Genomic DNA, 45,701 nt, shown 5'->3' on the forward strand with positions numbered 1-45,701 from the left:
ATTAAGCCTCACCAAACGGCAGGTTATATAGCTCTGCCGTTCCTTGTCTGCCTATAATTTGTGTAATTTTTATTGTTTCATTATTTGCATCATTAGTTTGATTTGTTGCATATATTGCAATAATATGGCTGTATAAATTATCAGCATTTGAGGTTGGAGATGAAAGTCGATAACAAAGAGATTTTACTGACTCGTCAGCAGATGGACGCCTTACGCAAGATACAGCAGGACGAGTACAACCGCTCAGAACTCGGTATTAAAACTAGACGGCAAGAGCTAGCAGATGATGCGGCATTTAAAAGACTACGAGAAGATGAAAAGCGGCTATTTCTGCGCAATGAGCTAAAAGAGCATAACAAGCAGTTAGTTGAAACAGCCCAGCGAGCAGGCGTAGAAACAAATATTGATTTTGCTATTTTCCAAAATCACGGCTACCAAGGTTTATACGGTGGACTAGACCAGAAAGCAATCCACCAGAGAAAAGCATCAAACAATTAGAAACGATAGCAAAGAAAAAACTCAAAAAGTAATCACATCACTAATATGTGACTTTCATGATTGTACATATTTCAATCATCCCATTGGTACACCTCGATTTAGCGTGTACCCAAGGGTGTACCCCTAGAAAATATTGAATAGAACAAATCCAGTAATGACACGGCCTAACACCTCCTACTCAATGAATAGATTCATTCACCATCAAATGCACGTTTCAACCAAGGCAGGTATAACAAGCGATAATCCCCTTCCAGCATCATCATACCCTTTTTAGTTAAATGATTTCATTCCGACAAAAACAATAAAGAACAAAAATAACACACACATATTATTGGGATTTTTAATTAAAAAAAGACAAATAAAAAGATAAATAACACAAAAACCCAAAACTAAAGAGAGTAAATAAAAATAATATGCTAAATTCACAGGCAGTTCAAATTGTTATGATTATATTAATGATAATTAATATGGCGTATTAGTTTTTTGTAAGAAAACTAATACGCCATGATTGATTATTTATCGACTTTAATTTTTGCTGACTTATATGCGGTCAATAATGCCAATATTGGCGCAATGGCAAAGAGTAAAAATAACCAGTGGGAAGAGGAAGCAGCTCCCTCTACTCCGCCGGGTTGATAAAACCCAAATAGATTGACTATCATGCCGCCCAACGCAGAACCAAATGCGGAGGAAAATAACTGAATGGTTGTAATAGATGAGCCGGCGATGTTTTTATCAGCATCACTGGAAACCTGCAAAATGCGGGTCAAAAGATGCGGCCAGCCAAAACCGACACCAAATCCAAATAACCCCAGCCCCAAAATGATCGGTAGCATGATTTGCCATTCCCCTGCCGATTGAGATGGCAGCATAACCAGCAACAACAGCATACCAATTAACATGAAAATTGGGCCGCTCACAATCGCAAACCGCATCTTAGCACCCTGCCAACTAGCACTGAGCATTTCTCCCACCGTCCAGCCAAGCGCTGCAACAGCAACCATATAACCCGAAGCCAAAGGAGATTGACCATGCAAAATTTGCAGAAAATAAGGAACAAAAACGTCACCCGCCAAGCCAATCACCAATAGCGAAGTGGTGGCGAACAGAACCATGTGAGGGGAGCACAAGCTCAATGCATTTTTAGGCAATAACCTCGCCGAAGTACGGCGCTCGTGGATTACCAATAAGGAGACCAATATCACCGCTGTAATGATGCCAATAATATTGATCCGGATATCTTGTGACAAACTACCCGCAGATACTGCCAGTACAGCAGATGATAACAAGATCAATTGCACAATCGGCAGTGGAATTTTGGTTTTATTCTGTTCCTGTTTTTTAGGCAAAATCAGATAGGTGAAGCCGGCATACAACAAAATGATGGGTAGCATAATGCCAAAAGCATAACGCCATGCGTTCATTTCGGCGAACATACCGCCAATCGCTGGCCCGATTAAGGTTGCCACGCCCCACACTCCCGAAATCAGCGCCATCGCTCTGGTCCAGAGTGATTGCTCAAACACCAAGTTGATCAACAAATAGGACAATGCAAACAGGAATCCTCCACCAAGCCCCTGAATGGTTCTTCCAATCAGCATGATTTCCATCGTGGGTGCGAAAGCACAAAATAAGCTGCCGATGAAAAAAATCAGCCCCGCAACCAGATAAGCATTTCTCGCCCCCGATGCACTCAACAATCTCGCTGAAAGAATGGAACCAATAATCGATGCCACGACAAACAATGTCGTATTCCAAGCATAGAGATTTAATCCCCCAATATCTTTGACGACAGAAGGCAAAATAGTAATTGCAATTAAGGTATTGATTGCCATCAATCCTACGCCCAATGAGAGTGCTATTGCACTCGGCGCATTTTTGCTGGAAAACAGATCCCGCCAGCGACTTTCCTCAGTCATCATCATGATTATTGTCCCGAACTTAGGTTGAGTTGTTAAAATTCTTACGCTAAATTAAACAAGATAAATCTTGGAATAAATTAATGTCTGGATCGATAATATGTCAAGCTCTGACTTGGAAAATAAGATAATCATGGGGCAAACAGTGAGTGAGAAGTTGTTAATGCTTCTTAAAACTCAAGGTGCCTTACAAGCCTCTGATGCCGGCAAGCTATTGGGAACAACCGGAGAAGCAGCCCGTCAACAATTTGTCAAACTGGCTAAAGAAGGGTTAGTTGAGGCGAAATCAGAAGCGAAAGGAGTTGGGCGCCCTATTCAACTTTGGCATCTCACAGAGGAAGGCCATGCCCGGTTTCCCGATGCTCATGCAGAACTCACAACTCAACTAATTACGATTATTCGCAGTCAATTAGGTGAAACAGCCATGGATTTGGTTATCAATGCCCGAGAAAAAGAGGCTTATTTCAGCTATAAAAAAGCAATGGAAGGTGCTTGTGAGTTACAGGAAAAAGTGGAACGTCTGGTCGCAATTCGCTGTCAGGAAGGCTATATGGCCCATTATTCTGTTGAAGAAAACGGCGCTATTCTGTTTTTTGAAAACCATTGCCCAATCTGTGCCGCGGCCAAGATATGCCAAGGATTTTGCCGAACTGAACTAAAATTGTTTCGGGAAATTCTGCAAGCTAACGTGGAAAGAACCGAATATATCCTCAGTGGTCATCGACGCTGTGCTTATCGCATCACTCCATTGACCTTTAACTCCATGACCTAAAAGGGAATATGGCGTTATTGAATAGCGTCCTGAAAATAGCTCTGATCATGGTTTCAATGGTTCTCTTTCCCTAGGTTGGCGCAAAAATCGCACACATTACCGGAGTACCATAGAAAATGACACCATGACCAGAGCACAACATCCGACTTGATTGACTCAAGATAAGGTAACCAACCTTTCATTCATTATATAAATAAAATTTATACTATATTCATCCATTAAGACCAATAAAAATACAATATTGTCATTATGTGAATCATAAAATCAAAGCCATTGCCTGCCATAAAGAACTTGCCATTTTACTCAATATCGAAGAAAAATCGCCACTGTTGCAAGTTCATCAAATCAGCTTGAATCATCAAAATACTATCATTGAGTTCAGTGAAATTTTGTATCGCGGTGATATTTATGGGCTGAATTTCAATTCGCCACAAAATATCCATATCGACTATAACGCAAAAAAAAATAATTAATAATTCTCACTGTTATTCATTTATAACCCGTCGTTTTTAATCCTCGGTAATCATTCCCTTCTGTCAGCCAGCATTGATGACAGAAGGGGAGTGAAGTGAAGAAAAAAGTAGCGTGGAATACTAAAGGCCGATTACTCCTTACCTGCCGCATTCAACTGTTGGTAAATATAATACTTATAACTTTCTAACAGTGCTGTGTCCTGACAATCATTTAAAGCCCCATCGCACAAATGTCGCATGGTCATATTGGCCTGATAAAACGGAGGAACAACCAAACGAGTTCGTTCTAGAATGATCCCACCGAGGAAAGAGATATCCGTCAGCTTGTTCGTTGTAATTGAAGCACCCTGTTTCAGGTTATCCCGCATAGTAAATTGGGTCAGATGCTCGGGATCAGGTAATGGAGAGTTGTAATGAGAAAAATTAATGCTCGGTTGATGATCACCAAAATAGAGGAAAACGGTTGGTTTATCGCGTTTAGCAACAAATTCGCTGAAATCCTTGAGGGCAGGATCAGAAGTAGTGATTTTTTCCATGTAATGACTAAACTGATTTACCCCCGTTGAACGGTCAACATTACCGGTTAAGCCATAATCGTCATGATGGTTTTCATCATAAGGGCCATGCTCATACATGGTCAGAGCGAAAATAAAAATCGGCTTGTCGGTTTCCTTGGCAAGAATGGTTTTCACATAAGACAACATATCTTGGGTTGAAATCTTCCATAGGTTTTCAGTTATGCTTGCCGGATAGCCCAACTCTTGCGGCTGGATAATCCGGTCAACACCTAATGTCTTATAAGCGTGCCCAGCATGATAGCCGGATTTATTAAATGGCGTCAGGACAACGGTGTAATAACCATTGTCTTTCATCGCACGGAACAGGCTGTTTTGCAGATGATCAACCACAAAGTAAAACACTGCATTTTTGCGTGAGCCGAAATCATCCGTATTCAGTCCTGTCAAAACAGAAAATTCAGAAAGCCATGTCCCACCACCAAAGGTTTGCACCCTGAGCGGGCTTTGAGCGCTGACCCCAGCATCATGCTGGAACATATAAAGATCTGGCAACTTAACATTAGCGGGTAATTGGTAGATATGAGGATTGACAGTAGATTCTTGCAATAACACAACCACATCGGGTTTCACGTCTGATTGAGGTTCAGGCAACGTCACTTTTTTGGCCTGTTGCAAGAAATAATCAGCAGAACTGCTAAATTTAGGGGATTGGTATTGCACTTCACTCGCTGACATCACCATATTGGTCATCGTCCCCCGCCCCTTTGGTAATTCCCCCCGCCATTGCACGAGATAAGCATTGACCGTCAGATGAATCCCCCAAACACTTATAGCAATCATAATGACACTAGCCAGATGCCACTTGATCCCTTTTGCTCGGGGTGCAGCTCGCCAACTCAATACCATATTGAATATCAACCAGATAGCCATCATCACTACCGCGATACCAGCCAGCCAATAATGACTTAATGTTTCCTGATTTGAAAGATCCAGCATCACATTCAAATCAGAAAACATCAGTTGATCTTTGTAATAATGAACTTTTATCTGATTGAGAAATTTGAGGATGATAAATAAGGTTCCCGTCAACACTGCCGAAAATAACCAGCGTGCTGAAACTAAAAATATCAAACCGAAGATAGCACCAAATACGCCGACAGAAACCAGTGCAGGATAAATATCACTGCCTTTTTCCAACACTATTATCAAGGAAGCAACCAGCAGCATTCCAAAATAAATCCCCAAGATGATCTTTTTCTTCATATTATATTGAATTCCATATATGAGATCTGTTTGACACCAATAGTCGAAAATAGCACAGGTTATCAAATGCACAGTAAGTAATTAGAAGTAAATTCGCTCAATGAAGACAACTTTGATTTAAAGGAGTTCAACACCCTCACTTCTCAGCAAGAAGTGACGTATGGTACTTTTTGACATTATTCCGATGAAGGTTTACTGATCACACCTCTATAATTCAGGTTAACTTGCTAAAAACCATAATGTTTAAAGACTGGAGAATAAGAACATCCCCCAATTTTTTCATAAATATATTCCCTGTCTAATCCCATCAAAATAGCGGCAAATTGAACTCTTTTTGGCATAAAATCGTGTAAACTGCTGAGTAACACGATTTGTCCGCACAAACAGTATTATGTTGAGGAGTACGCCCGATGGATGATACACGTTCAGGAAATCAGTTAACGGTTGATGAGATTTGTGGCGCTGCTCGTATCTATGTTCAACAAAAAAATCGTTTAAACAACCATAAACTGGACTGGGTAGCAGAAGAAGTCCCGGTGGCATTAGTTTACAACGGTATTTCCCATGTTGTGATGATGGCAAGCCCGAAAGATCTCGACTATTTCGCTATTGGTTTTTCATTGTCAGAAGGTATCATCAACTCCCCGCAAGATATTCGTGGTATTGATTCGATGATTAGCTGCCACGGTGGCATTGAGCTGCATATTGAGCTTTCCAATCGCCGATTTGCCGAACTGAAAGAGCATCGTCGCAGTATGGCGGGCAGAACGGGTTGCGGTATCTGCGGTACGGAACAGATAGCAGAAATCTTCCGCCCGATAACTCCCCTGCCTTTTACTCAGATGTTTTCATTGTCTTATCTTGATCATGCCCTTTCACAACTCCCTCATTTGCAGGAAATCGGCCAAGTCACAGGCTGTACTCATGCCGCAGGATGGGTTGATCTCAAGGGTGATTTACTTGGTGGTTGCGAAGACGTTGGCCGCCATGTGGCGCTGGATAAGTTACTGGGGATGCGATCAAAAACGGGCTGGCAGCAAGGTGCTGTGTTGGTTTCCAGCCGTGCCAGTTATGAAATGGTACAAAAATCAGCCAAATGTGGTGTGGAAATTTTGTTTGCTGTTTCTGCCGCCACCTCACTCGCCATTGAAGTCGCGCATAAATGCAACCTGACATTGATTGGGTTTTGTAAACAGGGACGGGCGACGGTGTATACCCACCCACAAAGGATCATGGATTAAAATTAAATAATTATCCCATAACTGCCAGTGCTCCCAGATAATTTACCTGCCCCAGAGACATTACGCGACAATTATTACTGGCCGACGCAGGCTATCTTGACCTTTACTATTTTGAGCAAATTTCGTGCACAAGCGGTTCATTTGTTGTTCGGGGAGTCTGGTCGGAAACCGCTTTTTGCTGGAAGAAGCGAGGGAATATTTATACCGAAAGGCCGCCAAAACACTGCAAAGAAAATCATGTAAAAACAAGATATTGTATGGGTGTTTTGAAAAGCTTAATTCTTAAGTTCCAATATATGATCACGCATATTCAATAATTATGGGGATATAATTATAAATGAGCTGATACCTCAGAGTAAATCCCATTACAATATTATAATTACATGATATAAAAATCATATCTGAAAATAAAAACCACACATCAATAAAGAAAAAATAAATGCTTTCATGCAGCCAATGGTTAAAAAACAAAAACAATAAAGCACCAAAATAATAAACCGAGAAAAACACAATTAAAATTACACCCATTAATTTCCATCATCATAAAAATATAATAACACAGAGGAGAAAATTACTTATGAAGTGGTACACCAAGGAAGCATTAGAAATAAATAAACTCATACCTAATGGAGAGCAAATTAATATTGGTGCTGGGTTTGGACCCACTGGCATCCCTCATATAGGAACACTTTGTGAAATAATTCGCACTAATTTAGTTATAAAAGAATTAAATAATCTAGGCAGAAAGGTAAATTTCTATCTGATTTCAGATGATTTAGATCCTTTTAGAAAAATCCCATCAAACATACCCAATCCAGAAAAATTAAACAAATACATAGGGCTACCTATAAATAAAGTTCCAGATCCTTTTGGAGTTTACTCCTCATTCTCAGAGATGGCTGAAAATAAATTATTCAATCTAGCTAAAGAATATAATGCAAGTTGTAATATAGTAAAGAATTCTCTGGCATATAATAATGGATATTATAACTCTTTAATTAAACTATTTCTCGAAAACTTTACTAAAATAAATAAAATATGCAAAGAGTCCACCGGCTTTTTAAGACAAAGAACCTATAATATTATAATGCCGATCTCTGAAATAACAGGAAAAGTACTGGAGCATATTACTATAACAGATATAAATCCTGATAATGGAGAAATAACTTATTATATACCCTCAGATGAAATAGTTAATAAACCTGGGAGTGAATATGGTGTAGAACTGCGAGATCTGTATCAAGAAGAACTGTTAGATAAAGAACAGACAGTTTCTGTGTTAAATGGAAAAGCGAAACTTCAGTGGAAAGCTGACTGGGGTATGCGTTTGCTGTATAGAAATATTCACTTTGAAATGCACGGTGAAGATTTGATGGATTCAGCTTCTATTGCCCGACAGATATCCATCACCTTAGATAAACCGACCCCACGTCTTTATCAATATGGGCTTTTCCTTGATGCTTCAGGGAAAAAAATATCCAAATCAAAAGGTAACGGATTCTCTCTTGATGACGCCAAAAACCTTCTTACACCAGAAGCTATCCAAATTTACTTATCAAAAGACCCCAAAAAATCTACTAAATTTTATATAGAACAATCACCAAGATTGAATGATCAAGTAAACATCTCCAATAAAAAAAGATTATCTTTTTACAAAATATCCAGAATATTAAAAGCATCAAAACCGACCTCCATTTCCTCAGCAAGGAAATTCCTTGATTTATATCGAAGAAATGGGGAAGTCATATCAGAAATTGAACTAACCATTAGCTACAATTATTATTTAAGAACCAAAAAAGACAATAACAGAGGATTGATGACAACTAAAGAGGAGGATTATTTTTCATTCATATCTAAATCCATAAAAAAAGATAAAAAATTATCTAAAGAAAAAATTTTTAAACTCATATTGAACTCTTTCAAAAAAACTTTCCCTGATAGAGACAAATCACAAATATGGGTTTTACTCTACAGAGGATTATTTGGTGATATTCGTGGACCTAAAATTGAAACATGGATAAAAATAAACGATATAAAAAGCATCATTGAATACTTCGAAAACCCACATAAAGTTAAATCAGAAAATAAATCGCCAGATGACAAGATGAAGAATAAAGAATCATTTATAATGATAAATAAAGATAAGGATAATAAAAAATATATGACAAAATTATTCAAATCAATTGATTTCAATCAAGTAAAAGAAAAATGTGACACTCTATCTTTTGAATTGAAAAAACATAGCAATGCTCTGATTGATGCACTTGCGGGATATCAGTGCAAAATAGTCACTGAAGATGAAATTTTACGTTCAATAGACCTCCTCAATAATATAGAAAAAAACAAAGAGTATTTCAAAAAAAATATTTATGGTGTCACATCCTTCCTACCACTTAACCAACCCATTTACGCATCAGTGTGTTTTGGCTTTATTCCATCTCTTATGGCTGAAAATGTTTGTATCCGCCCACCAACCGCTATGCACCCTCATTATAAGAAGTTTGCAGATGTGATTAACCTATCAAAGATATCGACATCACTCTCAACTTCCTATGAGGATAAAGAACTATTCTTAAGTAAACGGGTAAAAACGACTGATGCTGTTATATTTACAGGAACACCAGAGAATGCTACGAAAGTCAGAAAACACTTTAGAAAAAACACTTTGTTTATATTAAACGGGGCTGGTCATAATCCACTGGTTATCTCAAAGGATGCAGATATAGATATCGCTATTGAAAGCACAAAACGGGTTGTACTTTATAATCAGGGACAAGATTGTGCAGGTCCTAATTCTATATTGGTACACAATGAGATATATGAATTATTCAGGAGAAAATTAATTTCCAGCTTAAAAGGCATTGAAGATAAAGTAGGCCATTATTCTAATTATACTAATATAGTCGGCCCCAATAGCGACATAGATCATAGTATAAAAATGGCATCAATATTTAAAATAAACCGAAGTTATTGTACCTATGGTGGAGAAATAAATCCAATTGATGGTATGATAAAACCGACTATTTTTGAAAAACCACTTTCACTAGGTGGAAACTATAAAGAATTTTTTGCTCCTGTTTTCTTTTTGCAAAAATACCAACAAGATCAAAATTTAGCTGACTATTTCTCCAACCCGAGTTATTCTGCCAATGCCATGTATATTTCTTTATTTGGTACTAGCGATTATATCAGTAATAAATTAAATAAGACGTTACACTTACCGGAAAGCATATTAAATAATACTGATTTACATATGGAAGAGCATGGATATTTTCCATATGGCGGACAAGGTCCCGCAGCATCATGTCTTTGGTATGATGGCAATAGAATTAATGGAAACACATTACCACAAAGAGATATATATCAATATTTAGTCGAACCATACAACAAGTAATGAGATAAAAATGACTGCCAGCTTTAATAAATCATATATGGTATCCATCATATTAGGAGCATCTCTCGTCGGGTTAGCGATGGGTTATACATTACCCATGGTCAGTTTAAAGCTGGCGGAACAAAAACATTCCTCAACTCTGTTGGGGATAATGTCGGCACTACCTGCTGTAGGAATGCTGATTTCTTCCATGGTGATACCCACACTTACCCGTCTATATAGCTTAAATAAATTATTCAGTTTTAGCCTAATGTTACTTACAGCTTCCACCGTATTTTCTGCTTATTTCAGCCAAGTCTATTCTCTTGCTATTCCTCGATTTCTGATGGGTTTTGCCTGTGGTGTCATTGTCGTGATTGGAGAATCTTGGGTCAGCGGTAACACCAGCGATAAATACAAAGGAGTACTAATGGGGCTGTACGCTTCAGCATTCACTGGGTGTCAATTGCTGGGGCCATTACTGATTTCGATATTTAGCATAACCTCACTGATCCCAGCAATGCTACTGTCCATACTTGCTCTCTTCTGCGTTGCTCTTATCGTGATAAATCCTTCTGCATCAATATCACCACAGATAAAAGATGAAAAAAACAAGTTTCCTGTCTTCCCATTAATCATGTCCGCTCCCTGTCTTATCATTGGCGTTCTTTGCTTTTCTTCTTTTGATGCTGTAACACTATCGATGTTCCCACTATATGGGCTGTCATTAGGAATACCTGAACAAACGGCCATCACTCTAATAACATTGATATTCTTAGGCGATGCAATATTTCAAGTTCCCATTGGATGGTTTGCCGACAGAACCAATCTCAAACGGATGCATATTATTTGTGGTGTGATTTTCACGCTTTCCTTATTAGCATTACCATTTACAGTAAATTCTCTATTTTTATGGATTGATGTCATTATCATGGGGGCATTTGGTGGAGGAATTTATACCTTAGCATTGGTAAGAGCAGGGAAAAAATATTCTGGTCAGATGCTGATTGCCATAAACTCCTTATTTGGTGTTATTTGGGGAATTGGCAGCCTTACCGGCCCCTTAGTAACAGGTGTGGCAATGGATATATTTAACGAAAAAGGCTTTATTATTACCCTTTCTTTTGTTGGATTGTTGTTTGTGGTTTCTCACTGGTTTCCTAAAAAACCTATACTTGATAGAAAATCAGGGTAATTATCTCGACAAATAGACAAGCAATGATATCCCCACCCGCAACATTTGGTGGATTAATCAAGAGGATGAAACATCCACAAATTAGGCTCAATGTAATAAGCCATCTGTTTCTCTGCATCCACCACCAGCGGGACCAAGCCACCCGGAATGATATACTCCCCGCTTTGTGGAAATTTCATGCCGACCCATTCCTGCCACTGTTCCAATGTGCCGTAAATATCAATGGATCGAAGGGCTGGCTTGATGATTTTTGCACCCAAACGGTAATGAGTGCGGATCCACGGGTCAAACGGCTCGCCTTTGTCATTTTTCCAACCACAATATTCGATAAAATCTTGCAGAGGATATTTGCTTTTCAGGCTCGGCCTGACAGGAACTACAAGCCCCTGTAACCCCTCATCTCGGGCGGTCTGTTTCAAGCTGTTGAGCAATAAAGCAGGAACGTTTTGACCTCGGAACTCAGGATCAACTGTTATCCCCAGAACAGATACCATGTTGGCTTGCACCTTTTCTTTGGCTGCCCCACCAACCTCTAAGACAGCATCCCATCCTTCATCAGGCAATTTATCTAACGAAATATTCACCCAAGGAAAAGGAATTGCGTTCAGCAAACCAATAAGGCGTTCTTCTTGCTCTTGTTGCAAGATGGCAAATTTTTGAAAATGGCTGAACCCTGGCTCATATAATGTATTCCAATATTTTTCAGCTATAGCATCATAATTCATAAACAGGGGCCAATTGTTACCAATAAGCTCCTCCGTCGCATCACCAAGATCTGTCCTTTCTTCAGCAGATTGAATAATGATTTTTGCCTCCATAATGAATCTCCTATTAAGTCTTTTTCAGCCAGATAGATATATGAAAAATAATAAATTTAACTTGCTAATAATTTTAAAATTAGAACTTCGTCATATCCTCTTTATCATAGCTGATTATTTTCTACTACAGGGAATGCACATTTATCAATATAAAATATATGGATTAATTTTAATTAATTATATAAGTGGTTATATAACCTGTTAGATTTAATTACACGAGAAACTTTTAGAAAACTAATTATATTATTAACAACAAAATAACTTCTATAAATTAAATCGACCAACCTCACATTTTCAACAAAAAAGCAGATAGCTTAAACCTTCCCTTAAATACAAAAAAATAAATAAAAATCAACAAAATAAATAAAAATAATGACTAATAAACCCCACAAACACACAATTAAATGGTAATAATTATCATTTACATTATCATTTGAACAATGTACGTTTTTCCAGCGCAATAAATCAGGCCATTTTTATGATTGGGTAACGAGGGATCCCCCGGTTTTAAAACGAGGATAATGATGAAAAAAATTAGTGTATTAATCGCCGCTTTAGGCGCATTAGGGTTTATGGCACAGGCTCAGGCAGAAGTTGGATTTGGTCAGAGTCAGCAGGGCAACATTAAGATTGGTGCAACTAGACCAGGTGCAGGTCCACACGGTGGCTTAGGTGGTGAACCCGGCATTGGTGTCAACTCCGTTTATGGCGGTCAAATCACTGGCTTTGCTGGCTTGACCCGTATGGCTCCTGCTGACAATAACGGTATCCATAATATTTCAATGGCAGGTGCTCCCGGCACTCACGGCGGTATGGGTGTATTCCATTTCAGCAAAGTTGCTAATGCTGACGTTTACTTCGGTGAATGGTCTCAAACAGGTAAGGCATCGGATAGTACCCACACTGTTTATTATGCAGGCAAAGACGTTACCACCAATATACCAACGGATGGTACAGCGACTTATACCGTGACAGGTATTAACCAATATGACGGTAACAATGCCTTGTCCGGTACATTTACCGCTGATTTTGGGGAGAAAACGCTGGTCGGTTCAATGGCAAATACCACGATGGCAATAGATATTGATGCCAGCATTGGTGCTGATGCTAAATTTGAGGGAGCAGCCATAACCGGTGATTTAGTTGGGAAAACGGAAGGTCACTTTTTTGGTGATAATGCAGCCAGTTTGGCTGGATATGCCACATTTGACGATGACAAATCCAAAGATACCGCTTTTGGTGGTTCAAAACAGTAATTGCTAGTTTTTCAGAGAACAGTGCCATGTTTGGCTCTGTTCTCTATTTTATTTCTAATCATATGGGCTTTGTGATCTCTGGTTTTACGATGTCTAACAATATAAAAACACTAATATTATTAACAGCATTGATGGCGTTATGTCTCTCCCTGACCGTTTATGCCGATGAAGATACCAGCCACAAAATCTGGCAGGAAACACAGCACAATCAACGGGAAAATGAAGCCAACCTGATTACACCAGACCCTGTTTTTGCTGAAAGCAATGCATCGTTGATTGTCATTGATGGACAAACATTTCAGGTAGAGAACAATCTTAATGATATCGCTCAAGCGCTATACCTCGCCATTAATCATCAACAATGGCCGGATGTCAGACGTTTTCTGACCGCTTATCAAAAACTATCCGGACATGATGTCATGCTGGTGAATTTTGCCCAAGGTGGTTTGGCTCGTTTTGAAGGGAATTTGGGTCTCTCCGCCTATCATTATCAACAAATTTTAAATCAACAGCCGGATTTTACCCGTATCAAGCTGGATCTGGCTCGTGTCTATTTTGAGGATCATAAAAATCGGGAAGCTGAACAACTGTTTGTTGGATTAAGTGAACAGCACGAATTACCAGCAATAGTCGTGAAAAATATCAACAGCTACCTGAAAGCAATAGCATTAAGAAATGGCTGGCGTGGTTCTTTCTCAGCGGGTTATACCTATAACGATAATGTAAATATGGCTTCTGACCAGGAAGCCCCCTATCAATATGACCCTAAAACACAAACCATACTTAAACAGCTAATACCAAAACCCATCAAAGCATGGGGAGTGTCTTATGACGCAACCTTAAGCCGACGCTACCAACTTGCTGGTCATCATGGCATTTTTGGCCGCGGGCTGATTTATGGCGAAAACTACCGTGCTCACCACAATGAGAACGAAAATACGTTTATGATAACCGCTGGCTACAACTATAAAAGCAGTAACCACGATTTTTCCTTTGGTCCCTTATTTGAATATAAGCAACATGCGGGTGATACCTTTTACCGTGCTATCGGTGCCAAAACAGAATGGCGATGGGCATTCACCGGCCAGACTGCCCTGAATATTGAACTTGAACATAAACAATTGCATCATCAGCAACGTTACCGTAGGAAAGATGGCGAACTTTCCTCTACCTACCTCACCCTATCCCATGCCATCAGCAAAAATTTTATCCTATCTGGTGGAGGCGATTGGGTTTACCGGAACAATGATCAACATCCCATGGATCGCTATCAGCAGTGGGGAATTCGGACGGGGATTTCCGGACAGATCTATCCCGGAATTAACGGTTCACTGTTTGCTACGCTGAAAAAGCGCCATTTTGGCGCTTACCATCCAATGCTTCATGCCATACGTCAGGATAATGAGCAGATTTATAGCGCTGTTATTAAAGTCCCTGCCGCTGAAATATGGGGCATGACTCCCTCTTTCACTTTCCGCCACCGCCGCAATCACAGCAATGTGGATTGGCTGTACAGCTATAACAAAAATGAAGTGCTGATCAGGCTGGAGAAATATTTTTAATCAAAATCTGATGATTTTTTATTTGTGTGATGATTATCGACAAATCGAGGCAGGGATATCAATGGCATACCGAGTTAAAACACAATTCACTCCCATTACAATTGCATTGTCACTGGCTTTTTCACTAGCTACACCTCCCCTATTTGCCGAATCAAAACCTGCCGTCACAACATCAAGCGGCAAGACTGATTTGGGTAAAATTCAGGTTACAGATACCAGTGATAAAGATGAAATAGGTTACGATGCGGTCTATGACAAAGATATTTCTAATATTTATATCGGCAAAGAGCAGATAGAACGTTATAAGGGCACTTCTCCCGCCGATTTAATTAAAGGTGCCGTTGGCGTATACAGTGGTGATGCCCGCAATAGTGGTGCTTTGGATATCAATATCCGTGGTATTCAGGGACAGGGGCGCATCCCTGTCACCATCGATGGTACGGAACAGGCCATTACCGTTGGGCGTGGCTACAATGGCGCCAATAACCGCAATTACCTCGATCCAAACCTAATCAGCAGTATCGAAATAGAAAAAGGCCCCTCCCTGAACCGTAGAGTTAAAGGATCAATTGGCGGCGCAGTATCCATCAAGACATTGACCATTGATGATGTAGTACCGAAAGGAGAAACTTTCGGCATCAATACCAAACTGGAAACCAGCAGCAACTCAGTGAGAGAACGTCAACCTTCTCTGTCTTTGGGGCAGGACTACCGAGATATTCCGGGCTTTATCCAAAATGATGTTGAAACTGATCCGGCATTGAAGATCACCCCACATTCGTCAAAAAATAACAAACTGTTTGGATTCAAAGATAATGCATTCCGTATCGCAGTGGGCACAAAGCAGGAGTATTTTGACCTGATGCTGGCCTATTCTTACCGCCGTCAGGGTAACTATTTTGCCGGCAAGGGAGGTGCCCATCGTTATGATGACCCGATTACGGAAGCCGATGAAAAACTGATGACAGGGGCTCTGACGCGTTTAGATCCCTATCTGCCATTTGCAGCCCGTATCTATCGTCCCGGCAATGAAGTTCCCAATACATCCAGTGAAATGCGCTCAGTGTTAATAAAAAACACATGGCATTTCGCCGATGATCAAGCCCTACAACTGGGTTTTCGCAACACAAGTATGGAGTTCGGCGATATTATGCCTTCAAGGCTGGCAATGGTACTCGCGAAAGACAATGTGGTTCCCCAATGGCCATTAGCCAATGTCCACCAACAAGCCGCCACTCTGACCTATAAATGGCAGCCCGCCGAAAACCCCTATGCCGATTTCGACATAAATTTGTGGGCAACCCGCACAACGAGCAATACCAACACCGCAGGTGGATATCCCCGCAGCCCAGTTGGTAGAGATTATGAATGGGAACGGGGCACAAAAGACAAGAATTCCAATATTGATGGCACGTTGATAAATACATCCCTCACCAATTCCCAGAACAATCGTTGGGGTATAGATCTCTCAAATAAATTTGAACTGACTCGTAATCTGGATCTGACCTTGATGGGGAATTTCCAACGTGAACGCTTAGGCTCTGATGATGGCTATCATTTTGATAATATGTATTTTTTCCAGTCACCTGCGCGAAAAGGGCAACGTCAGGAAATCAATGTTGCCTTGAATGTTGACTGGCGGCCGACTTCCTGGCTGGCCTTAAGCGCCGGCGCTAAACGCGTTTCCTATTGGTCTAAAGATGATTTTCTCAATGAACGTCGCGCCGCAAAAGACGGGCGTTATGCAAATACAGGAGAAATTATTGGACATAACATGAGTTATCTCCGAACAATAACCGAACAAGAATCCGATATGATTCGAAAAAGGGAAAACTATATAAGATCGAAAAAGATCTCCCAAATGAACGCTGCAGAAAAGGTTGAATTCTTTAATAAGCTCAAAACTGAATACCCTACTATCAATACCACCAGTATCACTTCACGTGATGGACAAAAACGCAAGATGGTTAGCGAGGAATTCATTTGGTCTTACAATTACAGCAGTGGCCACCTCAATCAAAATAAGAATCCTTATTTCAATGGTCAACTGGACATGCATGAAAAGGTTACCGACCCTATAAGCGGTAAAGAAGCCTATAAATATGAATACGGCATGGAAGTAGACTCTAATAGTGTATCAGCCCCTAATGTTATCGACCCTTGGGAACCAGCCCAAACACGTAAAGATCATGCTTGGGCACCAACACTCTCTGCGACAGCCTATGTCTCCGATGATTTCCGTCTCTATGCCCGCTATGCCGAAGCGGTAAGAATGCCAAGTCTTTTTGAAGATACGGTCGGTTTTTCAGGCTCCAAAAATAACCTGATAGGCCAACACTTCAAGCCAGAGCGGGCCAAAACCACTGAAGTGGGTTTCGTATATGATTTCAGCCAGTTGGTTAATGCTGAACGCCATGCTGATGTCAAACTCTCCTATTACAACACCGTCATTGAAAATGTGTTCGACAGGGATAATACCTATATCTTCTCCCAATTAGACAAACAGAAGCTGGCGGGTCTGGAACTACAAGCGCGTTACGACAACGGTAGTTTCTTCACCGATATAGGGTTGGTTTACAATATGAAAAACAAGGTGTGTGACCACAACTCTGTCTCAAGGATGGATTCACAAAATCGCTATGGTATCCCTGAATGTATTGATGGCGGCTTTCCTGGAGGGTATATGCGTACCTCTATCCAACCTAAATATTCAGCCAACCTGACCATTGGGGGACGTTTATTTGATGAAAAACTCGAACTGGGCAGCCGGATGCTCTACCACAGCGAGGCAGAAAACAAAGATGAAAAGTGGCTGATGGATGTCCTGCCTAGTGTTTATAAAGGCCAATCCAACAACCCAATGCGCTGGGAGCCGGTGTTTACTGTTGATGCTTATATCAGCTATAAAATCACACAGAACATATCGATGGAGCTGACGGGCACGAATTTAACCAATCGCTACTATCTCGATCCGCTGACACGTTCGATGATACCTGCGCCGGGCAGAACCTTTAAACTCAGCCTTACCAGTCAGTTTTAGAGGATAAGATGATCAACACAGCCATATTGGATAACCCTGTTCCCCATCTTTCAATAGCATCCAGAAGAGGTTTGCTGGTGGGTATTCTGATTGCTATTTTATTGCATATCAGTCTGATATGGCTGTTCAACCGACATGCTTCGTATGATGACTCAGCCCATCATATCAACCAAAATTCTCCGGTCACCGGCATGTCCATTACGATGGTCGCCGCCTCGTCATGGGAGAAAGAACCAGAGCCTGTCTCACCACCGCCAGCGCTTTTGACCGCACCAGAATCACCGACAATCCCCGAAATCGTACTGGACAAAGCGGTTCATCCTGAAAATAAGGTGGAAAAACTGCTAGAAGCCAATAAGCCAAAGAAACCCAAAAAACAACAGAAAGAAAAACCACAGGAGACGATAGAAAAGAAACCTTTGCAATCACAACCAGTACAGAAAAATAATCCTGTAGAACAGGAAACCAGCGGTAGCGAACAGGTCAATTCAGAAGGAAGTATTAGCCGGACTGCAACTTCACAGCCTTTAATAGGACAGGGAAATAGTGAAGTGGATAATTACCATGCAAGACTCCGGAAAGAAATAGAACGCCACAAAGATTATCCTCGCAAGGCAAAGAGGATGAAACAACAGGGCACCGTCATCGTCAACTTTATCCTACTGAATGACGGGACATTAACTGCGACCAGAGTGGTTAACTCTTCCGGCAGCAGCACATTGGATAAAGCCGCACTCAATGCCATCAATCAAGCTAATTCAGTTGGCTCCATGCCTGCTGACATGGAGCCGAATGTCACACTCACACTCGATTTTACGTTGGATAAAACGCTTTAATATCCACGCTTATTTATCCACAATTCTTGCTGATTCCGATAATTAAATCATGGCTCCTTATTCGCAGCCATTTCTCGAACCAGCTTGAGTGTGATGAATGCCAGTCCAAAAACGCCCGCAATCAAAATCCCCCACAGAAGCCACTTTTGCCATTGAACGGCTTTTTCTGCCGGGGATAACATAACGGCAAGTTCCACCTGATGAACGGAATCTGATTAAAACAAAGTGCAGGATACAAAACCAACACTTTGTCAGCAAATTGAAGCCCTAATCGCGGGTTTTTAGTGTTTTTACTTCCCGATACAAAAACTCGAAAAAATCCGTCCTAATAAATCATCAGACGTAAATTCTCCCGTGATTTCACTCAGTGCTTGCTGTGCCAGACGCAACTCTTCTGCCAGCAATTCTCCTGAACGGGCAAAGACCAATTGTTGATGACCTTCCTGCAAATGTTCTGCCGCTGTATTCAATGCCTGTAAATGACGGCGACGAGCAAGAAAACCGCCTTCTGTATTACTGTTGAAGCCCATCGTCTCTTTTAGATGGTCACGCAGTAAATCAATGCCTTTACCTTCACGGGCAGAGAGACGAATGAGTGCATAACCACTGATTTCTGACACACTGGTTTCTTCTCCGGTCATATCTGTTTTATTTCGAATCACCGTAACAGGCAAAGAATCCGGTAATTTCGCCATAAATTCCGGCCATATTTGCGACGGTTCAACCTCATCCGTGGTCGTACTGTCTACCATAAACAGCACCCGATCCGCCTGTTCTATTTCCTGCCATGCTCGCTCGATACCAATGCGTTCGACTTCATCACTAGCTTCACGCAATCCTGCCGTATCAATCACATGCAGCGGCATACCATCGATATGAATATGTTCACGCAAAACGTCACGTGTTGTACCAGCAATATCAGTGACAATAGCCGCTTCACGGCCAGCCAGTGCATTGAGTAAACTGGATTTACCCGCATTCGGACGCCCAGCAATCACCACTTTCATTCCTTCGCGCAACAAACTACCCTGACGCGCTTGTGAACGGACATCATCCAGTTCAGCAATCACTTCATCCAATTTGGCTTCTATCTTGCCATCGGAAAGAAAATCAATTTCTTCATCAGGGAAATCAATCGCAGCTTCAACGTAAATGCGTAAGTTAGTCAGCGCTTCCACCATTTGATGGACTTGATTGGAGAATGTTCCCTGCAATGAGTTCATCGCAGAACGTGCTGCCTGTTCAGAGCTGGCATCAATGAGATCCGCAATGGCTTCCGCCTGTGCCAAGTCGAGTTTATCATTCAGAAAAGCCCGCTCAGAGAATTCCCCCGGATTGGCAATTCGCACACCCGTAATCGCCAGAATACGCTTCAGCAACAAATCCAGAATAACCGGCCCGCCATGCCCTTGAAGCTCCAACACATCTTCGCCGGTAAAAGAGTTGGGGCCAGGAAAATAGAGCGCAATGCCCTGATCCAACACAGAATCATCCACATCACGGAATGGCAGGTAATCGGCGTAACGCGGCTTAGGGAGCTTTCCCAATACCACCTCAGCAACTTTCGCAGCCTTGGGGCCAGAAATACGCAGGATGCCTACACCGCCTCGTCCCGGAGGAGTGGCCTGAGCGACTATCGTATCGGTGGTATTCATGAAATTCTCTCTTTTACCAATTTGACCTATGAACTGAAATAATAAAGGCGGCCAATGACCGCCTTCTACTTATTTTTTAAGACCTTCTACTTTAAAAGAATTACCTTTTAAAAAGGTCTACTTTTTTTCGCGAGTATGCAAACCGCGTTTTTCCAGACTGCGGAAAATAACCTGCTGCTGGATAATGGTAACCAAGTTGCTGACGATGTAGTACAACACCAGACCAGATGGGAACCACAGGAAGAAGACCGTAAACATGACAGGCATGTAAGTCATGATCTTCTGCTGCATTGGATCAGTCACGGTAGTTGGTGACAGTTTCTGGATAACAAACATTGTCACACCCATCAGCAATGGCAGGATGTAGTAAGGATCTTGTGCAGACAAGTCATTAATCCAGCCAATGAATGGTGCATGACGCAATTCAACAGAACCCATCAGCATGTAGTACAACGCAAGGAAGATTGGCATCTGAATCACCAGAGGCAGGCAGCCACCCAGCGGGTTTACTTTCTCTGTTTTGTACAACGCCATCATTTCTTGGCTCATGCGCTGACGATCATCACCAAAACGTTCACGCATTGCCGTGATTTTTGGCTGCAACAGACGCATTTTCGCCATCGAAGTGTATTGCGCCTTAGTCAGCGGATACATGATACCGCGCACGATAAAGGTAATCGCAATGATGGAGAAGCCCCAGTTACCAATGAATTCATGCAGGAATTTCAGCAACTTGAACAGTGGCTGGGAAATAAACCACAACCAGCCGTAATCTACGGTCAGATCCAGATGTGTTGCAACCGTCGCCATTTTGTCCTGAATTTCAGGGCCAACCCACAGCGTAGAAGAGATATTCTGCTTGCTGTTCGGCGCAATATTGATGGTTTCACCTTTGTATCCGATGATCGCCATCTTCTGGTTTTTCAAATCAATCGTATAGAAATCGCTGGTTTTTCCTTCACCCGGAACCCACGCAGTGGCGAAATATTGCTGGAGCATAGCTACCCAGCCGCCTTTTGTGGTTACGGAGAGCGCTTTACTCTCAATTTCATCAAATTTATATTTTTCGTATTTTACGTCATCAGAAGAATAAGCAGCTCCACGATAAGTATGCAGAGCGAAGTTGCTGCTGCCGGTATCACGGTGTTTTGGCAGCTCAACGCTCTGCTTCAACTGACCAAAAAACGCCATCTGCAATGGTTTGTCAGTGGTGTTATCGATGCTGTAATCAACAGAAACGGCGTAATTGCTGCGTTTTAAAATGAAGGTTTTGACATAAACAACACCATCTGGTGCCGTATAAGTCATTGGGATACGCAATTCATCCTGACCATCAGCTAAAACGAAGTTTGCTTGGTTAGTGTGATAAAGTGGACGTTCAGCTTGATTATCCGGGCCATTGATGCCAGTTAATCCACTTTGAGCCTGATAAGTGAACTCAGGTGTTGTTTCTAGCAGTTTGAAGGGCGTTTTAGAACCTAGGGTATCAGGATAGGCCAGCAGATCAGCCTCCTCTATATCACCGCCATGGATATTAATGTGCAATGAAAGCACATCCGTTTTCACGGTGATCAGTTTACCTTGCTCACTACTTGCTTCGCTACTCAGCGTATTTGCTTGCTGCGTGATCTGTGCCGTTGGCTGTGGGTTCTTATCGTTCTCCCAAGCTTGCCAGACCAAGAACGAAACAAACAGCAAAGCGATGAGAAGAAGATTGCGTTGCGAATCCATCGTTAATGTTCTCTGTTATCGTCGTTTTTAGGTGGGACGGGATCATCACCACCTTTGTGTAAAGGGTGGCATTTTAATATGCGTTTCACTGTTAACCAACTGCCTTTTATCATTCCAAACCTGCTCAATGCCTCAATGCCATAGTGGGAACAGGTAGGATTGAAACGACAGCGGGGCCCCAGCAGTGGACTAACCACTAACTGGTAGCCCCTGATAAAAGCAATCAGGAGGCGCGAGCCAAGCGACAGTGACGACGCCATAATTTGCCTAAGGCTTCCGTTAGCTCACGGTTATCAAGCTCAGCGACCCCTTTTCTCACCAAAATCACAAAATCCATTGACGGCAAGTTGTGCTGGTTTAAACGAAAACTTTCACGAGATAACCGCTTAATACGATTACGCTCATGGGCGCGTTTAACATTTTTTTTGGCGACGGTTAGACCGATGCGGGGATGCCCCAGCTCATTCAAGCGCCCGAGAACTGTTATCTCTGCGGTGCTTGCCCGTTGTGGCTGCTGGAAAACATAAGTGAAATGCTCGGGAGTTAACAAACGTAACTCCCTCGGAAAAGCGAGCTTAACCACGTGGTATGGTTAGCTTTATTACTTAGAAACGGTCAGACGAGTACGGCCTTTCGCACGACGGCGAGCCAGAACCTGACGACCATTTTTAGTGGCCATACGAGCGCGGAAACCGTGAGTACGGTTACGCTTCAATACAGATGGTTGAAAAGTGCGTTTCATAGCGATTTCTACCTAGCTTAAAATTTGTTACTGATTCAGCAAATGCGTTGGCGACCAGTGAGAATAAGTAGACACCGATGCCTCAATCGCAACATCAATATATAGAAAGAGGCGGGATTGTAATAAAATGTACTACCCTTAGTCAATCCAAGATGACGCGAGCCTGACCGCTTTATGTATGATTTTTTACTTAATCAGACATGGCCAGACTTTTTGCTACCCGAAGCGCTTACCCCAAATCCTCACCAGACATGGCCGGAAAAAATCGTTGGCATAACACGCAGGGTGCAAGATTATACGGACTGTACAATAAAGCGCAAGGATCATACACAGATCGTTGCACCTGAATAGTGATCAGCGTGTTGTTTTTATGTCCATTTTTGAACGATAACTAAATGGAGTTTGCTATATGCCATGATTACACTAAAGTATCTTTTACGAGCCTTTATATTCTGCAAGTGCCAAATCGTGGTGATCTCCCTGTGGATAAAAAGCGTCAAAGCTGTGTAAAAGAATGAGGATCTATATCGCCTTTTGCGTTATGATCGCTGATCACGGCCCCCGAGCTCTTTGTACGGATTATACAGATCATAGGGGCGCGATAATATTAAACATCGCCACAAGGTGCATGCTAGCTTCCTCACCATCGGGGAACAACGTCTTGTGCTCAGTATAACGTATCTATTATTCCGGTTTCTTTTATTGGTCTTGTTTTAGGGGAGTTCGCCGTGTCACTTTCGCTTTGGCAGCAATGTCTTGCCCGATTGCAGGATGAGTTACCTGCCACAGAATTCAGTATGTGGATACGACCCCTTCAGGCAGAACTGAGTGATAACACTTTGGCTCTCTATGCCCCAAACCGTTTTGTGCTGGATTGGGTAAGAGAGAAGTATATTAATAATATCAATTTGTTATTGAATGATTTCTGTGGTCCTGAAGTACCGTTGCTGCGTTTCGAAGTAGGAAATAAGCCCGTTTCACCAAACCAGCCTACATCTCAGAAAATCATTGCCGACATGCCGATGGCCGCTGCGCCGTCCAGTTTATCTGTACGCCCAAGCTGGGACAACGCAAAAGCCCAGCCAGAGTTATCCTATCGTTCCAATGTGAATCCGAAACATACGTTCGATAACTTTGTTGAGGGTAAATCCAACCAACTGGCCAGAGCTGCCGCCAGACAAGTTGCCGATAATCCGGGGGGAGCATACAATCCCCTATTCCTCTACGGTGGAACCGGATTAGGTAAAACCCACCTTTTGCATGCTGTCGGCAATAGCATCATGGCACGTAAGGCCAATGCAAAAGTCGTGTACATGCATTCTGAGCGTTTTGTTCAGGATATGGTGAAAGCATTGCAAAACAATGCGATAGAGGAGTTTAAACGTTATTATCGCTCAGTGGATGCCCTGCTGATCGATGATATTCAATTTTTTGCAAATAAAGAACGCTCTCAAGAAGAATTTTTTCATACGTTCAATGCCCTGTTGGAAGGTAATCAACAGATTATTTTGACATCAGATCGCTATCCGAAAGAGATCAATGGCGTCGAAGATCGGTTAAAATCCCGTTTTGGTTGGGGATTGACCGTTGCCATCGAACCACCGGAGCTGGAAACTCGCGTTGCTATCCTGATGAAGAAAGCTGACGAGAACCAAATCCAGCTACCGGGTGAAGTGGCTTTCTTTATTGCCAAACGCCTGAGATCCAACGTTCGTGAACTCGAAGGCGCTTTGAATCGGGTCATCGCCAATGCCAATTTTACTGGACGAGCGATTACCATTGATTTTGTACGCGAAGCATTACGTGACTTATTGGCCCTACAGGAAAAGCTGGTAACCATTGATAATATCCAGAAAACAGTCGCTGAATATTACAAAATCAAGGTTGCTGATCTGCTTTCCAAACGCCGTTCACGCTCCGTTGCTCGTCCGAGACAGATGGCAATGGCGCTGGCAAAAGAGCTGACTAATCACAGCTTGCCGGAAATCGGGGATGCCTTTGGTGGACGTGACCATACAACTGTCCTTCATGCCTGTCGTAAAATCGAACAGCTGCGGGAGGAAAGTCATGACATCAAAGAAGATTTTTCTAACTTAATCAGAACATTATCTTCCTAGCGCTATGAAATTTATCATTGAACGTGAGCAATTATTAAAACCCTTACAACAGGTGAGCAGCCCTTTGGGGGGTCGCCCTACTCTGCCCATTTTAGGCAACTTATTATTGCAGGTAACGGAAGGTTCCTTGCTGCTGACAGGCACCGATTTAGAAATGGAAATGATGGCGCGGGTTACACTTGCCCAGCCACATGAAAACGGTGCAACCACTGTCCCCGCACGTAAGTTTTTTGATATCTGGCGCGGGTTGCCTGACGGAGCAGAAATAAGCGTAGAGCTGGATGGTGATCGCATTCTCGTCCGTTCCGGACGCAGCCGTTTTTCACTCTCCACCCTGCCTGCTTCAGATTTTCCCAATCTTGATGACTGGCAGAGCGAAGTCGAATTTTCACTGCCACAAGCCACACTTAAACGTCTGATTGAATCCACTCAATTTTCCATGGCGCATCAGGACGTCCGCTATTATTTGAATGGCATGCTGTTTGAAACCGAAGGGGAAGAACTACGTACCGTTGCTACAGATGGGCACCGTCTGGCAGTCTGCTCCATGAATATTGGACAAAATCTGCCATCTCATTCGGTGATCGTACCTCGTAAAGGTGTCATTGAATTAATGCGTCTGCTGGATGGTGGTGATAATCCACTGCAACTACAGATTGGCAGTAATAACATTCGTGCCCATGTCGGTGATTTTATCTTCACATCAAAATTGGTTGATGGCCGTTTTCCTGATTATCGCCGCGTACTGCCGAAAAATCCCGATAAAACGCTGGAAGCAAATTGTGACACGCTGAAACAAGCATTTTCACGGGCTGCAATTTTATCCAACGAAAAATTCCGGGGTGTTCGCATCTATTTAAGTGAAAATCAACTTAGAATTACGGCAAATAATCCAGAGCAGGAAGAAGCCGAAGAGATCGTCGATGTCAGTTACCAAGGCACTGAAATGGAAATTGGCTTCAACGTCAGCTACGTGCTGGATGTTCTGAACGCATTGAAATGCGAGCAAGTGAGCCTTCTGCTGACGGATGCCACATCCAGCGTAAAAATTGAGAACTCAGCCAGTCAGGCCGCGACTTATGTCGTGATGCCAATGCGCCTGTAACAGCATTAACTCAAATATATATGATTCTCTCGCGTTTGCTGATCCGCGATTTTCGTAATATCGCGAATGCTGACTTACCGTTGGCAACTGGATTTAATTTTTTGGTTGGGCCAAATGGCAGCGGTAAAACAAGTATACTGGAAGCCATTTATACATTGGGTCATGGTCGGGCTTTTCGCAGCATTCAGGCAGGCAGAGTAATCCGCCATGATTGCGAGGAGTTTATTCTTCATGGGCGACTGGATCAGCAATCCCATGAACGTTCCTTGTCAGTGGGCTTAAGCAAAAACCGCCAAGGTGATAGCAAAGTTAGGATTGATGGCAGTGACGGGCATAGAATTGCTGAGTTAGCAAAAATGCTGCCCATGCAACTGATCACGCCAGAAGGTTTCACCTTGCTGAATGGTGGTCCTAAATACCGTCGGGCCTTTATTGATTGGGGCTGCTTTCACAATGAGCCGCGCTTTTTTACTGCCTGGGTCAACCTGAAAAGGCTGCTCAAACAGCGAAATGCGGCATTGCGGCAAGTGACCCGCTACAGCCAGATCCAACATTGGGATCGCGAATTTGCCCCTCTGGCGACTGAAATAAGTCAATGGCGGGCGGAATATATCGCAGGGATTTCTGAAGATATCGAGAAGACCTGCAAACAGTTTTTACCTGAATTCACACTCAGTATCAGTTTTCAACAAGGCTGGGACAAAGAGAGTGAATATGCAGAACTGCTCGCGCGGCAATTTGAGCGCGACAGAGCGCTAACCTACACCGCTTCCGGCCCCCATAAAGCCGATCTGCGGATCAGGGCGGACGGCACACCGGTAGAAGATATGCTTTCCCGCGGTCAGTTGAAATTACTGATGTGTGCGTTGAGGTTAGCACAGGGTGAATATTTCACCCGACAGAGCGGGCAAAAATGCCTGTATCTGCTTGATGATTTTGCCTCAGAATTGGATGCCGGCCGTCGTCAGTTGTTAGCCGAGCGTCTAAAATCTACGCATGCCCAAGTGTTTGTCAGTGCAATTACATTTGGGCAAGTTACAGACATGATTGATGTAAATAGCAGGATGTTTCGCGTAGAACATGGCAAAATCGAGGTTCAACCACAGGATTAAGATGAGCGAGAAACGTTGATGTCGAATACATATGACTCCTCAAGTATCAAGGTATTAAAAGGGCTGGATGCCGTCCGTAAACGTCCAGGCATGTATATCGGTGATACCGATGATGGTACCGGCCTGCACCACATGGTCTTCGAGGTTGTTGACAACGCTATCGACGAAGCCCTCGCAGGTCATTGTGACAAGATACTTGTCACCATCCATGCAGATAACTCAGTTTCTGTGCAGGATGATGGCCGCGGTATTCCTACCGGCATACACGAAGAAGAAGGTGTTTCAGCAGCAGAAGTTATCATGACCGTGCTGCATGCGGGGGGTAAATTCGATGACAACTCCTATAAAGTTTCCGGCGGTCTGCATGGCGTAGGAGTTTCTGTTGTTAACGCTTTATCGGAAAAACTGGAACTGACTATCCGTCGTGACGGTAAAGTCCACGAACAAACCTATTGTCATGGTGTTCCACAATCTCCGTTGAAAGTCGTCGGTGATACCGAACATACAGGAACCACTGTCCGTTTCTGGCCAAGTATGGATACGTTCAAGATTAACACTGAATTCGAATACGATATTCTGGCAAAACGCCTGCGTGAATTGTCATTCCTGAACTCTGGTGTTTCCATTCGTTTAGTCGACAAACGTACTAATGCAGAAGACCACTTCCACTATGAAGGGGGTATTAAGGCGTTTGTTGAATTCCTGAGCCGCAATAAAAACCCAATTCACTCAAATGTTTTCTATTTCTCCACAGAAAAAGATGGGATTGGCGTTGAAATTTCCATGCAATGGAATGATGGATTCCAGGAAAACATTTACTGCTTCACCAACAACATTCCTCAGCGCGATGGGGGAACTCACTTAGTTGGTTTCCGTACCGCAATGACCCGAACCCTCAATAGCTATATGGATAAAGAGGGTTACAACAAAAAATCCAAAGTCAGCGCCACAGGCGATGATGCCCGTGAAGGCTTGATTGCGGTTATTTCCGTTAAAGTACCTGATCCTAAATTCTCTTCCCAAACCAAAGACAAGCTGGTTTCTTCCGAAGTGAAAACCGCCGTCGAAACCCTGATGAATGAGAAGCTGGTAGAATACCTGCTGGAAAATCCGAACGATGCCAAAACCGTGGTCGGCAAAATCATTGATGCGGCCCGTGCGCGTGAAGCAGCACGTAAAGCCCGTGAAATGACTCGCCGTAAAGGTGCTCTGGATCTGGCCGGATTACCGGGCAAACTGGCTGATTGTCAGGAGCGTGATCCTGCCCTGTCAGAACTCTACTTGGTGGAGGGTGATTCTGCGGGAGGTTCTGCAAAACAGGGACGCAACCGCAAAAATCAGGCGATCCTGCCACTGAAAGGTAAAATCCTGAACGTAGAGAAAGCCCGCTTTGATAAAATGCTTTCCTCACAGGAAGTCGCAACGTTGATCACCGCACTGGGCTGCGGTATCGGCCGTGATGAATACAACCCGGACAAACTGCGTTATCACAGCATTATCATCATGACCGACGCCGACGTTGATGGTTCTCACATCCGCACCCTGTTGCTGACATTTTTCTATCGCCAAATGCCAGAAATCATCGAGCGTGGCTATGTCTACATTGCCCAACCACCTTTGTATAAAGTGAAGAAAGGCAAACAAGAGCAATACATCAAAGATGACGATGCAATGGAAGAGTACCAAATGTCCATCGCATTGGATGGCGCAGCACTTTATACCAACCTGCATGCTCCTGCACTGAAAGGTGAAGCGCTGGAAAATCTGGTGACTGAATTTAATAGCACTCAGAAAATCATCCGTCGTATGGAACGCCTGTTCCCTCTGGCACTGCTGAACAACCTGATTTACCATCCGGCTCTGACCGAAGAAGCCCTGAACGATCAGGCTAAAGTGGAAGAGTGGGTAAGTGCACTGACTATTCGCCTGAACGACAAAGAGCAGAATGGCAGCACTTATAGTTATCAAGTCCATGAAAACCGTGAGCGTCAAATTTATGAGCCGGTTCTGCGTATTCGTACACATGGCGTTGATACCAACTACAATCTGGATTTCGATTTCATTCACGGTGGCGAATACCGCCGCATCACTAAACTGGGTGGATTGATTGGAAATCTGATTGAGGAAGATGCGTACATTGAACGTGGCGAACGTCGCCAACCGATAAGCAGCTTTGAACAAGCCCTGGAGTGGCTGACCAAAGAGTCACGCCGTGGTCTTTCCATTCAACGTTATAAAGGTCTGGGAGAAATGAATCCGGATCAGTTGTGGGAAACAACCATGAACCCAGAAACACGTCGCATGATGCGTGTAACAGTGAAGGATGCGATTGCAACCGACCAACTGTTCACAACTCTGATGGGTGATGCGGTTGAACCACGTCGTGCATTTATCGAAGAGAATGCCCTGAAAGCGGCGAATATTGATATCTGATGTTCCTGACTTTATTCAGATAACTACACCTCATAGATTTCAAGTTGCAGACAACAAATCTGCAACTTGAAAGATGAAGGGTATATCCAATAAGCAAACTAAAAAACTATAACAATATATAAATACTGCCTTCATCAAAAAATATAATATCTGTAATTTACAAATTTATTCTCTAATAATATTCAATACAATAAAACCTGAACAAATACCTCATTAAAAAATTATTGACAACGCCATACTAATGAAGTTAATTAATATACATAAATTGGTTGTAAACTTTAATTTTTTTCTTATTTTATAAACGCCTAACATTTATTTTTATTTGAGAAATTGGTATTTTAACTACTCTAATTTATTTTTTCTCGCAATAATAAAATACTAAAAATACCAACTCATTCATCTAATCCGATTTATCGGATGCTGTATCATTATCCATAGAGACATTTACATATATAGTAATGCCATTTAGGAGAAGATCATGCAAAAATTTACTGACCAAACATCCACTTCACCTCATATTATTGACGCTTCTATGGTGAGTCAAAATGAGCTCTGTCGTATATCTGAAAATGCCGATGCTATTCGTGCTAAGGGGATGGAACTGACCGATTCGTGGGAAGGTGTGATGTTCGCGCTATCTAATGAAGAAATTGAAAATATCGCTCTGTCTCTTGATTTCATTCCAGAAGTAGCAAGTAAGATTCACCATGAAATTAAGTCACTCGCCTATGCCAAAATCCAATCCCAAACAGGCTCAGAATCACTTGCTACCAAACATACAATGGATATTAGTCTTCTCGCGCTTCGGGGTGTGACAGACTTTGATAATGCTTTATCTCACGTTAATGATAATAATCTGGAAAAAATCTTGGATGAAAACCGAGAGACATTCCAGAAAATCCGTAATGCTATTCCCTCTTATGAAGCCCGAATGAATTTTAAACCCGAAACTGCATCTGCCGTGCTTAAATCTCTAGGTGCAGATATATCACCTGAATTGCTTTATGAAATTTGCCCAAAATACAATATGACATCGGTTATAGACCTTGAAAATCGCAGAGGGGTCAGCACTGAGTTTATTCGTTGTGTCACTTTAACATTGGGAACAACGGTTTACTAAAAGTATTAACATTATGCTGCCCTCTATTTTCTTGGGAGCTAACATTCTTGCATCTCTTAAATATACTGGAGAAATAAAATAGTACTTGGACCTTTTCTCCAAACCATGGTGGCTACTGCTTTATAGGAACCTTAACAGGTTCCTATAAAACAAGGTATTCAATGCAGGATAACAAATCTCAAACGCCGCCAATATTTATCACTCTTCTATTCTCTTGGCGACCTATTCCAACTATCGTATTCTGAACTTTCCTATAGCAAAATGCACAACATTCGGCGCAACGGCTCAGCCGCTCCCCACAGCAACTGATCGCCGACGGTAAACGCAGATAAATATTCTGGCCCCATATTCAACTTACGCAAACGCCCCACTGGCGTATTCAAAGTGCCTGTCACCGCCGCCGGAGTTAACTCCCGCATCGTCAGTTCACGATCATTCGGGATAACGCGAACCCAGTCATTATGAGAAGCCAGTAACGTTTCAATTTCATGAATCGGGATATCTTTTTTCAATTTCAGGGTAAACGCCTGACTGTGGCAGCGCAATGCTCCAATACGGACACACAAGCCATCAATCGGGATCACCTTACTGCCCGTATTCAAGATCTTGTTAGTTTCTGCCTGGCCTTTCCACTCTTCTCGGCTCTGCCCATTTTCCAGTTGCTTATCAATCCACGGGATCAAACTACCCGCCAAAGGAACGCCAAATTGATCCGTTGGCAATGCACCGCTGCGGGTAAAATTCGTTACACGTTTTTCGATATCCAAAATCGCGGAAGCAGGGTTCTGTAACTCCTCAACAACCTGATTGTGCAACATCCCCATTTGCATCAGCAGCTCACGCATGTGCCGAGCACCACCACCAGAAGCGGCCTGATAGGTTGATACCGACGCCCATTCAATCAAATCATTGGCAAACAACCCGCCTAATGACATCAACATCAGACTAACGGTACAATTACCGCCAACAAAGGTTTTGATGCCTTTATTCAAGCTATTCTGAATATGCTGATGGTTAACAGGATCAAGGATAATGACTGCATCATTATTCATACGCAGGGCAGAAGCAGCATCAATCCAATACCCCTGCCAGCCAGTGGCTCTCAGTTTTGGGTAAATTTCATTGGTATAATCCCCGCCCTGACAGCTAATGATAATATCCAGCGCATTCAGAGCTTCAATATCAAAAGCATTCTGTAAGATGCCTGATTTTCCTGCAAATTCTGGCCCAGATAACCCGTGTTGAGACGTTGTGAAGAAAACCGGATTTATTTCGTCAAAATCCCTCTCTTCCACCATCCGCTGCATTAATACAGAGCCGACCATACCACGCCAGCCGATAAAACCTACACTTTTCATCATATTTACCCTGTCTTAAAAGATGTTTTTCAAACACACCAACATCATTAAAGCTGACAAAATATAGCGAAAGGTGCAAGTACATTTATGAACTATAGCACCAGCATTTCCCAAGCAGTGCATTTGCCATTTTTAAACTATATATTTTTAAACCATATAGCGATTTAATAAATTACTCACCCATTCACTCAAAACGAAAAATTAAAAATTAAAAATTAAAAGTAAACAAGCGAAAAAATAACTGAATTAAAGATTGGATCATCAAATGACTATTTTTATATCAAATGGATAGAAAAAGAGAATAAAAAAAACCTACAGTAAAACTGTAGGCTTCTGATCAGCGCTTCTTTTTCTTCCTGCCCTGAACGGCCTTAAAACGCGGATTGGTTTTACAAATGACATACAACCGACCACGACGATGAACCACTTTACAATCGGGGTGCCGTTGTTTTGCTGTTTTTAGTGAACTTAATACCTGCATGTACAATCCTCTTTATTTATTGCCCAAAAATCGACCAAATCTTTTCTGGAAACGAGCCATACTCCCTTCCTGCGATAACGCTCTCTGCTTGCCGGTATAAAAAGGGTGTGATTCCGCTGACACTTCAATCGTGACATAGGGATATTCACTCCCCTCCAACGTAATGGTTTTTTCGGTATAAATCGTTGAACCAACTTTAAAATAAGTACCAGCACTAGTGTCATGGAACACGACAGTTCGATAAGTAGGATGAATACCCGATCTCATAAACCCCCCAAAAAATGTTATAATATAACATTACAGTAACTCAATTTCCTGTTGCTGACAACTCCCGTTTACTACCATTACAATAGTCACCATGGTTAATATATTGAGTTTTAATAATAAAAAAATGAACCATTTATCAGGCAATAGCTAAATTGATATGCTTCTATTCCTTACTCATATTACGACATTAGATTTTTCCACTACTAATTTTCACTTGATGAGAAAATTACTTTATATTTCTCGGTTATTTTGGCACTCACCATTTCATTTCTGCATAAAACTAACAATTATGGGTATGCATAACCAATGACAATGAGGAATATCCATTAATCAGAGTTATCTAATTATTGCGATATGTTTCAAAAAAGCCCTCTGTTCTGCTATTAAATAATTCTTAAACCTGATTTAATTAAGAATTATTTATTAATTATTATCATCTTGAGACAGCATTCTGATGGCGCTTTTCTTACAAAACTGTTTGGCTTTTCCGGTTGTTATCTTCAGCGGGCTGTTATTGATTGTTTTGTTTTATTGGATTTGTGCCGCTTTTGGTTTGCTTGATATTGATATTTTGAATATAGATGCGGATGGTTTCGATGCGTCTTCTCTAGCTGGTTGGTTAACGAAACTCGGTCTGACAGGAATTCCCATCACCGTTATTATTACGCTGATTACTCTGATTGGCTGGCCACTCAGCTATTTCAGTATGCATTTAGTACTCCGCTTTATTGAAACAGACGTGCTCCGTTATTTGTTTGGAACAGTTACTTTCTTTGTCGTGAGTTTCCTTGCCCTATTGCTGACATCAATGTTACTACGCCCATTACAACCTAAATTGTCCAAACTTAATCGCTCCAACAGTGTCGATAATCTCATTGGCAAAGTAGCCGAAGTCCGCTCTCCCATCGTGACCGAGCAACGTGGTGAAGCCCTAATGAATAACCACGGCGCCAGTCTGATCTTGCAGATACGGGCACCAGAAAGTGACGGAATTGTTCGTGGCGACCACGTGGTACTGATCAGTTATGACCCAGAAACACATAGTTATACCGTAGTTAGTGAAGAAGAATTTAAATTGTGATGACTGCTTATTTCTCAAGAAATAGCCTTAAGTCACTACAGTAAACATTGCTATCTGACATGCCTCACTCAACATTTCAGTCATGGATGAATAGCTGCTTAAGATCTGGGTTCCCGATACCTTACCCGTTGGCCCCAACCAAGTTCGCCCCAAAATAAAATGGAGAAATACATGTCAGATATTGCCATGGCAGATTTCATGCCTTTCTTGATAATCATTGCGACGATAATCATCGTCATTCTGGGTTTCTTTGGGCTTTTCAAAGCGTTTTATATCAAAGTCCCACAAGGAACGGCGTTAATCGTCAACGATATGTCAGCCCAACCGAAAGTACATTTTACCGGTGCGCTGGTCTATCCGGTGATTTACAAAAAAGAGTTCATGCGCATATCTCTGTTGACGCTGGAAGTCGATCGCCGGGGCAAAGATGGACTGATCTGTAAAGATAACCTGCGTGCAGACATTACCGTTGCATTCTACCTGCGAGTCAATGAAACCACCGAAGATGTACTCAAAGTGGCAAAATCCATCGGGGTTGAACGTGCTTCTGACCATAACGCCGTGAACACCTTGTTCAGCGCAAAATTCTCAGAAGCATTAAAAACCGTGGGTAAACAATTTGAACTGTCAAAATTGTTTGAAGATCGCCAGAACTTCCGTGATCGCATTGTTGATGTCATCGGTAAAGATCTTAACGGTTATGCGCTGGAAGACGTCGCCATCGACTATCTGGAACAAACCCCGAAAAACTCACTAGATCCGAACAATATTTTTGATGCGGAAGGTATTCGTAAAATTACCGAAATCACCGCCATCCATAATATTGAAACCAACCAGAAAGAACGCGATCAAGAGCTGGCTATCCAGAAGAAAAACGTGGAAACCCGTGAAGCAAGCCTAGCCTTGGAACGCCAGCAAGCCGATGCAGAGGCCCGTCAGACACGTGAAATCGAAAGCATCCGTGCACGTGAAACTGCCGAAACCCTGCGGGTAAAAGAAGAAGAACGTCTGAAAGCAGAACAAGCCCGCATCCAGACTCAACAAGAAATCGAAATTCGCGAAGAAAACCGCCTGCGTGAAGTGGAAGTAGCGCAACAAAACCGCTCTCGCGCCGTCGCCATTGAGATGGAGAAAGTGATCCGTGCGCAGGAGCTGGAAATTGTTTCCCGTGAGCGTGAAGTCGAACTCCAGCGCATCGAGAAAGAAAAAGCACTGGAAGAAGAGCGCAAGAATATCTCCAACGTCATTCGTGAACGTGTTGCGGTAGAAAAAACCGTTGCTCAGGAAGAAGAGCGCATCAAAGAAGTACGCATGATTTCTGAAGCTGACCGCAAGAAACAAATCACGATTATTGATGCTCAGGCTAAAGCAGAACAAGAACTGGTTCGTCAGGTGAAACAAGCCGAGGCGGATGAAAACAGTGCCAAATTCAAGGCATTGGAAATCAGCACCATGGCGCAGGCCGAGTTGGAAGCGGCAGCCAAACAGTCAGAAGCGAAAAAACGCATGGCGGAAGGTGTTGAGGCCGAAGAAGCCGCATTAGGCCTGGCCGAAGCCCGGATCCGCCAAGCCAAGGCAGAAGCAGAAGAGAAAGAAGGTCTGGTACAAGCTAATATCATTGCTGAAAAATTGCTGGCAGAAGCCCGTGGGACACAAGAAAAAGGTCTGGCTGAAGCTCGTGTACTGGAAGCCCAAGCCCATGCAGCCGAGAAACAAGGTCTTGCCGATGCCAAAGTGCTGGAAGAGAAATTGGCAGCACAAGCACGTGGTGATGAGCAGCAAGCCCATGCCAAAGAAAAACTGGGTCTGGTGGATGCCAGAGTACTGGAAGAAAAATTGGTGGCACAAGCCCGTGGTGAAGGCCAACTGGGTGCAGCGCAAGCTGAAGTTATCCGCCAACGCCTGAAAGCAGAAGCAGATGGTCTGACTGACAAATTCACAGCTATGGGTAACCTCAACGATACTGCTCGCGATCACGAAGAATTCCGTATGCAGCTTGAGAAAAACTTTGAGCAAGAGATGGCTTCTATTGCAGCCAACAAAGAGATCGCCAAAGAACAAGCGGAAGTTCTGGCTGCGGCACTCAGCAAAACCAATATTGATATCGTGGGTGGCGATGGCAGCTTCTTCAATACCTTCTCCAAAGCGCTAAGTGTGGGCAAGGCAATTAATGGCGTGGTAGACAAAAGCCCTCTGGTAAAAGATGCCGTGCAGAAATTGTTGGCAGGCAAAGGTGAAAAAGAAGTCGGGGAACAAAAGCTGAACCTCGATTCACTCCTGCAAAACCCAGAAGTACAGTCTTTAGTCAGCATGTTCAGTGCAAGTAATAAAAAGCCTCAGAGCAAAGACAATACCGAAGCGTAAATAAGTAACACCCATCCGTCACAGGCAACTGTGACGGATCTTTCCCTGAACTGGCCATACTGGATGCCCTACCTCATATAAAATAATCATCCAGCATGTCTGTAAGGTGCCCAAAACCAGAATTAACGTCATTACAATCAATCTTGAGCAAGGAAACGTGATACGCCATGTCAGATAGCCAAGTGTATAATCGTGAACAGGAATTATTGGATAATGCTGTCGCGGAAGGCGGAGCCTACGATATCTTACGCAATCGCCTGTCTGAGCAAGGCCAGCAGCTACATGAAAAAGTCAGTCTGCTGAATACCCGCCGCTTAGAAGAATTTGGCAAAAACCAGACCGACATTATCGGGCGTATCCGCATTCGCACCGAAAATAATTGTGTTGCCCGCGATATTGTCCGGGTCGGTGATTGGCTGTTGTTTGGCTACAACGTATTCCTCGGCTTGAAAAAAGAGACGCGGGTTGAAGATGTCTTTTCCCTGTACAAGCTCAAGAAAGAGAATGACGAATATGATGTGGAATCGGTCCCACTGACGGGTACATTTCTCAACATCACCAGCTTTGTGCAAGATTTCAACGAACTTTATACTTACTACAAAAACACCCAGCTATTAGAGTTGGTCGAACGCGATGGCAAATTGCTCGCCAGTTTCCAGATTGGTGAACGGATCACCGATATTCGCGTATTCCGTTGGACAATTTCCAGTGATAAAACCGAAATAACCTATATTGATAATCGCGGTGAACGCGATATCGCCTTACCGCCTGCTTACGATTTTGAATGGCAGAAAACCACGCGGGAAAACACCGTTAATGGCCGCTATCCACATATGAACATTCTGGATACAGTGTTTGTCGAAACCATTGGCGGTGATTTGACCATTAAATGTGAAAACAATACCGAAGATGGGCTGGGAATTTACCGGGAAGCGGTGTTGGATAAAACCCAATCTTTGGATGATGCACAGATAGAATACGCTCAGACGGGCAGCCTGATCTTACTGAAAATCCTGCCTTACCGCGAAGAATCCTGGCGTTATCTGGTCTACAACACCCTGACCCAGAGCGTACAACGCATTGATGCCATCGGCTTTGCCTGCATTCAATTACCGGAAGATCACGGCATTATTTTCCCCGGCGGTTATTACCTGCAAAGCGGGGAATACAAAACCTTCGATCAGCCAATGGATGGTATGCGTTTCCGCCGCGTTCGCCGTTCCCCCAATGGCGAAGATGTCATGTACATCTTCTATGAACCGAATTTGGGTCGTCTTGCGCTGTTTAACTACAACCTGATCGAACGAAAACTACAGAACCCGCTGTTTGGTCACGGCTACGCCATGCTGGAAGATGGTCAGATGGTGCTTTTTGAAGGGCAATCAGAGGAACCAACCCGCATCCATCCAATGCAAATTTGGCAAACACCCTTCTATTCTGACGAATACGCAGCCCTTCAGCCAGCAAGAAACAGCTTTTTAGGGCGCATCGGCAATGCCGAACTGGTACGCGGAATATCCGATCTCTACCATATCGCCAAAGAAATTGAACAACAGAAAATTTCCTCTTTGCTCTACGAAAAACTCTGCCAAGATGCCCGTCGTCTGGTAGATATCTACTATTGGCTGAATAACGAACAAAGCCTGAATATCTCTGTATTGCTGAAAGAAATCGCCCATACCGGCGAAAAAGTATTGGATGAATACGAAAAAGTAGAAAGCATCCGTCGCCGATCCATCCGAGCCATGCATGAAGCGACATCTCACCAAAAAGAGTTACTGTCAGCAATGTTACCGGAAAGCTGGACAGAGACTCAGCAATTCATTGAAGCTTTAAATAGCCTGAGTATCCAGCGTGGTCACTTGATCACGCTACGCGATCATCGCTATATCGATCTGGCCCGACTTGATGAAATGGAAACACAACTGTCTGACAATCAGCAGCGCATTTCACTCGCAACGGCCGAATTTCTTGCCAGTGAAAAAGCATTACAGCCATTTAACCAGCAATTACAAGAACTGGAGAAACAAGTTCAGGCAGCCGCTAACAGTGCCCAGCTTACCGAGCCGTTGGCTGGCATGGAGAAAATGTCCACGGATCTGGATATGCTGTCAAACTTGATGGCTTCGCTAAAATTCGAAGACACAACCCAGCAGACCCACATTATTGAATCCATTTCCGAAATTTATGCCCTGCTGAACCAAACTCGCGCCAGACTACAACAACGCCGTAAGGAACAGGGATCAGTTGAATCCGTTGCTCAATTTGGTGCTCAATTTAAATTATTCAGTCAGGGGATTACCAATGCCCTGACGCTTTCTACCAATCCTGAACGTTGTGACGAACAACTCTCTCGTCTTCTGGTACAACTCGAAGAACTGGAAACCCAATTCAGTGATCACGATGAGTTCTTGAATGATATTTTGGACAAACGTGAAGAGTTACTGGAAACCTTTGAAACTCACAAGCAGTCACTGCTGGATGAACGTCAGCGCAAGACCCATAACTTACAGGTTGCGGCAGAGCGGTTGTTGGATAGCATTAGTCGCCGGACAGCAAAATTTTCTTCCCTTGATGAACTGAATGCCTTCTTTGCGTCCGATATCCTATCGCTGAAAACCCGGGAAATCATTGAACGTTTGCGGGAACTGAAAGACAGCGTAAAAGCGGATGATATTGATGCCAAATTCAAGGCAGCGCGGGATCAGGCTATCCGTAGCTTGCGGGATAAAACTGAGATCTATGAAGATGGCGGCAACGTTATCAAACTTGGCCCTCGCCACCGTTTCAGCGTCAATACTCAAGAACTGGATCTCACCATCCTGCCACGAGGAGATCACCTTTATCTGCATCTGACCGGAACCGATTATCAGGAGCCAATTGATAGCCCAGAGCTTGGCTCCCTGAAACCTTATTGGACTACCTCACTTGAATCAGAATCAACGGAAGTTTACCGTGCTGAATATCTTGCCTACTCGCTGATTTATGCTGCCAGCAAAGAACAAGAAGGTTTAACGTTGGATGGGCTGAAATCCCTGTTAAGCCAACCTGACATACTGGAAAAAACCGTGCGTGAATTTGCCGCCCCCCGCTACAACGAAGGGTATGAAAAAGGCATTCATGACCGTGATGCCGTAGCGATCTTGCGCAAATTAATTCCTGTCGGGGAAAGTGCTGACCTTTTGCGATTTAACCCTCACGCCAGAGCGATTGCCGTACTGTTTTGGGAACAAGTTCAGCGCGAAGAACAACCTGCATTGTGGCCAGAACGCGCTCGTACTTGTGCCAATATTTATCAGCTTTTCCGTAATAATGCAGGCTTACTGGATTTACAGGCAGAAATCGAAGCGGAGATTAGCCTGTTCCTTGAGCGCCATCCCATCGAATATGAACCTTACCAACAGACACAAGCAGCGGAATACCTGAGTCTGGCACTGAGCCGGACAACCGTGGAATTCAATTTCAGTAAATATGCCCGTGCGCTATTGGAAGGGCTGCAATTTGAATTAGAAAAAGCCCATATGTGGGGGGATTTCAACCATTCACAGCAAAATCTTGGCCAACGTTTTGCACAACGCTGGATGCTGGTGGAAAACTGGCTGAATGGCCTTTGTTCCCTGCCAGAGTTTACCCCGCTGAAAGGCTATATATCAGAATCTGTTGCACTGATCTTATTGGAAAAAACGCTCAATACTCGTTTCAGCGAAGTCGATCTGCACTTTACCGTCACTGATTTAATTGGCGAGCATCCTTCTATTGCCAACCAAACTCTGACGCTAAGTCTTGATGACTATTTCTGCCGGATGCGCAAACAACGTAAGGTATTTATACCAGCCTATCACCATTATCAGGAATTACGTCAAGGTGTGTTGAACCAGCAACGGAAAACGTTACGTCTACACGAATTTAAAGCACGACCACTCAGCTCATTCGTTCGCAACAAACTGATCAACGACGTTTACCTGCCGCTGATTGGTGATAATCTTGCCAAACAGATTGGTGCAATCGGCAAAGGAAAACGAACCGATCTCATGGGAATGTTGTTGATGATCTCTCCGCCCGGTTACGGCAAAACGACGTTGATGGAATATATCGCCAATCGCCTCGGATTGATCTTCATGAAGATCAACGCACCAGCGCTCGGACACGATGTCCTGTCACTCGACCCAGCTCAGGCTCCGAATGCGACCGCTCGTCAGGAATTAGAAAAACTGAATCTGGCGCTGGAAATGGGTAATAACGTCATGTTGTATGTTGATGATATCCAGCACACCAACCCTGAATTCTTACAAAAATTTATTTCCCTGTGTGATGGAACACGACGTATCGAAGGAGTCTGGAAAGGCCAGACTAAAACCTACGATATGCGCGGTAAAAAATTCTGCGTTGTCATGTCTGGTAACCCTTATACCGAATCCGGCGAACTATTCAAAATCCCGGATATGCTGGCAAACCGTGCCGATATCTATAACCTCGGTGAAGTGCTGGGTGGCATGGAAGAAGCATTTACGCTGAGTTATATCGAAAATAGCCTAACCTCAAATCCAGTACTGGCTCCGCTGGCATTGCGTGACATGAACGATCTATACCTGTTGATCGATAAAGCGATGGGAAAATCCTTCTCCAGCAATGGACTGAGCTATCCTTACAGCGAAGCTGAAATTACCGAAATTGTCGCAATCCTTGAGCGCTTGCTGATGATGCGGGATACCGTGTTCAAAGTGAACCAACAATACATCGCCAGCGCCGCGCAATCAGACAAATACCGGACAGAGCCGCCATTCAAATTACAAGGCAGCTACCGCAACATGAACAAACTCAGCGAAAAAATTTCTGCGGTCATGAATGTCGAAGAGATACGACGCATTATTGATGATCACTATTTGGGTGAAGCTCAATTACTGACAAGTGGTGCCGAAGAGAACTTACTTAAACTGGCAGAGATTCGCGGCACGATGACACCAGAAGAAGCACAACGCTGGCAGCAGATTAAACGTGATTTTGCACGGAATAAAGCACTGGGTGGCGATAATACCAATGTGGGTGATCGTGTTGTTGCCCAACTTGCTGATTTGGTTGAAAGTATTCAGGCGTTAGGAAATCATTCGAAGCATTAAGGTCACAAGAGAAATGGAAATAATTATGACAGTTATGGTGATTTTCTTCCTGCTTATCTACGGAATAAGCGGGGGGATCACCCTCTATAACCGTCTGGTTATGCTACGTAATAACGTTGAGAAGGCCTTTGCCAATATTGATGTACTGATAAAACAGCGGGTAGATGAAATTCCAGAATTGGTGAATATTGCCAAACAAGCGATGACACATCAAAAATCACTGCTACTGGAGCTGACGCAGTTGCGCGAGCACTACTTTACCTGTCACCAAACTAACCAGAAGATCCAGATAAACAATAAAATCACTAATACCTTGCAAAAGGTTCTGGTATTGGCAGAAAAATATCCAGAATTACAAGCGTTAAACAGTCTGTACAAATTACAGAAACGACTTACCTTATTGGAAAATAAAATTGCTGATCGCCGTGAGTTTTTTAATGAGAGTGTGGCTCTCTATAATACCGGCATCCAAACATTCCCTAACTTGATATTTGCCAAAATATTGGGCTATCAACCACGCACAATGCTTAATATCAGCGTCATAGATAAATAAGGAAACCTTATGTTAACCATCCCTTTTGATCTCTTTGGTTTTGCCGATCAGATGGTGAAAGAGCCTGAATATATCATTTTTATATCAACTTTTGGCTTGTTTATCCCTTTCTTTGTGTTCGCCATATTGCAAAGAATTCCTCCATTTAGGTTTATCTCAAACATTGTTTTGGGAACACTCGCATTGTCATTGTTCCCCAATTTCATCGTATCAATCACTTTCTTCTTTTTGAATGTCAGCGGTATCCACCTGTTTTTTATCTGTTTGATCATTATATTGAGTTGCTTTTTCTTTATTCTGTTTAATTATCAGCAATTGGCTAATTATATGGAAAACCCTTTTTCAGGTCGTGAGCCGGAAATAATTGGTAAAAAATGTGGTAATAAATAGGATAGCCCATCCGCCAACAAGATATATCCGCTAATAACCATGTTCCCTGTTATCATAAGGGAAATAATATCTTGTCATGTCATTTCGAATTTTAAATAGGGAGACAATGATGGCAGTATGGTTCAAGCAACGCTTTCATATCCTAATAGGGTTAGTATCAATACTCATCATCATCCAATTGCTTGATACCTTAACTGGTGGTGCATTAAGTCATTTCGGCATTATTCCCCGCTATGCTCAAGGGTTGATCGGTATTCCACTATCCCCGTTCTTGCATGGCAACTGGGAACATCTACTCAGTAATATTCCTGCTTTACTGGTACTGAGTGCATTACTGATGACTCACTCCATTCGCTATTATGTGCTTGCCAGCCTGTTTATTATCTTTACGGAAGGCACGTTAGTCTGGTTATTTGGCCATACAGCCATTCATATCGGTGCCAGCGGCTGGATTTTTGGCTTATGGGGATTATTACTGGCCAATGCTTTCTTCCTGAGGAGAGCAAAAGATTTCTTATTTGCCATTCTGGTCTTCGTGTATTACGGCAGTATCGTCTTTGGTTTGTTACCGTGGCAAGAAGGGATTTCAACAGAAGGGCATATTTTTGGTGTCATTGCAGGGCTGCTTTTCTCTTGGCTCTCAAAAAAGTGGATAATAACCAAAAGATAGTTTTAATTAGTTAAAGATATTAAAGAATATAAACAGCCCGTTGTTGTAAGCACGGGCAAATTCCCTAAATATTGAAGTTTATCCATAAATGAGAGTTTAGAATACTTAATGGAGATAGCATTTAATTGAGAGCAATCCAAAATATACGGACAATAACCGTATATTTTGAATTGTATAACTGAAAAAATGATGTCTTTTGGATTCAAAAAATCCGTATCATGCCGAAATATTCGAATGAAAATTAAATAATTATCTCCATCTCAGAGCCGCATCATCCACTGGCTGCCCCAATACCTCTTTATCTTTTTTATAATCATGTGGAACATGCCAATTCGGACTACGTCCCTGACGAGGGAGATCTTTATCACCTCGTCTAACATAACCTGGTTGCAACTCACCAAAAATATTTTCATGTTTCAGCATCTCATCGGGCTGGGCATGAGGTGTCACAGACTTCGCACCACGACGATCCATCTCTTTCAATAAACGGCAGACGTAATCTGCGGATAGATCCACTTTCAATGTCCAAGAACTGTTGATATACCCAAACAAATAGGCAAAATTCGGGATATTTTGTACCAACGTTCCCTTATAGAGCATGCGAGAATTGCCCTGTAATTTTTGCTCATCAATAGAAATATCAATACCGCCAAGCGACTGCAATTTCAGCCCAGTCGCGGAAACGATAATATCCGCCAGTAATTCTTTACCAGATTCCAGAAAAATACCGTTTTCAGTAAAACGTTCTATCTGATCAGTCACGATAGAAGCTTTACCTTCTTTCAGTGATTTTAAAAAATTACCATTAGGGATCACACACAACCGCTCATCCCACGGCATGTACTTGGGTGTCAGGTGATTCATGTTAAATTTGTCACCGACCCTTTTGCGGGCAGAGGACAGTAAAAACGATTTCAATAACGTCGGTAAGTGTCGACTGGTTTTATAAAGTAAACGATGAAAAAAAATATTGCGATTTCTGCTGAATGTATAAACCCAATGTTTTGGTATAAGTTTATTGAGAAATTCGGAAATTTTATCTATTCCGGGTACAGATAAGTAATAACTGGGGGAACGCTGTAGCATCGTGATATGTTCAACATCATTTGCCATTGTTGGGACTAAAGAGGCTGCTGTTGCTCCACTGCCAATGACGACAACCCGCTTCCCCCTGTAATCCAATCCTTCAGGCCAATGTTGAGGATGAATAACTGGGCCTTTGAAATCCTTAATACCAGGAAATTCAGGTAAATAGGCCTCATCATAATTATAATAACCCGTTGCGGCGATCAGATAATTACAGGTAAAAGTTCGAGTTTCACCACTGGTTTCCTCAACCGCAGTGATAATCCATTGACTGGTCGCACTTAACCAGTCCGCATGAGTAATTTTTAATCCAAACTCTATTTTTTTATCAATCCCATACTCTTTTGCCGTTGCTCTGATGTAATTTTTAATTGAAGATCCATCAGCAAAAACACTGCTTGCAGACCAAGGCCGAAATCGATAGCCAAAAGTCATCATATCCGAATCTGAACGGATACCCGGATAACGGAATAAATCCCAAGTACCTCCAATGGACTGACGACGTTCTAAGATAATCACTTTTTTATCGGGACATTCTCTTTTTAAATGACATGCCATACCAATGCCTGCAACACCAGCGCCGATGATCAAAATATCATAATGGTTATCCATGCTACCTCCTGCAAAAATACGTTTTTAATCAGATAAATATCCTGCACAATCTTTCATGTTATTTTTTATTTGATAAAGCAACCATTTGTATTTATATGGGGGGAGTATCATGATGTGAACCAATGAAGCATCGTTATCTTGTATAGTCTCCCTCTAACATCAAAATAAGTTGTATAATTCTTTAAAAATAATCTAATTACTGAAAGTAATTATAATCCTTAAGTGTTTTAGATATGGAAAGTACATCTTGAATAATTACAAATTACTACCCGCTTTAGTATCAATACTGCAAACACTTAATCTGACTGAATCTGCAAAGCAGTTAAATGTTACACAATCTGCCATGAGCAAAACATTAAATCAGCTTCGCGAAGATTTTCATGACAAGATTATTGTGAGAGAAGCAAATCAATTCATCCTTACTAAAAAAGGAGAGAAACTGAAAGAACAGCTTCCAGTATTGATGCAGCAATTAGATAATCTATATGTACCAGAGTCAATGGAACCAAGCCTTTGTAAAAGAAAATTCACCTTAGCTTCTAGCGATTATGTTGCCCAGGCTATCTTACCGTCTATATTTTGTCTTGTTGAAAATGAGGCACCGAACGTTAGTATTGAATATAAATTGTGGCATAAAGAAAACCTAAATAATTTTGTTGAACACAATGTTGATTTAGTAGCGACGCTTGCCGATTATGTACCCGATAATTTGTACGGAAAGATGATGGCCGAAGATCAACTTGTTGTTATATTTCGGAGATCTCATCCCAAGTCTAATAGTAATTTTACTATTAATGATTATATTGAAGGCCGACATATTTTAATTAGTGGTGGTGGAGACAAGGGTCATGTATTAAATAGTTAGTTGTTGTGATATGCTTCCCGCCTTTTAAGGGTAAAGCATGGCCAAAGCTGACGTCTATTGCCGTTATTGTCACAAATC

At 42.5% G+C, this 45,701-nt stretch carries 34 protein-coding genes and 1 pseudogene; 22 read left to right on the forward strand and 13 right to left on the reverse strand.

The window, feature by feature from the left end; genetic code table 11:
* Window positions 1-255: 255 nt before the first annotated feature.
* Window positions 256-483: pseudogene (gene dinD / locus Xhom_RS03585) on the forward strand (DNA damage-inducible protein D); the annotation flags it as partial.
* 527 nt (window positions 484-1,010) lie between these two features.
* On the opposite strand, the gene Xhom_RS03590 reads toward dinD, so the two are convergent.
* Window positions 1,011-2,423 carry an MFS transporter gene (locus Xhom_RS03590; protein WP_069317428.1) on the reverse strand — a complete coding sequence of 471 codons (1,413 nt, stop codon included), beginning with the start codon at window positions 2,421-2,423 and terminating at the stop codon, window positions 1,011-1,013.
* Window positions 2,424-2,517: 94 nt separating this feature from the next.
* On the opposite strand from Xhom_RS03590, the gene Xhom_RS03595 reads away from it, so the two are divergent.
* Both Xhom_RS03595 and Xhom_RS03600 read left to right on the forward strand, forming a co-directional pair.
* A complete protein-coding gene (locus Xhom_RS03595; RefSeq protein WP_069317429.1) occupies window positions 2,518-3,189 on the forward strand; it encodes a helix-turn-helix transcriptional regulator in 672 nt (223 codons plus the stop codon).
* 251 nt (window positions 3,190-3,440) lie between these two features.
* Complete coding sequence (locus Xhom_RS03600) at window positions 3,441-3,662, forward strand: UTRA domain-containing protein (protein ID WP_069317430.1); 222 nt, start codon at window positions 3,441-3,443, stop codon at window positions 3,660-3,662.
* Window positions 3,663-3,793: 131 nt separating this feature from the next.
* On the opposite strand, the gene Xhom_RS03605 is transcribed toward Xhom_RS03600, so the two are convergent.
* Window positions 3,794-5,443 carry an LTA synthase family protein gene (locus tag Xhom_RS03605; RefSeq protein ID WP_069317431.1) on the reverse strand — a complete coding sequence of 550 codons (1,650 nt, stop codon included), beginning with the start codon at window positions 5,441-5,443 and terminating at the stop codon, window positions 3,794-3,796.
* Window positions 5,444-5,853: 410 nt separating this feature from the next.
* On the opposite strand from Xhom_RS03605, the gene fdhD reads away from it, so the two are divergent.
* From fdhD to Xhom_RS03625, 3 genes are all read left to right on the forward strand, one after another.
* On the forward strand, window positions 5,854-6,684 hold the full coding sequence (gene fdhD, locus Xhom_RS03610; RefSeq protein ID WP_069317432.1) for a formate dehydrogenase accessory sulfurtransferase FdhD: 831 nt from the start codon (window positions 5,854-5,856) through the stop codon (window positions 6,682-6,684).
* 577 nt (window positions 6,685-7,261) lie between these two features.
* Complete coding sequence (locus Xhom_RS03620; protein ID WP_071933887.1) at window positions 7,262-10,078, forward strand: aldehyde dehydrogenase family protein; 2,817 nt, start codon at window positions 7,262-7,264, stop codon at window positions 10,076-10,078.
* Window positions 10,079-10,088: 10 nt separating this feature from the next.
* Window positions 10,089-11,252, forward strand: a complete 1,164-nt coding sequence (locus Xhom_RS03625; protein WP_069317434.1) for an MFS transporter — start codon at window positions 10,089-10,091, stop codon at window positions 11,250-11,252.
* A gap of 53 nt (window positions 11,253-11,305) precedes the next feature.
* Here the strand turns inward: Xhom_RS03625 and Xhom_RS03630 are convergent, their stop codons facing one another.
* Window positions 11,306-12,070 (reverse strand): GNAT family N-acetyltransferase, encoded by a 765-nt coding sequence (locus Xhom_RS03630; RefSeq protein ID WP_069317435.1) that lies wholly within the window; start codon window positions 12,068-12,070, stop codon window positions 11,306-11,308.
* Window positions 12,071-12,591: 521 nt separating this feature from the next.
* Between Xhom_RS03630 and Xhom_RS03640 the strand changes: the two genes are divergently transcribed.
* The 4 genes from Xhom_RS03640 (at window position 12,592) to Xhom_RS03655 (ending at window position 18,764) form a co-directional block, all read left to right on the forward strand.
* Window positions 12,592-13,326 carry a Slam-dependent surface lipoprotein gene (locus Xhom_RS03640; RefSeq protein WP_232326150.1) on the forward strand — a complete coding sequence of 245 codons (735 nt, stop codon included), beginning with the start codon at window positions 12,592-12,594 and terminating at the stop codon, window positions 13,324-13,326.
* Window positions 13,327-13,415: 89 nt separating this feature from the next.
* Complete coding sequence (locus Xhom_RS03645) at window positions 13,416-14,888, forward strand: surface lipoprotein assembly modifier (RefSeq protein ID WP_069318522.1); 1,473 nt, start codon at window positions 13,416-13,418, stop codon at window positions 14,886-14,888.
* 61 nt (window positions 14,889-14,949) lie between these two features.
* Window positions 14,950-17,928: a TonB-dependent receptor domain-containing protein gene (locus Xhom_RS03650; protein ID WP_069318523.1), complete on the forward strand. Its 2,979-nt coding sequence runs from the start codon at window positions 14,950-14,952 to the stop codon at window positions 17,926-17,928.
* 8 nt (window positions 17,929-17,936) lie between these two features.
* On the forward strand, window positions 17,937-18,764 hold the full coding sequence (locus Xhom_RS03655; protein WP_069317437.1) for an energy transducer TonB: 828 nt from the start codon (window positions 17,937-17,939) through the stop codon (window positions 18,762-18,764).
* A 47-nt stretch (window positions 18,765-18,811) separates the two neighbouring features.
* On the opposite strand, the gene Xhom_RS36320 is transcribed toward Xhom_RS03655, so the two are convergent.
* From Xhom_RS36320 to rpmH, 6 genes are all read right to left on the reverse strand, one after another.
* Window positions 18,812-18,946 carry a DUF3999 domain-containing protein gene (locus Xhom_RS36320; RefSeq protein ID WP_145957425.1) on the reverse strand — a complete coding sequence of 45 codons (135 nt, stop codon included), beginning with the start codon at window positions 18,944-18,946 and terminating at the stop codon, window positions 18,812-18,814.
* Window positions 18,947-19,054: 108 nt separating this feature from the next.
* Window positions 19,055-20,419 (reverse strand): tRNA uridine-5-carboxymethylaminomethyl(34) synthesis GTPase MnmE, encoded by a 1,365-nt coding sequence (mnmE, locus tag Xhom_RS03660; protein WP_069317438.1) that lies wholly within the window; start codon window positions 20,417-20,419, stop codon window positions 19,055-19,057.
* 117 nt (window positions 20,420-20,536) lie between these two features.
* Complete coding sequence (yidC, locus tag Xhom_RS03665) at window positions 20,537-22,150, reverse strand: membrane protein insertase YidC (RefSeq protein WP_069317439.1); 1,614 nt, start codon at window positions 22,148-22,150, stop codon at window positions 20,537-20,539.
* A 2-nt stretch (window positions 22,151-22,152) separates the two neighbouring features.
* The gene (gene yidD, locus Xhom_RS03670; protein ID WP_071933888.1) at window positions 22,153-22,410 is read right to left on the reverse strand and encodes a membrane protein insertion efficiency factor YidD; all 258 of its coding nucleotides are present in this window, start codon (window positions 22,408-22,410) and stop codon (window positions 22,153-22,155) included.
* Window positions 22,374-22,733 (reverse strand): ribonuclease P protein component, encoded by a 360-nt coding sequence (rnpA, locus tag Xhom_RS03675; protein WP_069317440.1) that lies wholly within the window; start codon window positions 22,731-22,733, stop codon window positions 22,374-22,376. The genes yidD and rnpA overlap by 37 nt, the downstream gene beginning before the upstream one ends.
* 18 nt (window positions 22,734-22,751) lie before the next feature.
* A complete protein-coding gene (rpmH, locus tag Xhom_RS03680; RefSeq protein WP_069317441.1) occupies window positions 22,752-22,892 on the reverse strand; it encodes a 50S ribosomal protein L34 in 141 nt (46 codons plus the stop codon).
* Window positions 22,893-23,620: 728 nt separating this feature from the next.
* Between rpmH and dnaA the strand changes: the two genes are divergently transcribed.
* The 5 genes from dnaA to Xhom_RS03705 all read left to right on the forward strand — a co-directional run bounded on the left by dnaA (window position 23,621) and on the right by Xhom_RS03705 (window position 30,779).
* A complete protein-coding gene (gene dnaA / locus Xhom_RS03685; RefSeq protein ID WP_069317442.1) occupies window positions 23,621-25,009 on the forward strand; it encodes a chromosomal replication initiator protein DnaA in 1,389 nt (462 codons plus the stop codon).
* Between the two features lie 4 nt (window positions 25,010-25,013).
* Complete coding sequence (gene dnaN, locus Xhom_RS03690; RefSeq protein ID WP_069317443.1) at window positions 25,014-26,114, forward strand: DNA polymerase III subunit beta; 1,101 nt, start codon at window positions 25,014-25,016, stop codon at window positions 26,112-26,114.
* 20 nt (window positions 26,115-26,134) lie between these two features.
* A complete protein-coding gene (gene recF, locus Xhom_RS03695) occupies window positions 26,135-27,226 on the forward strand; it encodes a DNA replication/repair protein RecF (RefSeq protein WP_069317444.1) in 1,092 nt (363 codons plus the stop codon).
* An 18-nt stretch (window positions 27,227-27,244) separates the two neighbouring features.
* Window positions 27,245-29,659: a DNA topoisomerase (ATP-hydrolyzing) subunit B gene (gene gyrB / locus Xhom_RS03700; RefSeq protein ID WP_069317445.1), complete on the forward strand. Its 2,415-nt coding sequence runs from the start codon at window positions 27,245-27,247 to the stop codon at window positions 29,657-29,659.
* 478 nt (window positions 29,660-30,137) lie between these two features.
* Window positions 30,138-30,779, forward strand: coding sequence for a hypothetical protein (locus Xhom_RS03705; protein WP_069317446.1), 642 nt, complete (start codon window positions 30,138-30,140; stop codon window positions 30,777-30,779).
* A 251-nt stretch (window positions 30,780-31,030) separates the two neighbouring features.
* Here the strand turns inward: Xhom_RS03705 and asd are convergent, their stop codons facing one another.
* The 3 genes from asd to Xhom_RS03720 form a co-directional block, all read right to left on the reverse strand.
* Window positions 31,031-32,137: an aspartate-semialdehyde dehydrogenase gene (gene asd / locus Xhom_RS03710; RefSeq protein WP_069317447.1), complete on the reverse strand. Its 1,107-nt coding sequence runs from the start codon at window positions 32,135-32,137 to the stop codon at window positions 31,031-31,033.
* Window positions 32,138-32,474: 337 nt separating this feature from the next.
* A complete protein-coding gene (ykgO, locus tag Xhom_RS03715; protein ID WP_071933889.1) occupies window positions 32,475-32,618 on the reverse strand; it encodes a type B 50S ribosomal protein L36 in 144 nt (47 codons plus the stop codon).
* A 12-nt stretch (window positions 32,619-32,630) separates the two neighbouring features.
* Window positions 32,631-32,885: a type B 50S ribosomal protein L31 gene (locus Xhom_RS03720; protein ID WP_069317448.1), complete on the reverse strand. Its 255-nt coding sequence runs from the start codon at window positions 32,883-32,885 to the stop codon at window positions 32,631-32,633.
* A gap of 454 nt (window positions 32,886-33,339) precedes the next feature.
* On the opposite strand from Xhom_RS03720, the gene Xhom_RS03725 reads away from it, so the two are divergent.
* From Xhom_RS03725 to Xhom_RS03750, 6 genes are all read left to right on the forward strand, one after another.
* Window positions 33,340-33,966, forward strand: a complete 627-nt coding sequence (locus Xhom_RS03725; RefSeq protein ID WP_069317449.1) for a ubiquinone biosynthesis protein UbiH — start codon at window positions 33,340-33,342, stop codon at window positions 33,964-33,966.
* Window positions 33,967-34,137: 171 nt separating this feature from the next.
* Window positions 34,138-36,330, forward strand: a complete 2,193-nt coding sequence (locus Xhom_RS03730) for a flotillin family protein (RefSeq protein ID WP_232326152.1) — start codon at window positions 34,138-34,140, stop codon at window positions 36,328-36,330.
* Between the two features lie 167 nt (window positions 36,331-36,497).
* Window positions 36,498-41,447, forward strand: a complete 4,950-nt coding sequence (locus Xhom_RS03735; protein WP_069317450.1) for a DNA repair ATPase — start codon at window positions 36,498-36,500, stop codon at window positions 41,445-41,447.
* 25 nt (window positions 41,448-41,472) lie between these two features.
* On the forward strand, window positions 41,473-42,000 hold the full coding sequence (locus Xhom_RS03740) for a LemA family protein (protein WP_169928393.1): 528 nt from the start codon (window positions 41,473-41,475) through the stop codon (window positions 41,998-42,000).
* A gap of 9 nt (window positions 42,001-42,009) precedes the next feature.
* Window positions 42,010-42,390 carry a hypothetical protein gene (locus tag Xhom_RS03745; protein WP_069317451.1) on the forward strand — a complete coding sequence of 127 codons (381 nt, stop codon included), beginning with the start codon at window positions 42,010-42,012 and terminating at the stop codon, window positions 42,388-42,390.
* Window positions 42,391-42,499: 109 nt separating this feature from the next.
* Window positions 42,500-43,060 carry a rhomboid family intramembrane serine protease gene (locus Xhom_RS03750; protein WP_069317452.1) on the forward strand — a complete coding sequence of 187 codons (561 nt, stop codon included), beginning with the start codon at window positions 42,500-42,502 and terminating at the stop codon, window positions 43,058-43,060.
* A gap of 249 nt (window positions 43,061-43,309) precedes the next feature.
* Here Xhom_RS03750 and Xhom_RS03755 read toward each other — a convergent pair whose 3' ends face one another.
* Window positions 43,310-44,758 (reverse strand): flavin-containing monooxygenase, encoded by a 1,449-nt coding sequence (locus tag Xhom_RS03755; RefSeq protein WP_069317453.1) that lies wholly within the window; start codon window positions 44,756-44,758, stop codon window positions 43,310-43,312.
* Window positions 44,759-45,005: 247 nt separating this feature from the next.
* Between Xhom_RS03755 and Xhom_RS03760 the strand changes: the two genes are divergently transcribed.
* A complete protein-coding gene (locus tag Xhom_RS03760) occupies window positions 45,006-45,623 on the forward strand; it encodes a LysR family transcriptional regulator (RefSeq protein WP_069317454.1) in 618 nt (205 codons plus the stop codon).
* Window positions 45,624-45,701: the final 78 nt, after the last annotated feature.

Origin of the sequence: Xenorhabdus hominickii (assembly GCF_002632725.1) — a bacterium.
GTDB classification, from domain to species: Bacteria; Pseudomonadota; Gammaproteobacteria; order Enterobacterales; family Enterobacteriaceae; genus Xenorhabdus; species Xenorhabdus hominickii.

Excerpts from the sequence above, each read along its gene's own strand:
- Xhom_RS03735 (WP_069317450.1), top strand. The coding sequence starts at position 36,498 with ATGTCAGATAGCCAAGTGTATAATCGTGAACAGGAATTATTGGATAAT.
- yidC (WP_069317439.1), bottom strand. The coding sequence starts at position 22,150 with ATGGATTCGCAACGCAATCTTCTTCTCATCGCTTTGCTGTTTGTTTCG.
- Xhom_RS03620 (WP_071933887.1), top strand. The coding sequence starts at position 7,262 with ATGAAGTGGTACACCAAGGAAGCATTAGAAATAAATAAACTCATACCT.
- Xhom_RS03590 (WP_069317428.1), bottom strand. The coding sequence starts at position 2,423 with ATGATGATGACTGAGGAAAGTCGCTGGCGGGATCTGTTTTCCAGCAAA.
- recF (WP_069317444.1), top strand. The coding sequence starts at position 26,135 with ATGATTCTCTCGCGTTTGCTGATCCGCGATTTTCGTAATATCGCGAAT.
- Xhom_RS03640 (WP_232326150.1), top strand. The coding sequence starts at position 12,592 with ATGATGAAAAAAATTAGTGTATTAATCGCCGCTTTAGGCGCATTAGGG.
- fdhD (WP_069317432.1), top strand. The coding sequence starts at position 5,854 with ATGGATGATACACGTTCAGGAAATCAGTTAACGGTTGATGAGATTTGT.
- Xhom_RS03605 (WP_069317431.1), bottom strand. The coding sequence starts at position 5,443 with ATGAAGAAAAAGATCATCTTGGGGATTTATTTTGGAATGCTGCTGGTT.
- Xhom_RS03650 (WP_069318523.1), top strand. The coding sequence starts at position 14,950 with ATGGCATACCGAGTTAAAACACAATTCACTCCCATTACAATTGCATTG.
- Xhom_RS03750 (WP_069317452.1), top strand. The coding sequence starts at position 42,500 with ATGGCAGTATGGTTCAAGCAACGCTTTCATATCCTAATAGGGTTAGTA.
- Xhom_RS03655 (WP_069317437.1), top strand. The coding sequence starts at position 17,937 with ATGATCAACACAGCCATATTGGATAACCCTGTTCCCCATCTTTCAATA.
- Xhom_RS36320 (WP_145957425.1), bottom strand. The coding sequence starts at position 18,946 with ATGTTATCCCCGGCAGAAAAAGCCGTTCAATGGCAAAAGTGGCTTCTG.
- Xhom_RS03595 (WP_069317429.1), top strand. The coding sequence starts at position 2,518 with ATGTCAAGCTCTGACTTGGAAAATAAGATAATCATGGGGCAAACAGTG.
- mnmE (WP_069317438.1), bottom strand. The coding sequence starts at position 20,419 with ATGAATACCACCGATACGATAGTCGCTCAGGCCACTCCTCCGGGACGA.
- ykgO (WP_071933889.1), bottom strand. The coding sequence starts at position 32,618 with ATGCAGGTATTAAGTTCACTAAAAACAGCAAAACAACGGCACCCCGAT.
- Xhom_RS03740 (WP_169928393.1), top strand. The coding sequence starts at position 41,473 with ATGACAGTTATGGTGATTTTCTTCCTGCTTATCTACGGAATAAGCGGG.
- rpmH (WP_069317441.1), bottom strand. The coding sequence starts at position 22,892 with ATGAAACGCACTTTTCAACCATCTGTATTGAAGCGTAACCGTACTCAC.
- Xhom_RS03705 (WP_069317446.1), top strand. The coding sequence starts at position 30,138 with ATGCAAAAATTTACTGACCAAACATCCACTTCACCTCATATTATTGAC.
- Xhom_RS03730 (WP_232326152.1), top strand. The coding sequence starts at position 34,138 with ATGTCAGATATTGCCATGGCAGATTTCATGCCTTTCTTGATAATCATT.
- Xhom_RS03745 (WP_069317451.1), top strand. The coding sequence starts at position 42,010 with ATGTTAACCATCCCTTTTGATCTCTTTGGTTTTGCCGATCAGATGGTG.
- Xhom_RS03645 (WP_069318522.1), top strand. The coding sequence starts at position 13,416 with ATGTCTAACAATATAAAAACACTAATATTATTAACAGCATTGATGGCG.
- yidD (WP_071933888.1), bottom strand. The coding sequence starts at position 22,410 with ATGGCGTCGTCACTGTCGCTTGGCTCGCGCCTCCTGATTGCTTTTATC.
- gyrB (WP_069317445.1), top strand. The coding sequence starts at position 27,245 with ATGTCGAATACATATGACTCCTCAAGTATCAAGGTATTAAAAGGGCTG.
- Xhom_RS03625 (WP_069317434.1), top strand. The coding sequence starts at position 10,089 with ATGACTGCCAGCTTTAATAAATCATATATGGTATCCATCATATTAGGA.
- Xhom_RS03630 (WP_069317435.1), bottom strand. The coding sequence starts at position 12,070 with ATGGAGGCAAAAATCATTATTCAATCTGCTGAAGAAAGGACAGATCTT.
- Xhom_RS03755 (WP_069317453.1), bottom strand. The coding sequence starts at position 44,758 with ATGGATAACCATTATGATATTTTGATCATCGGCGCTGGTGTTGCAGGC.
- Xhom_RS03720 (WP_069317448.1), bottom strand. The coding sequence starts at position 32,885 with ATGAGATCGGGTATTCATCCTACTTATCGAACTGTCGTGTTCCATGAC.
- dnaN (WP_069317443.1), top strand. The coding sequence starts at position 25,014 with ATGAAATTTATCATTGAACGTGAGCAATTATTAAAACCCTTACAACAG.
- Xhom_RS03725 (WP_069317449.1), top strand. The coding sequence starts at position 33,340 with ATGGCGCTTTTCTTACAAAACTGTTTGGCTTTTCCGGTTGTTATCTTC.
- asd (WP_069317447.1), bottom strand. The coding sequence starts at position 32,137 with ATGAAAAGTGTAGGTTTTATCGGCTGGCGTGGTATGGTCGGCTCTGTA.